Here is a 55,500-nt window from a genome sequence, read left to right on the forward strand (position 1 = left end):
GCTGAACCAGCGCGTCGAAGGGCTACGTCTTGGCGCGGATGATTATCTCTGTAAGCCGTTCGCGCTGATCGAAGTGGGTGCCCGCCTCGAAGCGCTGGTCCGCCGCAGCCACGGCCAGGCGAGTAGCGAGCTGCGTCACGGGAAGGTCACGCTCGATCCGAGCCGTCTCGTCGCCACGCTGGACGGTGAGACGCTGACGCTCAAGCCGAAAGAGTTCGCGCTGCTGGAGCTGTTAATGCGTAACGCCGGTCGGGTGCTGCCGCGAAAGCTGATCGAGGAAAAACTCTATACCTGGGACGACGACGTCTCCAGCAACGCCATCGAGGTTCACGTCCATTATTTGCGCCGCAAGCTTGGGAGCGAGTTTATCCGCACCGTGCACGGCATCGGCTACACCCTGGGTGACGCATGAAACTGAGCCTGAAGCTGCGCCTGACGCTTCTCTTTTTACTTCTGTCTCTGACGGCCTGGTTTGCCGCCAGCCTGGTTGCCTGGCAGCAGACGACCCACAAGCTCGACAAGCTGTTCGATACCCAGCAGATGCTGTTTGCAAAACGGCTGCTGACGATGGATCTGGACGAGATCCGCGCCCCCGAACGCATGCGCGAGATCCCGAAAAAAGTGAAGCACGGTCGTCTGGACGACGACGCGCTGGCTTTCGCCATTTACGCCGTCGACGGCAAAATGCTCCTCAACGACGGTGAAAACGGACGCGATATTCCGTACCACTATCACCGCGACGGGTTCGATAACGGGCAGCTGCAGGGCGACAACGACGAGTGGCGTTTTTTATGGCTAACCTCACCCGACGGGAAGTACCGCGTAGTGGTCGGCCAGGAGTGGGAGTACCGCCAGGAGATGGCGCTGGACGTGGTCAGCTCGCAGCTGACCCCCTGGCTGGTGGCGCTGCCCGTGATGTTGCTGCTGCTGATCGTCCTCCTGAGTCGGGAGCTGAAGCCGCTGAAAAAGCTGGCGCAGACCCTGCGCTCCCGCTCGCCGGATGCCACCGATAAACTGCCGACCGAGGGTGTCCCTACGGAAGTGCGCCCCCTGCTCGACGCGCTGAATCATCTCTTCGCGCGCACCCAGGAGATGATGACCCGCGAGCGCCGCTTTACGTCCGATGCCGCCCACGAGCTGCGCAGCCCGCTGGCGGCCCTGAAGGTGCAAACTGACGTGGCCCAGCTCTCTCATGACGATCCGCAGGCGCGGGAAAAAGCGCTGATGCAGCTGCATGCGGGTATCGACCGCGCCTCCCGGCTGGTGGATCAACTCCTCACGCTGTCGCGTCTGGACTCGCTGGATAACCTTGACGATGTCGAACCGATTCCCCTGGCCGACTTGCTGCAGTCGGCCGTGCTGGATATCTGGCATCCGGCGCAGCAGGCGGGCATTGATATTCGCCTGAACATCCATGCACCAGAGGTGACACGCACGGGCCAGCAGCTGCTCCTGAGCCTGCTGGTGCGCAACCTGCTGGATAACGCGATCCGCTACAGCCCGCGCGGCAGCGTGGTGGACGTAACGCTGGACGCGCGTGGCTTTACCGTGCGCGACAACGGCCCCGGCATTTCACCTGACGCGCTGACGCGCATCGGCGAGCGCTTTTATCGCCCACCGGGTCAGGATGCCACGGGCAGCGGGCTGGGGTTATCCATTGTAAAACGCATCGCCGCCCTGCACGGGATGCGCGTTTCGCTGGGCAATGCCCCTGAAGGCGGTTTTGAAGTGAAGGTCAGCTGGTAAGGGATTATTGCGTATAGCGCAAAAGACTTTGCACATTTTGCTCATTTTACCGCACCGTCCTCGCGCGTAGAATACTGGCCATACTCTCATCATCGAGGACAAATAATGAGCAATATCCTGATTATCAACGGTGCAAAAGAATTTGCGCACTCTAAAGGCCAGCTGAATGACACCCTGACCGAGGTCGCGGACGGTTTCCTGCGCGACGCCGGGCATGATGTTAAGGTCGTGCGCGCGGACAGCAACTACGACGTGAAGGCCGAAGTGCAGAACTTCCTGTGGGCTGACGTGGTGATCTGGCAGATGCCAGGCTGGTGGATGGGCGCGCCGTGGACCGTGAAAAAATACATGGACGACGTGTTCACCGAAGGTCACGGCTCACTGTATGCCAGCGATGGCCGCACCCGCTCTGACGCCTCCAAAAAATACGGCTCGGGCGGCCTGATTCAGGGCAAAAAATATATGCTCTCGCTGACCTGGAACGCACCGCTGGAAGCCTTCACCGATAAAGATCAGTTCTTCGAAGGCGTGGGCGTTGACGGCGCGTACCTGCCGTTCCACAAGGCTAACCAGTTCCTGGGCATGGATCCGCTGCCGACCTTTATCGTCAACGACGTGATTAAAATGCCTGACGTCCCGAGCTATATCGCAGAATATCGCAAGCATCTCGCGGAAATTTTTGCTTAACTGGTAGCCTGGAATTAAAGGAGTAGTAAACATGCTTACCGTAATCGCAGAAATCCGTACTCGTCCAGGTCAACATCACCGTCAGGCGGTGCTGGATCAGTTCGCGAAAATTATCCCGACCGTACTGAAAGAAGAAGGCTGCCACGGCTACGCGCCGATGGTGGATGCCGCCACTGACGCCAGCTTCCAGGCGACCGCGCCAGACTCGATCATCATGGTTGAGCAGTGGGAAACCGTCGCGCATCTTGAAGCGCACCTGCAGACCGCGCACATGAAAGCGTGGAGCGACGCGGTGAAGGGTGACGTGCTGGAAACCCACATCCGCATTCTGGAGCAAGGGGTTTAAGTTTCCCCTCCCCCGCCCTCTCCCGAAAGGAGAGGGAGAACAGATCCAGGCCCGGTGAGCGTCAGCGCTACCGGGCTTTGTTTTTAGGTGCTTTTCTTCCCCGGCTTTAACCCACGGTGTAACTCGTTGATGCGCTTCATCGACTTGATGGTGCGCTGCGGCTCGGTGGAGGCGACGGATAAAATGATCATCTCCAGACACAGCAGCACCGTGCCGTGGAGCGGGATTTTGCCTTTTTCGCCGCCGCGCGGAACGTGGATCACCACGCTGGCCTCCTTGCTGAAGCGTGAGTCTAGGGCGTTGGTCAGCAGGATGGTGGGAATGCCCAGACGTTTTGCTTCACGCAGCGTGGTTTGCCCCTCCCGGTGCGCGGATTTCTGCGCCATCATCACCAGCACGTCGCCGCGCTGAAGCGCAATCAGCTGCTCGGCAAGCCCTATTCCGGTACGGTTAAGCGGCGTGGCGGGTAACCCCATACGACTGAACAGCCTGGCGGTGTACTCGGCCAGAATGCCGGAGGCGCCAATGCCAAATATGGCGACCTGCCTCGCCTGCGCCAGCAGAGAAACCGCCTGGGCCATCGCGTAGCGGTTGTGGGGTTCGGATAACACCTCGCAGGTGTGCTGATGCCCCTCCAGCACGAAATCAATGCTCGCGTTGACGTCGCTGGCGAGCGTATTCACCGTGGTGGACATCTTTTCGCTGGAGGTGACCACCGGACCAAACCACTGCTCCAGCGTTTGCTTGAGATCGCGCAGCCCGGCGAAACCCAGCGCCTGAATGGCGCGGACTACCGTGGCATCCGACGTTTTCAACAGCGTCGCGATCTCCATTGCGGTCTGTTCCATCACCGCTTCGCGGTTGTCATGGATATAGCGTGCAACCTGCAGCAGACGCGGCGTCAGCTGATGCGCACGCGCGCGAAAGCGGTCACCATAGACATCCACGCGCCCTTTCTCTTTGCGGATCACCGTGACGCCTCCGGCAGCGGACGCCCGGCAATCTGCGACTGCACCTGCGCGGCCATCAGCCCTAACGAGGCGTACGAATTCGAGATGGCCTCTTCACGCGAGATCAGCACGTAATGCCCGGTTCTGCAGGCATTCAGGAACTGACACCAGCCCGGCATGACCGCATCCATCGCCGCCAGCTCGTCCTGCGGTTTACCGCCCGTATCCCCGCGCCAGGTGGCGAAGACGAAATCGGCATCCAGTTCCGGCAGGCGCTCGGCGCTGACGTCGATGCGCCCTCCGTCCGGGATGGACTCAATCAGCGGCGGGAAGGTGAACCCGGCGTCGCGCAGCACGCGGCCCAGCGAGTGGTAGCTGTGCATGGCGTTAATCTTTCCCTGATTCGCCTGAATCACGGACACGGTCACCTTGCGGGTATCAATAGCCGCCTTCAGGGCCTTAATCTGCTCCTGATAGCGCCGCTCCAGAACCTTGAGCCGCGCCTGCGTTCCCGTCAGCTGAGCCAGCTTGCGGTAGATCTCCGGCGCGCCGCCGTCGAGATGATCGATGCTCACCGTCGGGGCAATTTTCGCCAGCTGTTCCACCGGGGTGTTGCGGGTCGGCTCGGTAACGATCAGGTCAGGCTTTGCGGCGGCGATAGCTTCAATATCGATATCGGCCGTGCCGATAAATGTAATGTCGGAATTATCAAAGTCGACGCCGGTCAACATGCCGCTGGAGCGCAGAAAGTGGCTGCCGTCCGGCCGCGTGCGGCCATGGCTTGCCACCGGCGGCACGCCAAGCTCAATCAGCGGAATGGTGATATCCAGATCGTGTAAGGAAACAATCCGTTTCGGATGAACCGGTACCACCACTTTTCGGTTAAGATCGTCAGTAAACGTCTGCGTCGGCTCCGCCGCACCCACCGCGAACCCCACCAGCAACAGCATCGAAAACACTACGCGCATTTTAGTCCCCTAAAATCTGTCCCGACGCTGCCAGAGCAGCAGCAGGAAAAACGGTCCGCCAATCAGTGAAATCACAATTCCCGCCGGCAGCTGCAGCGGGAGGAACGCCAGACGTCCGACGTTATCCGCCAGCAGCACCAGCAGCGCGCCCAGCACGGCGCTTCCCGTCAGGAGCGCGGTTTGCCCACCGCGCAGCAGCAGGCGCGCCATATGCGGGGCAATCAGCCCCACGAAACCTATACTGCCCACGCACGAGACGCAGGCCGCCGTCAGCACCACCGGGGCGAGAACCCGCAGCAGCGCCAGCCGGGTTATGCGCACGCCAAGGCCCGCGGCGGCCTGATTGCCGAGCAACGCCACGTCCGCTGCCCGCGCGGTAAACAGCAGCAGCGCAAACGCGGGGGCAGCCCAGAGCGCGGCTAACCCCACCAGCGTCCAGTTTGCCGCATGCAGGCTTCCCGCCAGCCACAGCATCGCCGTCTGTACGTCGCGCACGTCGGCGGTGGTGATAAAGACGCCCATTGCGGCGGCAAACGCCCACGACACGCCGATGCCGATCAGGATGAACCGCGGGCGCGAGATATCGCGCGCCAGGCCGATAACCAGCAGCGCGGTAAGCAGCCCGCCGGCCATGCCGACCAGCGGACGCCAGGCCAGGCCCAGCGCCGGGAACTGAAAAATCAGCAGCAGTACCGCCGCGCTACAGCCCTCCTTCACGCCAATAAGCCCGGGATCGGCCAGACCATTGCGGGTGATGGACTGCATTGCCGCCCCCGCCATGCCGAGCATCGCGCCGCACAGCACCGCCATCAGCAGGCGCGGCAGGCGGATATCCATCACGATGTAGCGCGTCTCCGCCGTCAGGCTCTCAGGAGAAAACAGCGCGCGCCCGATGGCGGAGGTGGGAACAGGCAGAGATCCGTGCGTCAGGCCAAAGCCCAGCAGGCTTAACGCCACCAGCGCTAAAAGCGTCAGGCACGCCAGCGCCCTCGGGCGAACCAGCGCCGATAAACGGCCAATACGGATCGCGCGGAATCCGGCCCGGTTCATTTGAACATCCTCGACGCCATAAAGATGAATACGGGCGCGCCGACCAGGGCCGTCATGATGCCGGTTGCCAGCTCCCAGGGCGTAAACAGCGTGCGGGCGGCGATATCCGCCAGCAGCAGAACCAGCGCGCCACACAGGGCAGACAGCGGCACCATCACGCGTAAATCGACCGACACCAGACGGCGAATGAGCTGCGGCACGACCAGGCCGATAAAGCCAATCGGCCCGGCAATTGAGACGGCCGCGCCGCAGAGCAGCGCGATGGCCAGCAGGGCAAGCAGGCGGGTTTTCAGCAGCGACACGCCAAGCCCCTGCGCCATTCGGTCTCCCAGCGCCAGCATGTTGAGCGAGGGTGACAGCCCGATGGCGAGAACAAAACCGGCTGTTGCGGCCCACAGGGCGCTCCGGAGCGTCTGCACGTTGATCCCGGACAGGTCCCCTGCCAGCCAGGTGCGCATGGCGAGCAGCGTCTGTTCATCGAGGATTAACACCGCGGCGGTAATCGACGAGGCAAACGCCGACATCGCCACGCCGCACAGCGTGACCTTCATCGGCGTAAGCCCGGTGCGACCGGACGAGGAGAACATCAGCACCAGCAAAAACAGCGCGGCGGCACCGGCGGCGGCAACGAGCGGGCGACCAAACGGCAGCGACAGCCCAAGCGCGCTGGTAATCACGACCGCCAGCGCGGCCCCGGCGTTTAGCCCCAGAATATGCGGCTCGCCGAGCGGATTGCGGATCACGGACTGCAGCAGCACGCCCGCCACGCCGAGCGCGGCGCCCGTCACCATCGCGGCGCAGAGGCGCAGCAGTCTTAATTTGATAATGACGTTATGGTCGAAATTGCGCGGATCGAAATGGAAGAATGCCTCCACCACCGTCAGCGGGGCGATGAAGCGTGCGCCGATGCCCAGGTGCATAATCGCGCCCAGCGCCAGCAGCAAAGCGAAGATCGGGAAGGCCAGAGAGGAGCGCATCATGGCTGAACAGGGCCCTGGCGAAACGGCATAAAGAACGGCTTGCCGGTCAACGGGTTTATGGACATATGCACGTCCACATCAAACACCGCTTTAATCAGCTCCGGCGTACAGGCATCGCCCTCATGCAATACGCCTTCAACTTTCCCCTGGCGTAAAAAGACCAGCGAATCGCCGTAGTTTACGGCGAAGTTGAGATCGTGCAGCACCACCACGACGGTACGCCCGTGCCGGCGGGTCAGGGTGTGCAGCAGTTCCAGGATCTCCACCTGATAGCGGAGATCGAGAAACGTCGTGGGCTCGTCAAGCAGGATATACGGCGTTTGCTGCGCCAGCGCCATGGCGATCCAGCAGCGCTGACGCTGGCCGCCGGATAAGCTTTCCACCGGCATATGGGCAAACTCCGCCGTGCCGGTCAGGCGCAGGGCCTCTTCCACCGCCAGCTCGTCCTCGTCGCTCCACTGGCGCATAAAGTTCTGCCAGGGAAAACGCCCGCGCGAGACCAGCTCAAAGACGGTCAACCCTTCCGGGAGCAGCGGAGACTGCGGCAGGATACCCAGCTGGCGGGCGACGGCTTTGGTCGGCAGCGCGTGGATCGCCTTGCCGTCGAGAACTGCCGCGCCGCCAAGCGGCTGAAGCAAACGCGCAATGGTGCTCAGCAGCGTGGATTTTCCGCAGCCGTTCGCCCCTACCAGCACGGTCATTTTCTGCTGTGGGATCGCAAGGGAGATATCATCAACGATGATTTTTTTCTGATAGCCCGCAGAGAGGTTCTCCAGAACCAGTCCCGGTTTTTTTGTGTTGTGAGCCACGTGAATGCCAACGTAATAAAAAAGCGCAACAAATATAAATAAAAATCATTCTCTTTTGAGAGTTTGACGCTGCGTCATGTAGTAGTCAAGAGAAGAAACACCCTGATAAAACCAGGGATAGGCCTGAGGGAAAATGAACAAGGAATGACTTTAAAAAGCATTTAATTCAATAAATTAATAATCATCCCGCTGCGCTTATACGCCCGACTAAACGTTGTAGTCGATTTTTTCTTTTTTCCATTTACTACTACATTCGCGCATGATTGAATGATTCTCAATTACATGTCCGATGCCCACCGTGGCTAACGGACAGACCGTAAAGGGCAATGACTCACACATTTTTCCGCGAAACGTCATTCGCGGGATATTTCGGGATAACAGATGTAATGGCTACGTTCACACCTTCACTCTCTGGGGTAAAAGGGCGCGCGCTCTTTTCACTGCTGTTTATGGCGCCGCTGGTGCAGGCAGCAGATAACACCGCGGCTAAAGACGGCGAAACGCTTACCGTCACCGCCGATCCAAATACGACGGCGGAGGCCACGAATGGCTATCAGCCGTTGAATACCTCCACCGCGACGTTAACCAACATGCCGATGCTGGACATCCCGCAGGTGGTCAATACCGTCAGCGACAAAGTGCTTGCGGATCAGCATGCCACCACGCTGGATGAAGCGCTCTATAACGTCAGCAACGTGGTGCAGACCAACACCCTGGGCGGTACGCAGGATGCCTTCGTGCGCCGTGGGTTTGGCGCGAACCGCGACGGCTCGATCATGACCAACGGCCTGCGCACCGTGCTGCCGCGCAGCTTTAATGCCGCAACCGAGCGCGTGGAGGTGCTGAAAGGCCCGGCCTCGACGCTCTACGGCATTCTCGATCCGGGCGGCCTGATTAACGTCGTCACCAAACGTCCGGAGAAGACCTTCGGCGGTTCCCTCTCCGCTACCTCTTCCAGCTTTGGCGGCGGCACCGGACAGATCGATGTTACCGGCCCGATTGACGGCACGCGCCTGGCGTATCGCCTGACGGGCGAGTATCAGAACGAGGATTACTGGCGCAATTTCGGCAACGAACGCAGCACCTTTATCGCTCCGTCGCTGACCTGGTTTGGCGATGACGCCACCGTGACCGTGCTCTATTCGCATCGCGACTATAAAACGCCGTTCGATCGCGGAACGATCTTCGATCTCAACACCAAAAAGGCCGTCAACGTCGATCGTAAAACCCGCTTCGACGAACCGTTTAACGTGACCGACGGCCAGTCCGATCTCGCTCAGCTCAACGCGGAGTATCGCCTCAACAGCCAGTGGACCGCGAAGCTCGACTACAGCTACAGCCAGGATAAATACAGCGATAACCAGGCCCGCGTGATGGCCTACGATTCAAAAACCGGCAACCTGACCCGCCGCGTGGATGCGACCCAGGGCTCGACCCAGCGTATGCACACGACGCGCGCGGATCTGCAGGGAAACGTGGACATCGCGGGCTTTTACAATGAGATCCTGACCGGCGTGTCGTATGAGAATTACGATCTGCTGCGTACGGACATGATCCGCTGTAAGAACGTTAAGGATTTCAATATTTACAACCCGAGCTACGGCAGCCTCGGCAAGTGCACCACCGTCTCGGCATCCGACAGCGATCAAACCATTAAGCAGGAAAGCTACTCCGCCTACGCGCAGGACGCGCTGTACCTGACCGATAAGTGGATCGCCGTCGCCGGAATGCGCTATCAGTATTACACTCAGTACGCGGGGAAAGGCCGTCCGTTTAACGTGAACACCGACAGCCGCGACGACCAGTGGACGCCGAAGCTGGGTTTTGTGTATAAGCTCACCCCGGCGGTCTCGCTGTTTGCCAACTATTCCCAGACGTTTATGCCGCAGTCGTCCATTGCGAGCTACATTGGCGACCTGCCGCCGGAAACGTCAAATGCGTATGAAATTGGCGCTAAATTCGACCTGTTCGACGGCATTACCGCCAACATCGCGCTGTTTGATATCCACAAGCGCAACGTGCTGTACACCGAGAGCGTGGGTGATGAAACCGTCGCCAAAACAGCGGGCCGCGTGCGCTCTCAGGGCGTGGAGGTGGATCTTGCCGGCTCGCTGACCGAGAACACCAACATTATCGCCAGCTACGGCTATACCGACGCGAAGGTGCTGGAAGATCCGGACTATGCGGGCAAACCGCTGCCGAACGTGCCGCGCCATACCGGCTCCCTGTTCCTGACCTACGATATTCACAATGCGTTTGCCGGGAATACCCTGACGCTGGGCGGCGGCGGGCACGGCGTAAGCCGTCGTTCCGCAACCAACGGTGCGGATTATTATCTGCCGGGCTATTTCGTGGCGGACGCGTTTGCGGCGTACAAGATGAAGCTACAGTATCCGGTGACGCTGCAGGTGAACGTGAAAAATCTGTTTGATAAGACCTACTACACGTCGTCGATTGCGACCAACAACCTGGGCAACCAGATTGGCGATCCGCGCGAAGTGCAGTTTACGGTGAAGATGGAGTTTTGATGTAAAAAAGCCCGGTGGCGCTAACGCTTACCGGGCCTACGATCCATTCCCTCTCCCGGCGGGAGAGGGTTAGGGTGAGGGCATCAGGCCTCAATATCCGCCATATCGCCTTTCTCCTGCAGCCAGTTACGTCGGTCTTCCGAACGTTTCTTGGCAAGGAGCATATCCATCATGGCGTTGGTTTGCTGCTCGTCTTCATCGCTGATCGTCAGCTGCACCAGACGGCGCGTGTTCGGATCCAGCGTCGTTTCGCGAAGCTGCATCGGGTTCATTTCGCCCAGCCCTTTAAAGCGCTGCACGTTCGGTTTGCCCTTCTTGCGCTTCAGCTGTTCCAGCACGCCCGCTTTCTCTTCTTCCGTCAGCGCGTAGTAAACCTCTTTGCCGAGGTCGATACGGTACAGCGGCGGCAGCGCCACGTGGACGTGACCGTTTTTCACCAGCGTTTTGAAGTGCTTCACGAACAGCGCGCACAGCAGCGTGGCGATGTGCAGACCATCGGAGTCCGCATCCGCGAGGATACAGATCTTGCCGTAGCGCAGCTGGCTCAGATCGTCGCTGTCCGGATCGATGCCGATCGCCACCGAAATATCGTGCACTTCCTGCGAGGCCAGCACTTCATCAGAAGAGACTTCCCAGGTGTTCAGGATCTTACCCTTGAGCGGCATGATCGCCTGATATTCACGATCGCGCGCCTGCTTGGCCGATCCGCCCGCCGAGTCCCCTTCCACGAGGAACAGCTCGGTACGGTTGAGATCCTGCGCAGTACAGTCCGCCAGCTTGCCCGGCAGCGCAGGGCCGCTGGTCAGCTTTTTACGCACAACTTTCTTCGCGGCACGCAAACGACGCTGGGCGCTGGAAATGGCCATTTCGGCCAGCATCTCTGCCGCCTGAACGTTCTGGTTCAGCCACAGGGTAAACGCATCTTTCACCACGCCGGAGACGAACGCCGCGCACTGACGTGACGACAGGCGCTCTTTGGTCTGACCGGCAAACTGCGGATCCTGCATCTTCACGGAGAGCACGTAGGCGCAGCGATCCCAGATATCTTCCGCCGACAGCTTCACGCCGCGCGGCAGGATGTTGCGGTATTCGCAGAACTCACGCATCGCGTCCAGCAGCCCCTGACGCAGGCCGTTGACGTGCGTACCGCCGAGCATGGTTGGGATCAGGTTGACGTAGCTTTCGGTCAGCAGCTCGCCGCCTTCCGGCAGCCACAGCAGCGCCCAGTCCACGGCTTCGGTATCGCCGCTAAAGTTACCGACAAACGGTTTTTCCGGCAGCGTCGGCAGTCCGTTTACCGCTTCGCACAGGTAGTCGTTCAGACCGTCGGCGTAGCACCAGGTTTGTGCGGTATTGTTAACGTGATCGGTAAAGGTGATTTCCACGCCCGGACACAGCACCGCTTTGGCTTTCAGCAGGTGCGTCAGGCGAGAAACGGAAAAACGCGGGCTGTCGAAGAAGCTTTCGTCAGGCCAGAAGTGGACGCTGGTGCCGGTGTTGCGTTTGCCGCACGTGCCGACAACCTGCAGATCCTGCACCTTATCGCCGTTTTCAAACGCGATGTTATAGACCTGGCCGTCGCGGCGGACGTTCACTTCCACGCGTTTGGATAGGGCGTTCACCACGGAAATGCCCACGCCGTGCAGACCACCGGAGAACTGGTAGTTCTTGTTGGAGAACTTACCGCCCGCGTGCAGACGACAGAGGATCAGCTCAACGGCAGGCACGCCCTCTTCCGGATGGATATCCACCGGCATGCCGCGCCCGTCGTCGATGACTTCCAGCGACTGATCGGCGTGCAGAATGACGTCAACGCGTTTGGCATGGCCCGCCAGCGCTTCGTCCACACTGTTATCAATAACTTCCTGGCCCAGATGGTTTGGGCGCGTCGTATCGGTGTACATCCCCGGGCGGCGGCGAACCGGCTCAAGCCCGGTGAGGACCTCAATGGCATCAGCGTTATAGGTTTGCGTCATGATTTAAACTAGCAATTCGCATTGATTGTCAGTGGCTGTGCAGTCCAAGAAAATCGACAATCTGGGTGAAATGATTCTCAAAGCCCGTGAAAGCATGGTTTCCGCCCTCTTCTATAGTCTGGCGGCAGGAGGCGTAATACGCCACTGCCTGGCGGTAATCCAGCACTTCATCACCCGTCTGTTGCAGCAGCCAGATGAGATCCGGTGCCTCAAGCGGGTCGACCTGCATAACTTTGAGATCGTAAATATGGCGTGACTCTAGCACATATTGTTGCCCGGTGTAGGGGTTCTCGTTTTCGCCAAGAAAGTCCCTCAGCAGCTCAAATGGCCGTACCGCCGGATTAACCACAACGGCGGGCAGCATGAAGCATTGTGAGAGCCAGGTGGCGTAGTACCCGCCCAGGGATGAACCGACCACACCGAAGGTTTCGCCGCCGTGTGCAAGCACAATAGATTCCAGCATCTCCGCGGCCTCTGCCGGGTAAGGCGGCAGCTGCGGGATAATCATCTCAACGTCGGGGTGATGCTCGCTCAGCCACTGGCGAAACTGTGTCGCTTTTGCAGAGCGCGGCGAGCTGTTGAATCCGTGCAGATAAAGGAGCGTAGACATCAATAGCCTTCTGAAGCGGTATCCGGGCGGAATTTTGCACCGGTCAAACGGCAGACTTCCGTGGTCAGCGTGCCGTCGGCATGCAGTTCCAGCCAGCGCCAGCCTGGCGCGATGGTATCCAGCGTAAAGTTGGCGCAGTGCGGCTTAAACTGAACGCAGGTCGACGGCGTCGCCAGCATGCGGCGCCCGTTCCAGTCGAGATCCTGTTCCTGATGAATATGTCCACACAGCAGATTTTTCACCCGCGGGAACTTCGCCAGCACGCGATCCAGCGCCGCGGAGTTGCGCAGGCTGTGCTGATCGAGCCAGCTGCAGCCCGCCGGCAGAGGATGATGATGAAGCAACAGCAGCGTGTGACGTTCAGGTTCAGCAGCCAGTTTGGTCTCAAGCCAGTCGAGCTGAAACTCGCTTAACTCACCGTGCGGGACGCCAAACACCTGGCTATCGAGCAGCAGGATCTGCCACTGTTCACCCGCAAAAACACATTTCGCCGGAGAAATTCCCGCATCCTGAAGAGAGCTGTACATGGCGGGCTGGAAGTCATGGTTTCCTGGCAGCCAGACGCAAGGCACGCTAAAGCTCGCGATGCCTTCAGCAAAATGCTGGTAGGCCGCGGAGGACTGATCCTGCGCCAGATCGCCCGTTGCGACAATCAGATCGCATGCACGGTTTTCAGCGTGAATGGCGCTAAGTACCGCCTGATAACTCTCCCAGGTGTTGACCCCCAGTAGCGTTTCATGCTTTTCGGCAAAAAGGTGGGTATCGGTGATTTGTAATATCCTGACTGGCGCCCCACCAGCAACAGTCAGGTTCAACAGGCTTTCCAAATGGTGTCCTTAGGTAGGTTTATGACGCTAACAAACCGGAATCGCCATTGCTCCATGTGCTAAACAATATCTTAGCCAGTCGGCTAAAAACTGGTTAATTTGATGCTTTTCGTCGCGTTGATGCAACTTTTTATTCGGGTAATCATACCGCGCCTTGAAGCGAAAGATCTGCTGGCTTGAACACACTTCAGCGACCATCGCGTCGTGATAGAGACGCACCGTCATCGACGGCAGGCTCCAGTAGCTAATGCTGGGTGCCGTTTGCTCAATCTCCACCAGCGTAGTGTAGCGCGTTGATTCTGTTATCGTTAACCGATACTGCGCGTTGCTCACCTGATAGCTTACCGTTTCGCCGGGTGCGTCGTTTCGCGGCAGCAGGCGGCGCAACTGTGCGAAATTGGTTTCGCACAGGCGCATCATTTCTGGGAAGTCAGGTGTATAGCGCTTCATTTTTTCCACTCGTTTCGTAATGTCTGATAATGCAGCTGCAGCCATTGCAGGGCGATGACAGACGCTGCGTTGTCGATTTTCCCCTCTTCTACCCACTGATAAGCCTGTTCCCGGCTCACCACATGAACCCGAATATCTTCGTTTTCATCTGCCAGACCGTGGATCCCTTCCGCCGTCGTGGCGTCCACTTCGCCCACCATTATGGACAAGCGCTCGCTGGTACCGCCCGGGCTTGCCAGATAGCTCAGCACCGGTTTTGTACGGCCCACCACCAGTCCGGCCTCTTCCAGCGCCTCGCGACGGGCGACGTCTTCAACAGACTCACCTTCTTCGATCATCCCGGCCACCATCTCCAGCAGCCACGGGCTCTCACTGACGTCATAAGCGGCGATGCGGATCTGCTCCACCAGCACAACTTCGTCACGCACTGGGTCAAAGGGTAGCAAGACTGCCGCATGCCCGCGCTCAAAAATTTCGCGTCTGATTTCGCCGCTCATTTCCCCGTTAAACAGGCGATGCCTGAAACGGTAAAGATCCATTGAAAAAAAACCGCTATAAAGCGTTTCTCGTGCAATAATTTCTACATCGTTTTTGGCGAATGTCACGGGCAACTTTTCTGGTTTTTGCATGAGTCGAGTCCTGGTAGCAATGGTGATGAAATTGTGAATTTCAAGGCTGTTTGGCTGCCGTTTGTAAGGCTATATGGTAGATTGGTGCAAATTACCGCCAGATGGCACGTTACGCCAACCTTTTGGTATGGAAGATTCTGTTAGAATCGGCAATTATTTTTTAATTAGATCAGCGCTAATACTGCTTCACAACAAGGAATGCAAATGAAGAAATTGCTCCCCATCCTTATCGGCCTGAGCCTGACGGGCTTCAGTGCAATGAGCCAGGCGGAAAACCTGTTACAGGTCTACCAGCAGGCACGTCTGGGCAACCCTGATTTACGTAAATCAGCGGCCGATCGTGATGCTGCGTTTGAAAAGATTAACGAAGCGCGTAGCCCCTTGCTGCCACAGTTAGGTTTAGGTGCAGATTATACCTACAGCAACGGTTTCCGCGACGCTAACGGCGTAAACTCCAATGCTACCAGCGCCTCACTGCAATTGACACAGACGCTGTTTGATATGTCCAAATGGCGCGCCCTGACCCTGCAGGAAAAGAGCGCGGGTATCCAGGATGTGACCTATCAGACCGACCAGCAGACGCTGATCCTGAACACCGCCACGGCGTACTTCAACGTGCTGAGCGCGATTGACGCACTCTCCTACACCGAAGCGCAGAAACAGGCGATTTACCGCCAGTTAGATCAAACTACCCAGCGTTTCAACGTGGGCCTGGTCGCGATCACCGACGTGCAGAACGCCCGTTCACAGTACGACACCGTGCTGGCTAACGAAGTGACCGCGCGTAACAACCTCGACAACGCGCTGGAATCCCTGCGTCAGGTCACCGGGAATTACTATCCTGAGCTGGCGTCGCTGAACGTGGACAGCTTTAAAACGGATAAACCGCAGGCCGTTAACGCCCTGCTGAAAGAGGCGGAAAACCGCAACCTGAGTTTGCTGCAGGCGCGTCTGAGCCAGGACCTGGCCCGCGAGCAAATTCGTCAGGCGCAGGACGGCCATCTGCCAACCCTGAGCCTGAGCGCGTCTACCGGTGTTTCTGATACGACCTATAGCGGCTCTAAAACCAATACGTCCCAGTATGACGACAGCAATATGGGTCAGAATAAAGTGGGTCTGAGCTTCTCCCTGCCGCTGTATCAGGGCGGTCAGGTCAACTCTCAGGTGAAACAGGCGCAGTACAACTTTGTTGGCGCGAGCGAGCAGCTGGAAAGCGCCCACCGCAACGTGGTGCAGACCGTGCGTTCCTCCTTCAACAACGTGAACGCCTCGATCAGCAGCATCAACGCCTATAAACAGGCCGTTGTGTCTGCGCAGAGCTCTCTGGATGCGATGGAAGCGGGCTACTCGGTCGGTACACGTACTATCGTGGACGTGCTCGACGCGACCACCACGCTGTACAACGCGAAACAGCAGCTTTCCAGCGCGCGTTACCAGTACCTGATTAACCAGCTGAACATCAAACAGGCTCTGGGTACGCTGAACGAGCAAGATCTGCAGATGCTGAACAGCGCGCTGGGCAAACCGGTCTCCACCTCTCCGGACAGCGTTGCGCCGGAGAACCCGGAGCAGGTTGCCGCGGTTGATAACTTCAACGCTAACAGCAACACCCCTGCGGCACAGCCGGCCGCTGCGCGTACCACTACATCCGCCAGCAAAGGCAATAATCCGTTCCGTAACTAAGAGTGTTATCAGGCCCACTGCGGCCTGATGCCCTCCACCCCGCCCCTCTCCCACAGGGAAAGGGGCGCATCTGAATCACATCCGAACGTAAGCCAACGTAAAGATCCCCCTGATTCCGCCCCTCTTCGCTTCATTTTCAACCACTCATCCTCTATCCTGAGCGTTATTACCACTGGGTCCTGGAAGACAAACATGAAACGGACAAAATCCATAAATCACGCTTCGTTCCGCAAGAGCTGGAACGCGCGTCACCTCACCCCTGTTGCGCTGGCGGTCACGGCTGTCTTTATGCTGGCAGGCTGTGAGAAAAATGACGAAACGGTTTCGCTGTATCAAAACGCAGACGACTGCTCCGCCGCAACCGGCAAAGCCGCCGAATGTAAAACGGCTTACACCAGCGCTCTGAAAGAAGCGGAACGTACTGCGCCGAAATATGCCTCACGCGAAGACTGCGTGGCGGAGTTTGGTGAAGGTCAGTGCCAGCAGGCACCGGCTCAGGCAGGCACCGCACCTGAAAATCAGGCGCAGGCTCAGTCCAGCGGCAGCTTCTGGATGCCGCTGATGGCAGGCTACATGATGGGTCGTCTGATGGGCGGCGGTGCGGGCTACCAGCAGCAGCCGCTGTTTAGCTCGAAAAACCCGGCCAGCCCGGCTTACGGTCAATATACCGATGCCAGCGGCAAAGGCTACGGCGCAGCGACCCCTGGCCGCACCGTGAACGTTCCGAAAACGGCGATGGCGCCGAAGCCTGCGACCACCAGCACCATCACCCGCGGCGGGTTTGGTGAATCTGTGGCGAAGCAGACCAGCATGCAGCGTAGTGCGACAGGCACCTCCTCTACTCGCTCAATGGGCGGCTGATCATGGAACGAGTCAGTATCACCGAGCGCCCGGACTGGCGCGAAAAAGCCACCGAGTACGGTTTTAACTTCCACACCATGTACGGCGAGCCGTACTGGTGTGAAGACGCCTATTACAAGCTCACGCTGGCTCAGGTGGAAAAACTGGAAGAGGTGACGGCCGAGCTGCACCAGATGTGCCTGAAGGTCGTGGAAAAGGTCATCGACAGCGACGAGCTGATGGCAAAGTTCCGCATTCCGAAGCACACATGGGGCTTTGTGCGCCAGTCGTGGAAAACGAATCAGCCTTCGCTTTACTCTCGCCTGGATCTGGCGTGGGACGGCAAAGGTGAACCGAAGCTTCTGGAAAACAACGCCGATACGCCAACCTCTCTGTATGAAGCGGCGTTCTTCCAGTGGATCTGGCTGGAAGACCAGGCCAATGCCGGAAACCTGCCGGAAGGCAGCGACCAGTTTAACAGCCTGCAGGAAAAGCTGATTGAGCGTTTTGCCGAGCTGCGTGAACAGCATGGCTTTAACCTGCTCCATCTCGCCTGCTGCCGCGACACGGAAGAAGACCGTGGCACGGTTCAATATCTGCAGGACTGCGCCGCCGAAGCGGAAGTAGCGACCGAGTTCCTCTATATCGAGGATATCGGCTTGGGTGAAAAAGGTCAGTTTACGGATATGCAGGACCAGGTGATAAGCAACCTGTTCAAGCTCTACCCGTGGGAATACATGCTGCGCGAGATGTTCTCCACCAAGCTGGAAGATGCTGGCGTACGCTGGCTGGAGCCGGCCTGGAAGAGCATCATCTCTAACAAAGCCCTGCTGCCGATGCTCTGGGAGATGTTCCCGAACCACCCGAACCTGCTGCCAGCCTATTTTGCGGAAGATGATTACCCGCAAATGGAAAAATACGTTGTTAAGCCGATCTTCTCCCGCGAAGGCGCAAACGTCTCGATTATCGAAAACGGCAAGACGCTGGAAGCGGTTGAAGGGCCATACGGCGAAGAAGGGATGATCGTCCAGGAGTTCTATCAACTCCCGAAATTTGGCGACAGTTATACCCTGATTGGCAGCTGGCTCATCAACGATCAACCGGCCGGGATTGGCATTCGCGAAGATCGCGCGCTGATCACGCAGGATCTGTCACGGTTTTATCCGCACATTTTTGTCGAATAGGCCGCAGCCTGATGCCCTCACCCCGCCCCTCTCCCACAGGGAGAGGGTGCAAACACTAAAAACGGCAACCTGAGGTTGCCGTTTTGCTTTTATTATCCCACCTGCACCGACAGCATACTCAGACTGCCCATCTCAATACCGTCGACCGGGATCGTCACCGGTTCCTGACCATCCCACGCGCCAAGAACGTACAGCAGCGGCAGGAAGTGTTCCGGCGTCGGGTTAGAGAGCGAACCGCCATCATGATCCAGATAGTTCACCAGCGGATGCTCCTCAAGCGGGCCTTGCCAGGTCAGGTTCGCTTTGACGTAGTCGTTAAAAGAGGTTGCCCACGGGTACGGCGTGTTCTCACCGTGCCAGCGTGCGGTACGCAGGTTATGCACCACGTTGCCGCTCGCCACCAGCATGATGCCTTCATCACGCAGGGTTGCCAGCTTGCGCCCCACCTCCAGATGCCAGGCCGCCGGTTTAGTGCTGTCGATGCTCAACTGCACCATCGGGATATCCGCGTCAGGATACATTTTAATCAGCACGCCCCAGGAGCCATGGTCAAAGCCCCAGGCTTCTTTATCCAGCGTCACAGGGACAGGTGCCAGCAACTCTACCAGCTTTTGCGCCAGCTCAGGCGAGCCGGGGGCCGGATAATGCGTGTCGTACAGCGCCTGCGGGAAGCCGCCAAAATCATGAATGGTTTTTGGCGCTTCCATGGCGGTCACGCCGGTCCCACGGGTAAACCAGTGTGCAGACACCACCACGATCGCTTTCGGACGCGGCAACGTCTCGCCAAGATGACGCCAGTCGCGGGTATAGACGTTGTCTTCCAGAACGTTCATAGGGCTACCGTGACCTAAAAACAGGGCTGGCATACGGGAAGAAGTCATGGTGATATCCTTACAGAAGGTGTCAATTTAATGGTGCTACATTACGCGCAATCCGGCAAAGATGAACGCAGATAAGCGTGAAGATCATCATCAGGAAATTTGAATGTAAGGAATGTGTAAAGCCGGGTTTTCACCCTCGCTTTGCCAGAAATGAATCATTTATATTAATGAGAATGATTATCATAAGGAGCAATGCATGTCAGTCCCCTTGATCCTGACCATACTGGCGGGCGCCGCGACCTTTATCGGTGCGCTCCTCGGCGTGCTCGGCCAAAAGCCCTCTAACCGCGTACTGGCCTTTTCACTGGGCTTTGCTGCCGGGATCATGCTGCTCATCTCCCTGATGGAGATGCTGCCTGCCGCGTTGGGCACAGAAGGCATGTCTCCGCTGCTGGGCTACGGCATGTTTGTCTTTGGCCTGCTGGGATACTTTGCCCTCGATCGGATGCTACCACACGCGCATCCGCAGGATTTAATGCAGAAAAACGTGACGCCCATGCCGCGCAATATCAAGCGTACCGCCGTGCTGTTAACGCTTGGCATCAGTCTGCACAACTTCCCGGAAGGGGTCGCTACCTACGTGACGGCCAGCAGCAATCTTGAGATGGGCTTTGGCATCGCGCTGGCGGTCGCCTTACACAATATTCCTGAAGGACTGGCCGTCGCCGGCCCCGTGTATGCCGCAACGGGATCGAAACGCACCGCGGTGTTCTGGGCGGGGATTTCCGGGATGGCCGAAATCCTTGGCGGCGTACTGGCCTGGCTGATCCTCGGTAGTCTGGTCTCTCCGGTAGTGATGGCGGCGATTATGGCCGCGGTAGCCGGGATCATGGTTGCGCTTTCGGTGGATGAACTGATGCCGCTGGCGAAGGAGATCGATCCTAACAACAACCCCAGCTATGGCGTGCTGTGTGGAATGTCGGTGATGGGATTAAGTCTGGTTCTCCTGCAGACCGCAGGAATCGGGTAAAAAAAACGCCGGGATATCCCGGCGTTTTTATTTTCAGCTGGCTTTGCGCTCGTGCGCCTGGCGATACTCAACCAGATCTTCAATCGTGACCACCGGCATGTTGTGCAGGCGGGCAAAGGTGATGCACTCCGGCGCGCGCGCCATGGTGCCGTCATCGTTGGTCAGTTCGCACAGCACACCAGCAGGTTTGAAGCCAGCCAGCGTCACCAGGTCGATCGTCGCTTCGGTGTGACCACCGCGGGTCAACACGCCGCCCGCCTGCGCACGCAGTGGGAAGACGTGGCCTGGACGGTGCAGATCGGATGGCTTCGCACCATCAGCAATCGCTGCACGTACGGTGGTCAGACGGTCAGCCGCAGACACACCTGTGGTCACGCCATGCGCCGCTTCAATGGTCACGGTAAAACCGGTACCAAAGGCGCTGGTGTTGTTTTCGACCATCATCGGCAGATCGAGCTGCTTACGACGATCTTCATTAATACACAGGCATACGATGCCGCTGCCGTGACGGATGGTCAGCGCCATCTGTTCAACGGTCATGTTTTCGGCGGAGAAAATCATGTCGCCTTCGTTTTCACGGTTTTCATCGTCAAGCACCATCACACCGCGGCCTTCGCGCAGTGCATCCAGTGCATGTTCAACACGTTGAGTTGAAGTGCCAAAAGAGGAAAGTAGCGTCTGATTCATGGTAAAAAAACCTCATTAACATTATGGTTACCAGAATCAGGGCAGTCTTAGGAGCGCCGTATAAGCGGCAAAAAGATAACGTGAGCGGGCCCATGCCCGACTTGATCGTTACTCTCTCCCATCCGGACTCTAACCGTCGGCCCCGGAATTACACCGGATCTGCTGACCTTTGAGTTTTCACCCAAAGCGCTCGCGGGCTTTCAGCGTCACGCTGATTTACCGCCGGTGGGGAATTTCGCCCCGCCCTGAGAATAAGCGAGATAACTATAACGCTATTGATTATCCTGGGCAATGCATAAGCATCAAACAATTTTGTTTACCCCGGGCATGACGCGCTACAATGGACACTAACACTTTTCCATCAAGGGAAACGCCAATGATTGACCCGAAAAAAATTGAGCAGATCGCGCGTCAGGTTCATGAATCTATGCCAAAAGGCATTCGTGAATTTGGTGATGACGTAGAAAAGAAAATCCGCCAGACGCTGCAGGCGCAGTTGGTTCGCCTTGATTTAGTCAGCCGCGAAGAGTTTGACGTGCAGACCCAGGTTCTGCTGCGCACCCGCGAGAAGCTGGCGCTGCTGGAACAGCGTCTGAGCGAGCTGGAAAACCGCCATGCGCCGGAAGAAGTGAAGCCGGCACCGGCCATTCCACCGGTGGATGACCAGGAGTAAGTGCGGCCTGATGCCCTCACCCCAGCCCTCTCCCACAGGGAGAGGGAGATAAAAACGGGCCAGCTGGCCCGTTTTTTACTGACTGTCTTTCTGGATCTTCTTGATGATGTTGGTGGTTGAGCACCCGTCCTCAAAGTTGAGCACCATCACCTCGCCGCCGTTGGCCCAGACCTCTTCGCTACCCGCGATTTGCTCCGGCTTGTAATCCCCACCTTTTACCAGCAGGTCCGGCAGAATGCCGGCAATCAGGCGCTGCGGGGTATCTTCTTCAAACGACACCACCCAGTCCACCGCTTCCAGCGCGCCGAGCACAATCATGCGCTGCTCGAGCGGGTTCACCGGACGCGTTTCACCCTTCAGGCGTTTCGTCGATGCATCGCTGTTAACCGCCACAATCAGGCGATCGCCCAGCTTGCGCGCGTTCGCCAGATACGAAACGTGGCCCGCGTGCAGAATGTCGAACACGCCGTTGGTCATCACCACTTTTTCACCACGCTTGCGCGCGGCGGCAACGGCCACCTTCAGCTCGTCTTCGGTCATGACGCCAAAACCGGTATCCGCACGACCGCGCACCGCGTTTTCCAGCTCGATTGGCGAAACGGTTGAGGTACCAAGTTTACCGACGACCACGCCCGCCGCGGCGTTAGCGAAGTAGCACGCCTCTTCCAGCGAGTTTCCTGCTGCCAGCGTCGCCGCCAGCACGCCGATCACCGTATCACCGGCACCGGTCACGTCGTACACTTCCTGCGCCTGGGTTGGCATATGCAGCGGCGCTTTGCCCGGCTGCAGCAGCGTCATCCCCTGCTCGGAGCGGGTCACCAGCAGCGCGGACAGCTCGAAATCGGCAATGATCTTCATGCCGCGCTCAACCAGTTCGTCCTCGGTTTTGCATTTGCCCGCCACCGCTTCAAACTCGGAGAGGTTTGGCGTCAGCAGCGTCGCGCCGCGATAGCGCTCAAAATCGGTCCCTTTCGGGTCGATCAGCACCGGCACGCTGGCTTTACGCGCCAGCTGAATCATCGTTTGCACGCTCGCCAGCGCGCCTTTGGCGTAGTCGGACAGCACCAGCGCGCCAATATTGCCCAGCGCCTGGTTGATACGCTCGTGCAGCGGCTCAGGATCAACGCCTTCGAACCCTTCTTCAAAGTCGAGGCGGATCAGCTGCTGGTTGCGCGACAGCACGCGCAGTTTCGTAATCGTTGGGTGGGTCGGAACAGAAACGAAGTCGCACTTCACGTTCACGTCCGCCAGCGACTTGCTCAGCGCGCGCGCCGCATCGTCGATGCCGGTCAGGCCCACCAGACGCGACTGCGCGCCCAGAGAGGCAATGTTCATCGCCACGTTTGCCGCGCCGCCGGGACGCTCTTCAATGGTGTCGACCTTAACCACCGGTACCGGTGCTTCCGGAGAGATGCGGCTGGTAGGCCCATACCAGTAGCGATCCAGCATCACATCCCCAACAACCATTACCCCAGCACGTTCAAACTCTGGCAGTGTTACTTTCATTCCTGACTCCAGAAAGATTCACAATTTGCGCGCGATAATATCACACTTGATTTGTTACGCACGGTTCCACCAGCCACTTCTGCCAGCTGGCCGTTACCTGAGCACGTTCATGAGCAAAACAGTCCAGCGCCACGTGCCCCGGCTGCTCCTGCAGCGCCAGGTGATGAAGCTCATCGCGAAGCGTCGTGTAGGCGCGGGTTAAGGCCTGCGCCTCCTGCTCGTCCATGATGTCATTTTGCGCCAGCAGCTCCAGAATGCGCACGTTATCGGACCAGCGCGTCAGCTTCGGCTTGTCGTGGGCGTGCAGCAGCACCAGATACTGGGTAATGAACTCAATATCGGTAATCCCGCCCTCGTCGGCTTTAATATCAAAGCGATCGCGGTGTTTATTGCCGAGATGCGCGCGCATTTTCTCGCGCATTTCGCGCACTTCCGTTTGCAGCGTGCTGCCATCACGCACGGTGGTCATAACCTCCTTACGGATGACGTCAAACTGCGTTTTGAGCTGCGGATCGCCATACACCACGCGAGCGCGCACCAGCGCCTGATGCTCCCACGTCCAGGCTTCATTCTTCTGGTAATCGGCGAAGGACTCCGTCGAGGTCACCAGCATGCCCGCCGCGCCGGACGGACGCAGACGGGCATCCACTTCATACAGAATGCCCGACGAGGTGCGGGTGCTGAAAAGATGCATAATGCGCTGCGCCAGGCGAAGGTAGAACTGGCGCCCGTCAATTTCACGCTCGCCGTCGGTCATTACGTCAACCGGACAGTCGTGCAGGAAGATTAAATCCAGATCGGAGCTATAGCCCAGCTCCCAGCCGCCAAGCTTGCCGTACCCCACGACCGCAAAGCCGCGTCCTTCACGTTCGGCCAGATGTTTCGGCTGGCCGTAGCGCGCCACCATCTGCACCCACGCCTGATGGACCACCGCGTCGATGATCGCCTCTGCCAGCCAGGTTAAGTGATCGCTCACTTTCATCACCGGCAGCGTTCCGGCGATGTCAGCCGCCGCCACGCGCAGCATCTGCGCCTGCTTAAACTGGCGCAGCGCCTCCAGCTGTTGCTCTTCGTCCTCTTCCGGCACGCGCAGCAGATACTGACGCAGCTCGTCCCGGTAGGCATCCGTCGCAGTTGGCTGATACAGCGTGTTTGGGTCGAGCAGCTCATCCAGCAGCAGCGGGTAACGCGCGAGCTTGTTGGCCACCATCGGCGACGCGGCGCAGAGCGTAATCAGGTGCTTCAGCGCCCCCGGAAACTCGCTCAGGAGTTCCAGATAGGTGGTACGCGTGATGATCCCGCTCAGCAGCGGCATCATGCGCGACAGCGGCACCGGCGCGTCCGCCCGCGAGCAGACCTCGCTCAGCAGGTGCGGCATCAGGTGATCCAGCACCTGACGACCTCGCGGGCCGATGGCGCGTTTGTTCAGCTCAAGACGAAAATCAGCGATCAGCGCCACCACGCGATGGCGCGCGTCGTCGGTTAAGTGCGTCAGCACCGGCGTAGTGTCATCTTCCTGGAGCGCATCCTGCCACAGCTCGCGCCAGTGCTCGGAAAGGGCATCGTCCGGTGATTCACTTTCGTCATCACCGATCAGCTCGTTAAAGATGCGGCGCACGCCTGCCATATGGGCATCCAGCCGTTCGGTTAACGCCGCCCAGTCGTCCACACGCATGCCCCAGGCCAGGCGCGCCCGGTTAAGGTCATCGCCCGGCAGGGTCTGGGTCTGTTCGTCGTTGATGCTTTGCAGCAGGTTTTCCAGACGGCGCAGGAAAAGATAGGCCTCGCGCAGGGTTTGCGCGTCGCCGTCCGGCAGCAGGTGCAGCTGCTCGATGGCGCTCAGCGTCGGTAACAGCGAGCGGGACTGCAGGGACGGCTCACGGCCACCGCGAATAAGCTGGAAGACCTGAACGATAAATTCGATTTCGCGGATGCCGCCCGCGCCGAGCTTGATGTTGTCTTTCAGCCCGCGACGGCGCACCTCACGGGCGATCATCCCTTTCATATTACGCAGGGACTGGATCACGCTGAAGTCAATATAGCGACGGAACACGAACGGGCGCAGCATGGCGCGCAGCTCGTTGGCGTAAGCGTCGTCGCTGTCGCCCATGATCCGCGCTTTAACCATCGCATAGCGCTCCCAGTCGCGCCCCTGCTCCTGGTAGTAATCCTCCAGCGCGGCAAAGCTCAGCACCAGCGGTCCGCTGTCGCCAAACGGGCGCAGGCGCATGTCCACGCGGTAAACAAAACCGTCCTGCGTCGGCTGATCCAGCGCCTTAATCAGACGCTGACCGAGACGGGTAAAGAACTGGGCGTTGTCCAGCTCGCGACGACCGCCGCGCGTGGAGCCGTTCTCGGGCCAGGCAAAAATCAGGTCGATGTCGGAGGAGAAGTTCAGCTCGCAGCCGCCCAGCTTGCCCATCCCCAGAATCAACAGCGGCTGAGGAACCCCTTCCTCGCTGCACGGCGTGCCCCACTCTTTACAGCAGGCGGCGTAGAGCCAGTCGCGCGCGGCGACAATCAGCGTTTGCGCCAGCTCGCTTAGCTGCTGCAGCGTGCTCTCTTCGCTCACCAGCTCCAGCGCCTGAGCCCAGGCAATGCGCACCATCACCCGACGGCGGAACTGGCGCAGGACGCGCATCAGCGTGGCTTCATCCGCAACGTCTTCGAGTGCGGTTTGCAGCCAGCCGGCGTAATGCCGCCACTCGTCCGCCTGCGGCGGCGCGTTCTCAAGCTCTGCCAGCCAGTCCGGGTTGGCGGTGATGCTTTCCTGCACAAAATCACTGAAGGCGAGCACGCTCTTCGCCTGCTCGCTTAACGATGACGCCGGTAATGACTCAGGCAGACGTTCGCAAACGGTCTGCCACTGCTGCTGTAACGGTGAAGAAAGCGGCATTATAGGGGTTCCTTGCCAGAGTTAACGTTTTCCGCTGTGCAGCCAGAACGGCTCCTGCGAAATGGCCTCGTTACGGAAATGCTCAATCTCAATATGCTGGCGGGTTTCAATGGCATGCTTCAGCCCCTGCCAGTTTTCCAGCCAGGCCTGGGTTTTAACGCCGTCATAAGCGCCGGAAAGCAGCAGCATGCTGTCGATGTTGCGCGACAGACGGGGAAGCTGATCGCCATACTGGTCCCCGAGCGGATACGCAAAGGTGCTCTTCAGCTCGGCGGCATGACGGGAAAGATGAATATCCGCGAAACGCTTAAAGTTTTCCGCGATTTTGGTCTCCGCTTTCGCATCCAGGAAGGCGCGCCAGCCGCGCGTCACCAGAAACTCGGTCAGCGCCAGTTTTGCCGAAGCGGCTTGCGGGCTGTAGATCGCCGTTTGCGCCGATACGTCGGAGAGCATCAGCGTTTCGGTTTGCGTCAGCAGATCACGTAAGTGAGCGCTCGCTTTGCGAGGAACAATACCGCCGAACAGCGTCAGGGTATGGCGCACCAGGGCAATCGCCGCCAGCACGTGGGATTTCGCGTTTTTCACATTTCGCACCCACAGCTCTTCATGGTACTGCCACTGAGAAAGCGCCAGCTCCAGCGCGGCTTCCAGGCCCTGTTCAACGCTGGCCTTCGGCGCAACGTGCAGGATGGTCGTCTCTTTCAGCACGCGCGGCGCATTTCCGGCGGCCAGATGGTAACCCCGCGCGGCTTTACTCAGGCTTCCCTGACGCAGTCCGGACTGGTTCACCAGCCTGCGCGCCAGCTTCAGCACGTCATTCGCGTCCCCTTCCAGCAGCTCAAGCTCGAGTTCGCAAATCGGTTCCTGGCACTCACCCGCCTTCACGTCGCCCAGATCGAGGCCGATTTCGATGCGGCTTTTGCCTTCTGTCACCAGCCATTTCTCGCGCCAGAAATCGGTGCTGAACAGCGGCTGTACCTGTTCCGCCAGCGTGGAAGGCAGCTCGCCATCCGGCCAGACTTCCGTCGGGAAACGTTCCAGCTCAAGTTCTGGCTTGCTGATGTCGATATTGTATTCCGGGCGCTGATGTAAACCGCCGACCACGCGGCCGGCAATTTTCATCGTCATCTCGTAGCGCCCGCTCGCGCCGCGGATGCGCAGCCCCATATCGTGGCGACGCAGCCAGTTGTCTGGCGTTTCGTAATAGATATTAAGCAGTTGTACCGGTGCATGGTGTTCGCCGGAAAGCGTATGCAGATGCTGGCGGAGTGCGTCAACGCTGTCTTTTTCGACGATAAACTTTAATTCGATTTCTTGTGCCATAGCCTTGTACTTTTGCGTGCGTCACAGACGCGTCAATGAGGGCGAACTTCCTCGCCATTTGTTTGTCAGTACATAGTATTTTGCGCCAAATTGCCATGCAATGAGCAATTTGTCGGGCGTAAATGTATAGAGTCGTGACACAGATGATTCTGATTGCTGACGAATGCTTTGCGTAGAGACACTGTTGCCACTACTATCGTTCCACTATTTATGAAAATAACGACTAATGATGCTTAAATTACGCCTGATTGGACTTACTTTACTCGCTTTTAGCGCCGCAAACGCAGTGCACGCTGAAGAGAAGCGTTACGTTTCTGACGAACTGAACACCTGGGTACGCAGTGGCCCTGGAGATAATTATCGCCTCGTGGGCACGGTGAATGCCGGCGAGGAAGTTACCCTGTTACAGACCAACGCGGACACCAATTACGGTCAGGTTCGCGACAGTACCGGCCGTACGTCCTGGATCCCGCTGAAAGAGCTGAGCACCGTGCCAAGCCTGCGCACGCGCGTTCCCGATCTGGAAAACCAGGTGAAGACTCTGACCGATAAGCTGAACAACATCGACGGCACCTGGAACCAGCGCACCGCTGAAATGCAGCAGAAAGTGGCGCAAAGCGACGGTGTGATTAACGGCCTGAAAGAAGAGAACCAGAAACTGAAAAACGAGCTGATTGTCGCGCAGAAGAAAGTGAATGCCGCTAATCTGCAGCTCGACGACAAACAGCGCACCATCATCATGCAGTGGTTTATGTATGGCGGCGGCGTGCTGGGCGTGGGTCTGGTGCTGGGTCTGGTGCTGCCGCATCTGATCCCAAGCCGCAAGCGTAAAGACCGCTGGATGAACTAATTCGTCTTCTCTGCCAGACTTACGTATCATTCTGGAAAAGAGAAAACGGGAGAGTTGGGCGTGAAGAGTTATCTGGTCGGTGGTGCGGTACGTGATGCGTTGTTAGGTCTGCCGGTCAAAGATAAAGACTGGGTGGTGGTTGGCGCTACCCCTGAAGAGATGCTCGACGCGGGCTACCAGCAGGTAGGCCGCGATTTTCCCGTGTTCCTGCACCCGAAAAGCCGTGAAGAGTATGCCCTGGCGCGTACCGAGCGGAAATCGGGCTCGGGCTATACGGGCTTCACCTGCTATGCCGCGCCGGACGTGACGCTGGAGCAAGATCTTCTGCGCCGCGATCTCACCATCAACGCGCTGGCGCAGGACGAGGACGGGCAGATAGTTGACGCCTATGGCGGTCAGGACGATCTGCGCAACCGTCTTTTACGTCACGTCTCCCCGGCGTTTTCTGAAGATCCGCTCCGCGTGCTGCGCGTGGCGCGCTTTGCCGCGCGTTACGCCCATCTCAGTTTCCGTATTGCCGATGAGACAATGGCGCTGATGACCGCCATGACAGAGGCGGGCGAGCTTGAACACCTGACGCCAGAGCGCGTCTGGAAAGAGACGGAAAATGCCCTCACCACGCGCAACCCGCAGGTCTTTTTCCAGGTCCTGCGCGACTGCGGCGCGCTGAAGGTGCTGTTCCCGGAAATAGACGCGCTGTTTGGCGTACCTGCCCCGGCAAAATGGCACCCGGAAATTGATACCGGCGTGCACACGCTGATGACCCTGAGCATGGCCGCCATGCTCAGCCCTGACGTGGACGTGCGCTTTTCCACCCTGTGCCACGATCTCGGCAAAGGCTTAACGCCAAAAGAATTCTGGCCTCGCCACCACGGGCACGGCCCGGCGGGGGTGAAGCTGGTCGAGGGGCTGTGCCAGCGTCTGCGCGTGCCGAACGAGATCCGCGATCTGGCGAAACTGGTGGCCGAGTTCCACGATCTGATCCACACCTTCCCTATTCTGAAACCGGCCACCATCGTTAAGCTTTTCGATAACATCGACGCCTGGCGCAAACCCCAGCGCGTCGAGCAAATCGCGCTCACCAGCGAAGCTGACGTGCGCGGTCGTACCGGGTTTGAAGCGTGCGATTACCCGCAGGGACGTTTACTGCGCAAAGCCTGGGATGTAGCGAAAGCGGTGCCCACGAAGGACGTTGTCGAAGCGGGATTCAAAGGGCCGGAAATTCGCGAAGAGCTCACGAAACGGCGAATTCAGGCGGTGTCGGACTGGAAGGAAAAGCATTGCCCTCAGCCGAAAGACTGAGGGCCATCGGTCAGAAGAAGACCACGTACACCGCAGCCGCCACGATAAAGCGATAGATCGCGAACGGAATAAACGAGATACGCTTAATCAGCTGCAGGAAGGTTTTAATGGCAATCAGCGCCACGATAAACGCGGTGATGAAGCCGACGGCGAACATCGGAATGTCGCCAGCCGTCAGGAAGTGATAGCTCTTATAGACGTCGAGTACGGTGGCGCCCATCATCATCGGCACCGCCAGCAGGAACGAGAACTCTGACGCGGCGTAACGGCTTACGCCCATCAGCATCCCGCCGGAGATGGTTGCGCCTGAACGCGAGAAGCCCGGCCACAGCGCCAGACACTGGAAGCAGCCAATGATAAACGCCTGACGATACGTCATATCGTCCAGACCTTCCGCCCGCGGCGTTTTTGGCTTCAGCACTTCCGCGGCGATCAGCAGGAAGCCCCCCACCACCAGCGCGTACATTACGTTAATCGGGTTAAACAGCGATTTGATGGCGTCGTGGAACACCAGGCCCAGCACCACCGCAGGGATCATCCCAAGCAGAATATGGATCAGTGACAGACGACCTTTACTGGCCCCCTCGTGCTGAGGCGGACGGCCAAAATGGATGCCGATCAGGCCAAACAGGCGACGCCAGAACATTACGACCACCGCCAGAATAGACCCCAGCTGGATCACCACTTCAAACGTTTTTGCGGTATCGCCTTCAAAGCCCAGCAGATGGCCAACGATAATCATATGGCCCGTACTGGAGACCGGCAAAAACTCCGTCAATCCTTCGACCACACCCAGTATTGCCGCCACCAGCAGCGAGTGCATATCGCTCATCTATAAACCCCTAAAAAGATATAAAAAAACGGTCGCCCCAACGGCTACCGTGAAAGATACAGCTTTAAGACCGGTATAACCTAAAATGGTTTAGCAATTATGACGTTAATTCTTGCCTTTCAGATTTGTGCCACGCTCAATAATGACGCCAACGTTGGCGGCGCGCGCCACCGCTCCCGGCTTGCTCAGCTTGATGCGCACCCACGGTGAGTTGAATTTTTTCAGCAGCAATTCTGCAACTTCTTCCGCCACCCGTTCGACCAGCGCAAAACGTTGCCCTTCAACGTGGGCGATGACCGCTTCACTGATATCGGCATAGCTCAGACAGTCGTTCACGTCATCGCTTTTTGCCGATTTGCGGTTATCCCATCCCATTTCGATATCGAACACCAGCTTCTGCTCGATGGTCTGTTCCCAGTCGTAAACACCAATTGTGGTGATTACCGAAAGTTGCTCTATAAATACAATATCCATCACGACCTGCCTGCTTTTTGGCTAAACCGGATACCACTTCCGGCGAATTATGCGTATTATCCACAGATGCTGAGAATACAGATACATTTTCAAAACGGAACAGCGTTATGAGTGCAATCGCGCCTGGAATGATCCTCCTCGCCTATCTTTGCGGCTCAATCTCCAGCGCCATTCTGGTCTGCCGCATTGCCGGGTTACCTGACCCGCGTGAAAATGGTTCCGGGAATCCGGGGGCGACCAACGTACTACGAATTGGCGGCAAGGGAGCAGCCGTAGCGGTTTTGATTTTTGATGTTCTGAAAGGGATGCTGCCCGTCTGGGGCGCCTATGCGCTGGGCGTTACGCCGTTCTGGCTGGGGCTCATTGCTATTGCTGCCTGCGTTGGCCACATCTGGCCCGTATTCTTCGGTTTTAAAGGCGGCAAAGGCGTTGCGACGGCCTTCGGTGCGATTGCACCTATCGGCTGGGATCTCACCGGCGTCATGGCCGGGACCTGGCTTCTGACCATTCTTCTTAGCGGCTACTCGTCGCTGGGCGCCATCGTCAGCGCGCTGATCGCTCCGTTCTACGTCTGGTGGTTCAAACCCCAGTTCACCTTCCCGGTGTCGATGCTCTCCTGTCTTATCCTGCTGCGTCATCACGACAATATCCAGCGCCTGTGGCGTCGTCAGGAGACCAAAATATGGACGAAGCTCAAGAGAAAGAAAAAAGACGCTCCGAAGGGTTAGTTATGCCTTATAGCCAAATGTGATTTTGGTCACCTTCTGCCTGTGGTAACTGTTAGAGACACAACACAACCACACAAAAAGAAAAATGGCAGAAATCACAGAACCAACTCCCCTTTCAACGGCAGGAAGCACCCCGGATGGCGACATCCAGTGGGTGCGCAGCGCGTCGGATGTATCACGCCTCGTTAATGACGGTTCTCAGGGCCGGACAAACGCCCGTATCGTGGTCGGAATCGCTTTGGGCGGCATTTTTCTCGATGCCTACGATCTGGGCGCGCTGGCGTTCGGCATTAAAGACATCACCCGCGAATTTAACCTGACGCCCGCCGGTACCGGCATGGTGGCCTCGGCCATTACCTTTGGCGCCATTGTCGGGGCGCTGCTCGGCGGTTACCTCACGGATAAAATCGGGCGCTACCGCGTTTTTATGGCTGATATGGTGTTCTTCGTGGTGGCAGCGATCGCCTGTGCGCTGGCCCCGAACGAATATGTGCTCGCGGGCGCCCGCTTTGTGATGGGGCTGGGGGTCGGGATCGACCTTCCCGTGGCGATGGCGTTTTTAAGCGAGTTCGCCAGGCTGAAAGGGCCCGGAAATAAGGCCTCCAGCGTCGCGATGTGGTGCCCCACCTGGTATGCCGCCATCAGCATCTCCTACCTGCTGGTGCTTTTCTTCTACGCCGTGCTGCCGGAGAGCCACAGCGACTGGCTGTGGCGTTTGATTCTCGGCTTTGGCGCGGTGCCCGCGCTGGTGATTATCGCCATCCGCAGCCGCTATATGAGCGAATCTCCGGTCTGGGCGGCGAATCAGGGCAACCTGAAAGAGGCGGCGTCGATTTTACGCCAGTCGTATAACATCAATGCCCACGTGCCGCAGGACGCGCTCGGCCAGCCCGCACCTGTCGTGAATAAAGCGAAATGGTCAAATTATCTGAACCTGTTCCGCGGCATCTACTTGCGCCGCACGACGCTCGCCACTCTGCTGTCCGTCGTCTCGTCGTTTGCCTATAACGCCGTGGCGTTTGGTCTGCCGGTGATCATCTCCAGCTTCTTTGTCCAGTCGATGCTCACCACCATTCTCATTTCTCTGGCGCTTAACCTGCTGTTTGCCTTCGTCGGCGGACTGCTGGCGGTACGCTACGTGCCGCGCTTCGGCGCCTGGCGGATGTCGCTTGCGGGTTATACCTGCCAGCTTGTCGCATTGCTTGGCCTGGCGCTGATTGGCCGACCGGAAGGTGTCTCTGAAGGCGTGCTTGCGGTGGCGATGCTGGCGCTTTTCCTGTTCGGTCAGGGCTTCGGCCCGGGCGCGCATACCATGACGTTCGCCTCCCTGAGCTACCCGACCTCGCTGCGCGGCGTGGGCGTGGGCCTCAACCAGACGCTGATGCGCAGCAGCTCGACGCTGTCGCTGTTTCTGTTCCCGCTGCTGGTGGCGTCGCTGGATACCGCCGTGTTCTGGGTGATTGCGCTGGCGCCGTTTATCGGCCTGGCGTCGCTGCTGGCGATCCGCTGGGAGCCGTCCGGGTATGATGTGGATGCGGAGGACTACCGGTAACGACACATCACTTCGGTGGGTTCACCCCGCCGAAGGTTTCTTATAAATCGTCAAGCAGCGTTCGGGAGAGTTTTTTTAGCGTCTCAAGCTCATCGTCATTCATCCGCATGCTGCAGCGAATCTGGTCCGGCAAAGCCATCACCCGTTTCTTCAGGTCTTTGGCCTTATCGGTCAGTACGACATTTTTCATCCTTTCATCACCTACAACCGCGATACGGTTGAGAAATCCTTTTGCCTCAAGCTTTTGTACAAGCGGGGTCAATGTGCCCGAATCAAAAAACGTCTTATCGCTGAGATCGCGAAGTGGGATGTTGTCTTTCTCATAAAGCGCCATCAAAACAACGAATTGCGGATAGGTCAAATCCATCTCTTGCAGTAAAGGGCGATACTGGCGAACGAACGCGTTGGTGACCGAGTACAGCGAGAAGCAAAGTAAGTCGTCTAGCGTTTTGTTTTCTTTCATTTTTCTATCAACTCCGAATCGGTTTCCTGAAAAAATTATAAATAATGTTTGACTAAAAATATCTTGCACGCAAGTATTATACCAACAACTAAGTAGCGCGCTATTTAGTTATCTCATCCAATCAAATACGCTTAAAGAGGCACTACCATGAAAACACTAACCGCCATCCTGGTTTCTTCCGTCTTCGCGTCAGCCGCGGCATCCGCTCAAACCACCAATACCCCAACCCCGACCGCAGGCGTACAGGCATTTCTTAATGTTTTGAATTCCGGCAAGGGTAAGCCAATGGAACAGATGACCCCGCAGGAGGCCCGCCAGGTACTGATTGGCGCACAGCAAGGCGCAAAACTGCCGCCCGCTCAGGTCTCTGAAAAAACGATCCAGGTAAATGGCCAGGCGATAAAACTGAAAATAGTGAAACCTGAAAACGCCAGCGGCACGCTCCCCGCTTTTATGTTCTTTCACGGCGGCGGTTGGGTGCTGGGTGACTTCCCTACCCACGAACGCTTAATCCGCGACCTCGTTCGCGCTTCGGGTGCCGCTGCGGTTTACGTCGATTACACTCCGTCACCTGAGGCCCATTTCCCGGTAGCAATTAATCAGGCCTATGAAGCGACAAAATGGGTCGCCGGGCACGGTCAGGAAATTGGCGTGGACGGTAGCCGTCTGGGTCTGGTGGGTAACAGCGTCGGCGGCAACATGGTAGCTTCGGTGGCGCTGCAGGCCAAACAGTTCAATGGGCCAAAGATTCGCTACAACGTCATGCTCTGGCCGGTTACCGATGCGAACTTTGATACTGCCTCGTATAACCAGTTCGAAAATGGCTATTTCCTGTCGAAAAACATGATGAAATGGTTCTGGGATAACTACACCACCAGCGCTGCCGATCGCAACAATATTCTTGCCTCTCCGCTTCGCGCCAGCACCGCGCAGTTGAAAGGCTTCCCCGAAACGCTGATCCAGACAGCTGAGCTGGACGTTCTGCGGGATGAAGGTGAAGCATTCGGGCGTAAACTGGATGCGGCTGGCGTCCCGGTGACCGTCACGCGCTATAACGGTATGATCCACGACTACGGCCTGCTTAACCCGCTGAGCCAGGAGCCAACGGTGAAAGTTGCCCTTGAGCAGGCAGGTGCAGCGTTGCATGAACACCTGAAGTAGGATCGTCATTGCTTATACAGAGCACGGCCCAGGCCGTGCTTTTTTATTTCTCCTGCCCGCCCATCCATAAGCGACTCGTATGACAGGCTTCATTTCCGCCAGGGCATACTGAAACGTATCCCGATGGTGTGGAAATGGATGCAGCATGTTAGCAGCTCAGGTCACTGATAATACGTATAAAGGCTGGCAGGCGTCGCTTGCCCTGCAGTTTTGTCACACCCCTGAGAAAACCCTCCTGCACTCCGCCCACCACGTCGGGCCGCTCACCGTTCAACGTCCGTTTTACCCCGAAGGGGAAACCTGCCACCTTTACCTTCTGCACCCACCCGGCGGGATCGTGGGCGGCGATATGCTGGACATTTCCGTTCGGCTGGACGCCAAAAGCCACGCGCTCATCACCATGCCCGGGGCGAGCAAGTTCTATCGCAGCAGCGGCCCGCAGGCTCGTCTGAGCCAGCATTTTTACCTCGAGGAAGATTCCACCCTGGAGTGGCTGCCGCAGGACACCATTATCTTCCCCGGCGCGAATGCCGCGCTGCGCTCCGTCTTCCACCTGAAGGCCTCCAGCACGCTGCTGGCGTGGGAGCTGTACTGCCTGGGGCGTCCGGTGATCGGTGAGACCTTTAGCCACGGCACGCTGGAAAGCCGCCTTGAAATCTGGGTTGAAGACGAACCGCGCCTGATCGAGCGTCAGCATCTTAGCGACGGCGATCTCACGCCCGTCGCCGGACGTCCGTGGCTCGGCACGCTGCTGTTCTATCCGGCCAAAGAAGAACATCTCGACGCGGTGCGCGAACGGCTCGCCCCGCTGGAAAATTATGCAGGTGCAACGCTCGTTGACGATCTGCTGTCGGTGCGCTTTCTCTCCGACGACAACCTGATTTGCCAGCGGGTGATGCGCGACATCTGGCAGTCGCTTCGCCCGCTTCTCACCACCAAAACCGCCTGTTCGCCGCGTATCTGGCAGACATAAGAGAAACATTATGGAACTGACCCCCAGAGAAAAAGACAAGCTGTTGCTGTTCACCGCCGCGCTGGTTGCCGAACGCCGCCTTGCGCGCGGGGTAAAGCTCAATTACCCGGAATCGGTCGCGCTGATCAGCGCCTTCATTATGGAGGGCGCGCGCGATGGCGAAACCGTCGCCTCGCTGATGGAGGCGGGCCGCCACGTCCTGAGGCGCGACCAGGTAATGGAGGGTGTCCCGGAGATGATCCCGGATATTCAGGTCGAAGCCACCTTCCCGGACGGATCGAAACTCGTCACCGTCCACAACCCGATCGCCTAAGGAGCGCGTGATGATCCCAGGTGAATACCAGATCCAGCCCGGAACGATTGCCCTCAACGTCGGGCGTGAAACCCAAAGCGTGGTTGTCGAAAATCACGGCGACAGGCCGATTCAGGTCGGATCGCACTACCACTTTTACGAGGTCAACCCGGCGCTGAAGTTCGATCGGGAAGCCACCAAAGGCTACCGACTGAACATCCCGGCGGGCACCGCCGTACGCTTCGAGCCCGGCCAGAAGCGGGAAGTGACGCTGGTTCAGGTCACGGGGGCGCAGCGCATTTTCGGCTTTCGCGGCGAGGTGATGGGCGAGGTGAAACATGGCTGAGATTTCGCGCCGGGCGTATGCCGATATGTTCGGCCCCACCACCGGAGATAAAGTGCGGCTTGCCGACAGCGAGCTGTGGATCGAAGTGGAAGACGATCTCACGGTCTACGGCGAAGAGGTCAAATTTGGCGGCGGAAAGGTGATCCGCGACGGCATGGGCCAGGGGCAGATGACCGCTGAGGGCTGCGTGGATCTGGTTCTCACCAACGCGCTGATCGTCGATCACTGGGGGATCGTAAAAGCCGATATCGGCGTCAAGGACGGACGGATCTTCGCCGTCGGCAAAGCCGGGAACCCGGACATTCAGCCCGGCGTGACGATCCCGATTGGCGCGGCAACGGAAGTGATTGCCGCTGAAGGGAAGATCGTCACCGCCGGCGGGATCGACACCCACATCCACTGGATCTGCCCGCAGCAGGCGGAAGAGGCGCTGGTTTCCGGCGTCACCACCATGATCGGCGGCGGCACCGGACCGGCGGCGGGCACCAACGCCACCACCTGCACGCCGGGGCCATGGTATATCGCCCGCATGCTGCAGGCTGCCGATACGCTGCCGGTGAATATTGGCCTGCTCGGCAAGGGTAACGGCTCCAGCCCGGACGCCCTGCGCGAGCAGATTGCCGCGGGCGCCATCGGGCTGAAGATCCACGAAGACTGGGGCGCGACGCCTGCCGCAATCAACTGCTCGCTGGAGGTGGCAGACGAGATGGATATTCAGGTGGCGCTGCACAGCGACACGCTGAACGAGTCCGGGTTTGTCGAAGACACGCTGGCGGCCATCGCCGGGCGCACCATCCACACCTTCCACACCGAAGGCGCGGGCGGCGGCCACGCGCCGGATATCATCACCGCCTGCGCGCATCCGAATATTCTGCCCTCTTCCACCAACCCGACCTTGCCCTACACGGTGAACACCATCGACGAGCATCTCGACATGCTGATGGTTTGCCATCACCTCGATCCGGATATCGCCGAGGACGTGGCGTTTGCCGAATCCCGCATTCGTCGTGAAACCATCGCTGCGGAAGACGTGCTGCACGATATCGGCGCGTTCTCGCTCACGTCGTCTGATTCTCAGGCCATGGGCCGCGTCGGGGAAGTGATTATCCGCACCTGGCAGGTGGCGCACCGCATGAAGGTCCAGCGCGGCGCCCTGCCGGAAGAGACCGGCGATAACGACAACTTCCGCGTAAAGCGCTACGTCGCCAAATACACCATTAACCCGGCGCTCACCCACGGCATCGCCCATGAAGTCGGTTCGATTGAGGCGGGCAAGCTGGCGGATCTGGTGGTCTGGTCTCCGGCGTTCTTCGGCGTCAAACCCGCCACCATCGTCAAGGGCGGGATGATCGCCTGTGCGCCAATGGGAGATATCAACGCCTCGATCCCCACGCCGCAGCCGGTGCATTACCGTCCGATGTTTGGATCGCTGGGCGCCGCGCGCCACGCCACCCGACTGACGTTTATCTCGCAGGCCGCCAGTGCGAACGGCATCCCGCAGCAGCTCAACCTGCAGAGCGCCATTGCGGTGGTGAAAGGCTGCCGGACGGTGAAAAAGGCGGACATGATCCACAACGGCCTGCAGCCGAATATCACCGTCGACTCGCAAACCTATGAGGTGCGCGTCGACGGTGAACTGATAACCAGCGAACCGGCTGACGTTCTGCCGATGGCGCAACGCTATTTCCTGTTTTGAGGAGTGATGATGATCTATTTAACCCAACGCCTGGACCACGCGCATCCGATTACCGCCAGCGTCACGCTGCCGATTGACGTGCGGGTGAAAAGCCGCGCCCGCGTAGCGCTGAACGACGGACGCGAAGCCGGGCTGATGCTGCCACGCGGCCTGCTGCTGCGCGGGGGCGACCTGCTGACGACCGACGACGGCAGCGAGGTCATCGAAGTGATCGCCGCCCCGGAGTCGGTTTCCGTGGTGCGCTGCGCCGATCCGTTCCTGCTCGCCCGCGCCTGCTATCACCTGGGCAACCGCCACGTGCCGCTGCAGATCATGCCCGGCGAGCTGCGCTATCACCACGACCACGTTCTCGACGACATGCTGCGCCAGTTCGGGCTGGAAGTGGCCTACGCCAGCCTGCCGTTTGAACCGGAAGCGGGTGCTTACGCCAGCGATGCCCACAGCCACAGCCATTCTCACGCTCATTCACATTAAGGATCCATCATGCGCAAGTATTTACCGCTGTTACTGCTGGCTTTTTCCGTTCCCGCGCTCGCGCATCCCGGCCACGGTACCGACAGCTTTCAGGCCGGTTTTCTCCACCCGCTGACAGGGCTCGATCACCTGCTGATGCTCACCGGTGCTGGCGTGCTCTCGGCCCTGAGCGGCCGCAAACTCCTGCTGCCGTTTGCCACCCTCGGGATGATGCTTGTCGGCGCCATTGCGGGCAGCCTGCTCGGCGGCTTCAGCGGCATGGAGATGCTGATTATCGCCTCGCTGGCGGTATCCGGCGTGATGATGTTTAAAACTGAAAACCGTCTGCTGCTGGCGGTACCTGCCCTGGCGATGTTCCACGGCTGGGCGCACGGCGTGGAGATGTCCGGCCACAGCTTCTGGCTCTTCACCAGCGGCTTTATGCTCGCCAGCGCCACGGTGCTGTGCGCCAGCTTTGCCGCAGGGCTGCTGCTGCGCCGTCACGACGGCCTGCGTAAAACCTTCGGCGGCGGGCTGATCGTCTCTGCCCTGCTGGCGCTGATGAGCTGATGGAGCACGCCCGCCAGAGGCTGCGCCTGATGCAGCTCTCAAGCAGCAGCCTGCCGGTCGGGTCGTTTACCTGGTCGCAGGGGCTGGAGTGGGCCGTTGAGGCAGGCTGGGTCACCGACGCCGACGCGTTCAAACGCTGGCAAATCCAGCAGATGGAGCAGAGCTTTTTCTGCGTCGATCTGCCGCTGTTTATCCGTCTTTATCAGGCCTGTGAGCAACGCTCTCTTACAAATGCAAAACGCTGGACGGCATACCTTCTCGCCTGCCGGGAAACGCGCGAGCTGCGCGAAGAGGAGCGCAACCGTGGAGCGGCGTTTACGCGGCTGATTAAGAGCTGGGAACCTGACTGTCCGCCCGAATGGCTGCCGCTGTTTATGCAAAGCCAGCTCTGCGGTATGGCCTGGCTCGGCGTGCGCTGGGGCATTAGCGCGCACGAGCTGGCGCTGAGCCTTGGCTACAGCTGGATGGAGAGTGCTGTGATGGCGGGCGTCAAGCTGGTGCCGTTTGGGCAACAGGCCGCGCAGCAGCTGATTATCGAACTGGGCGACCATTACGCCGCCGGACTTGAACAGGCATTTTTGCGTAACGACGACGCGCTGGGGGCAGCAACGCCGCTGTCCGCCATCGCCTCCGCGCGCCACGAAACCCAATATTCACGACTATTCCGTTCCTGAGGAGTCAACATGGCTGATTACAAACATCCCCTGCGCGTAGGCGTGGGCGGCCCGGTAGGATCGGGCAAAACCGCGCTGCTGGAAGCGCTCTGCAAGGCGATGCGCGACACGTATCACCTGGCGGTGGTCACGAACGATATCTACACCAAAGAGGATCAGCGCATCCTCACCGAGGCAGGCGCGCTGGAGCCGGAGCGCATCGTGGGCGTGGAGACGGGCGGCTGCCCGCATACCGCCATTCGTGAAGATGCGTCGATGAACCTGGCGGCGGTGGAGGCGTTAAGCGAGAAGTTCGGCAATCTGGATCTGATCTTCGTGGAAAGCGGCGGAGACAACCTGAGCGCGACGTTCAGCCCGGAGCTGGCGGATCTGACCATCTACGTGATCGACGTGGCCGAAGGGGAAAAAATCCCGCGCAAGGGCGGGCCGGGGATCACCAAATCCGATTTTCTGGTGATCAACAAAACCGACCTCGCGCCGTACGTCGGTGCGTCGCTGGAGGTGATGGAGCGCGACACCAACCGCATGCGCGGCGAGCGCCCGTGGACCTTTACCAACCTGAAGGCGGGTGACGGGTTAGCGACGATTATTGCGTTTCTGGAAGAGAAAGGGATGCTGCGGGTGTAGTCAAACGATCCCCTCTCCCTGTGGGGAGAGGGTTAAGGTGAGGCGGTTACGCCTCCGGCAGTTCCGCCAGCGGCCAGCGCGGACGCACGGACACGCTCAGGTCGGACGTTGCGCCCGCGTTCAGGCGCACCATTCCGGCGTAAGCGATCATCGCGCCGTTGTCGGTGCAGAATTCCGGACGGGCATAGAACACTTCCCCGCGACGCTTTTGCATCATCTCGGCGAGCTTCGCGCGCAGCGTGCGGTTAGCGCTCACGCCACCCGCCATCACCAGACGCTTAAAGCTGGTCTGATCCAGCGCGCGCTTGCACTTGATCATCAGCGTGTCCACCACCGCATCTTCGAACGCGCGGGCGATATCGGCGCGGGTCTGCTCGCTGTCATCGTTATTGCGAATCGTATTCGCCGCGAAGGTTTTCAGCCCGGAGAAGCTGAAATCCAGCCCTGGACGGTCGGTCATCGGACGCGGGAAGACAAAGCGCCCTTCCGTTCCCTGCGACGCCATTTTTGACAGCATCGGGCCGCCCGGATAATCCAGACCCAGCAGCTTGGCGGTTTTATCGAACGCTTCACCGGCGGCGTCGTCGATCGACTCGCCCAGCAGCTCGTACTTGCCAATGCCCGTTACGCTAATCAGCTGCGTATGACCGCCGGAGACCAGCAGCGCCACAAACGGGAATTCAGGCGGATTCTCTTCCAGCATCGGCGCCAGAAGGTGCCCTTCCATATGGTGAACCGGGATCGCCGGCACATCCCACGCAAACGCCAGCGAACGGCCAACCGTTGCGCCGACCAGCAGCGCGCCGACCAGGCCCGGGCCTGCGGTATAGGCCACAGCGTCGATATCGTTTGAACTCAACCCGGCCTCTTTCAGCGCCGCCTGAATCAGGGGAACCGTTTTACGCACGTGGTCACGAGAGGCCAGTTCAGGTACGACGCCGCCGTAGTCAGCGTGCAATTTCACCTGACTATACAGCTGGTTGGCCAGAAGCCCTTTTTCGTCGTCGTAAATGGCGATGCCGGTTTCATCGCAGGATGTTTCAATACCCAGTACACGCATGACTTGTTTTACCTCGTTTCAATACCGCGCAGTGTAGAGCCTGGGCGGGTTGATGTAAAACTTTGTTCGCCCCAGGAAGAAGGCTCGTGTATACTCCTCACCCTTATTAAAGTCCCTTTCAAAATCGCATCGGTGCTTTACAAAGCAGCAGCATTTGCAGTAAAATTCCGCACCATTTTGAAATAAGCTGGCGTTGATGCCAGCGGCAAACCGAATTTATTAAAGGTGAGAGTTACATGCCGGTAATTAAAGTACGTGAAAACGAGCCGTTCGACGTAGCACTGCGTCGCTTCAAACGTTCATGCGAGAAAGCAGGTGTTCTGGCTGAAGTTCGTCGTCGTGAGTTTTATGAAAAACCAACGACCGAACGTAAGCGCGCTAAAGCTTCCGCTGTGAAACGTCACGCGAAGAAACTGGCTCGCGAAAACGCACGCCGTACTCGTCTGTACTAATTGGTTGAGGGCCTCAGCCCTCAATTGACAGACAGAGTAATAGTCGTAAGGCCGTGCTTCCGGAAGGAATGCGCGGCTTGTTTTCGTTTATGAGTCACTAAAAATAACGGGGCATATGGCCGGAAGAATCCCACGCGTTTTCATCAATGACCTGCTTGCCAGAACCGACATCGTCGATCTCATCGACGCGCGGGTAAAGCTAAAAAAGCAGGGCAAGAACTACCATGCGTGCTGTCCGTTCCATAACGAAAAAACCCCCTCCTTCACCGTTAACGGTGAAAAGCAGTTCTACCATTGCTTCGGCTGTGGCGCACACGGTAATGCCGTCGATTTTTTGATGAACTACGACAAGCTCGAGTTCGTTGAAACCGTCGAAGAGCTGGCGGCGATGCATAACCTTGAAGTGCCGTATGAAGCAGGCAGTGGGCCAAGTCAGATCGAGCGCCATCAACGGCAAACGCTGTATCAACTGATGGATGGCCTGAATTCGTTTTACCAACAGTCTCTTAAGCACTCTGCGGCTGAGCCTGCGCGTCAGTATCTGAACAAGCGCGGACTGAGCGACGATGTCATTGCGCGTTTCGCTATTGGTTACGCCCCGCCCGGCTGGGACAACGTGTTAAAGCGTTTTGGCGGCAATAGCGAAGATCGTAAGTCTCTCATCGATGCAGGCATGCTGGTCACCAACGACCAGGGACGAAGCTACGACCGCTTCCGCGAACGGGTGATGTTCCCGATCCGCGACAAGCGTGGCCGGGTAATTGGTTTTGGTGGTCGCGTGCTGGGTGATGCCCTGCCGAAATACCTCAACTCCCCGGAAACCGATATTTTCCATAAGGGCCGCCAGCTGTACGGCCTTTATGAGGCGCAGCAGAATAATGCGGAACCTCCGCGTCTTCTGGTCGTCGAAGGCTATATGGACGTCGTGGCCCTGGCGCAGTACGACATCAACTACGCGGTTGCGTCGTTAGGGACGTCCACCACCGCCGATCATATTCAACTGCTGTTCAGGGTGACCAATAACGTCATCTGCTGTTACGACGGTGACCGCGCAGGACGCGACGCCGCCTGGCGCGCGCTGGAAACCGCGCTACCCTATATGACCGACGGGCGTCAGCTACGCTTTATGTTTCTGCCCGACGGTGAAGACCCGGATACGCTGGTGCGTAAAGAGGGCAAAGCGGCGTTTGAAGCGCGGATGGAGCAGGCTCAGCCGCTCTCCACGTTTTTGTTTAACAGCCTGATGCCGCAGGTCGATTTGAGTACCCCTGACGGGCGCGCGCAGCTCAGTACGCTGGCGCTGCCGTTAATCAGCCAGGTGCCCGGCGAAACGCTTCGCATCTATCTGCGTCAGGAGTTAGGCAACAAGCTCGGCATTCTGGATGACAGCCAGCTTGAACGTTTAATGCCAAAACAGGCTGAAAACGGTGCGGTTCGCCCCGCGCCTCAGCTAAAACGCACAACCATGCGTATACTGATAGGGTTGCTGGTCCAAAACCCCGAGCTTGCGCCGCAGGTGCCGTCGCTGGCGGGTTTAAACCACGAAAAATTGCCCGGACTTGGCTTATTTTCAGAACTGGTCAATACGTGTTTGTCTCAGCCAGGTCTGACCACCGGACAACTTTTAGAGCATTATCGCGGCACAAAAGAGGCCGCTACCCTTGAAAAATTGTCGATGTGGGACGATATAGCAGATAAGGACATTGCAGAAAAAACGTTCACCGACTCACTCAACCATATGTTTGATTCGATGCTTGAGCTGCGCCAGGAAGAGTTGATTGCTCGCGAGCGCACACACGGTTTAAGCAGCGAAGAACGCCGGGAGCTCTGGATGATTAACCAGGAACTGGCGAAGAAATAAAAAATTTAACGGCTTAAGTGCCGAATATCGATCGGGAAGCCCCCGGCAGCCGCACTGAGAGGCAGCGGCAAAAATATAAGTACGCCCTCGCTTTAAAGGTTGGCAGCCCCATCGCCGACACCAATCAAACGAATTAAGTGTGGATACCGTCTTATGGAGCAAAACCCGCAGTCACAGCTGAAACTTCTTGTCCAACGTGGTAAGGAGCAAGGCTATCTGACCTATGCCGAGGTCAATGACCATCTGCCGGAAGATATCGTCGATTCAGATCAAATCGAAGATATCATCCAAATGATCAATGACATGGGCATTCAGGTGATGGAAGAAGCACCGGATGCCGATGATCTGTTGCTGGCTGAAACCTCCAACAACACTGACGAAGATGCGGAAGAAGCTGCTGCACAGGTACTGTCCAGCGTGGAATCTGAAATCGGGCGTACCACTGACCCGGTCCGCATGTACATGCGCGAAATGGGTACCGTTGAACTGTTGACCCGCGAAGGCGAAATTGACATCGCAAAACGCATCGAAGACGGGATCAACCAGGTTCAGTGCTCTGTTGCCGAGTACCCGGAAGCGATCACCTATCTGCTGGAGCAGTACGATCGCGTTGAAGCGGAAGAAGCGCGCCTGTCTGACCTGATCACCGGTTTTGTCGACCCGAACGCTGAAGAAGATATGGCGCCAACCGCCACTCACGTCGGTTCAGAACTGTCTCAGGAAGAGATGGATGATGACGAAGACGAAGATGAGGAAGAGAGCGACGACGACACCGCGGACGATGACAACAGCATCGACCCGGAGCTGGCGCGTGAGAAATTTGCCGAGCTGCGTACCCAGTACGAAGTGACGCGTGACACCATCAAAGCGAAAGGCCGCAGCCATGCCGCCGCTCAGGAAGAGATCCTGAAGCTGTCTGAAGTCTTCAAACAGTTCCGCCTGGTGCCAAAACAGTTCGACTACCTGGTGAACAGCATGCGCGTGATGATGGATCGCGTACGTACCCAGGAACGCATCATCATGAAGCTGTGCGTTGAGCAGTGCAAAATGCCGAAGAAGAACTTCATCACCCTCTTCACCGGCAACGAAACCAGCGAAACCTGGTTCAACGCGGCTATCGCGATGAACAAGCCGTGGTCTGAAAAACTGCACGACGTGAAGGACGATGTGCATCGCGGCCTGCAGAAACTGCATCAGATTGAAGAAGAGACCGGCCTGACCATCGAGCAGGTTAAAGACATCAACCGTCGTATGTCCATCGGTGAAGCGAAAGCCCGCCGAGCGAAGAAAGAGATGGTTGAAGCGAACTTGCGTCTGGTTATCTCTATCGCCAAGAAATACACCAACCGTGGTCTGCAGTTCCTGGATCTGATTCAGGAAGGTAACATCGGTCTGATGAAAGCGGTAGATAAGTTTGAATACCGTCGTGGTTACAAGTTCTCCACCTACGCAACCTGGTGGATCCGTCAGGCTATCACCCGCTCTATCGCGGATCAGGCGCGCACCATCCGTATCCCGGTGCATATGATTGAGACCATCAACAAGCTCAACCGTATCTCTCGCCAGATGCTGCAGGAGATGGGCCGCGAGCCGACGCCGGAAGAGCTGGCCGAGCGCATGCTGATGCCGGAAGACAAGATCCGTAAAGTGCTGAAGATCGCCAAAGAGCCAATCTCCATGGAAACACCAATCGGTGATGATGAAGATTCGCATCTGGGTGATTTCATTGAGGATACCACCCTCGAGCTGCCGCTGGACTCTGCGACCACCGAGAGCCTGCGCGCTGCGACGCACGACGTTCTGGCTGGCCTGACCGCCCGTGAAGCAAAAGTCCTGCGTATGCGTTTCGGTATTGATATGAACACCGACCACACGCTGGAAGAAGTGGGTAAACAGTTCGACGTTACCCGCGAACGTATCCGTCAGATCGAAGCGAAGGCGCTGCGTAAGCTGCGTCATCCAAGCCGCTCTGAAGTACTGCGTAGCTTCCTGGACGACTAATCGGTCCTGACAGTGAAAAAGCTCCCTTCGGGGAGCTTTTTTTTTGTTTATTCCCTCTCCCTGTGGGAAAGGGTAAGGGTGAGGGCATCAGGCCTCAGAGGATTACAGCCCCCGCACCATCAGCGCCTCATCCAGCTCGCGATACGCTTCCACCAGCTTATCCAGCGTCGCCCTGTTGAGCCCGCTCGGGTTCGGCAGCACCCACACCTGCGTAACGCCAATCATGATGCTCTGCTTGCCCCACTGCGTTCCACGCTGGCTAAACGCTTGCTCGTAGGCCTGCTTGCCGAGGATCGCCAGCGCGGCGGGCTGATAATCCTCTATCTTCTTGATCAGCTCCCGCCCGCCGCTGCGCAGCTCATGCAGGTTGACCTCGCTTGCCTGCACCGTAGGCCGCTCGACCAGCATGGTGATCCCGCAGCGCGTATCCAGCAGATGCTGCTCCTCTTCGGGCTTGAGTAGCCTGTCGGTAAACCCGGCCTGGTAGATCACCTTCCAGAAGCGATTCCCCGGATGGGCGAAGTGAAAACCGGTGTGCGCCGAGGACTTGCCCGGGTTGATTCCGCAGAACACCACCCGCAGGCCTGGGGCCAGAATATCGTTGATCATCTTTACTCCCGCTCGATACATCGTCTGGGAAGTATAAAGGATTGATTATGCGTTGTTTATAAAAACAGCAGGCAGGTGTGAATGGCTGGATTGCTGCGGGGAGTTACTTTATAATTCACCGCCACGGCCCCTTAGCTCAGTGGTTAGAGCAGGCGACTCATAATCGCTTGGTCGCTGGTTCAAGTCCAGCAGGGGCCACCAAATTTTAGTTTTAGAATCATATGATTAAGCCACTCAATTGAGTGGCTTTTTTATTGATTTTTTGAGCCGGCAACGCAGCCGCTAACCGTGGTTTAGCGAAGCCGTTCGGACACGCTCAGAGGCGCCCGGGGTCGCGATCAGGCGCTCCACGGACTCCATCGTCACGAACGTACAGCTGCAATCCACATTGGTGCACTGATGATAGCGCTCTTTGGTATTTTCACTTAGATAGCGACTGGTACGCGCATGCGCAGAGTGCTTGCACTTAGGACAATGAAACATGTACCCCTCCACTTGATTCACATTTTGTGAATCAATAATACCCAAAATAAAACCAATAGCAACTACATTACTCACTATCAACAGTAAATTTTTCGCCGCTGACGTTCAGCTCAAGCTTAAGCTGCGTGGTAAATCCGCTATCGTTGAGGGTATGCACCACCTCGCTGATGATCCACGCCTGCTCGTCGATGATGCGTTTAAAACCGTTTACCAGTACCGGCGTTTCGGGGAACAGATCGGCGCGTCCCAGGGCAAGCTGGATGGAAAACTCTACGGTTCCCCGCTGAAGCGCGCGCCACTTAGCCTCTGCGGCCCTGAGCGCCTGCTCTTCAGAGGCATAAACCGTGGTTAGCTCAAATACGTTCTCCGCCGATCCCACCAGCCTCTCTTGCGGTTTCTGCTCCTTGCCTGCTGCTCCCGCTACCGGTGCGGCGGCATCCGGGTGCTGCAGTGCTTCTGTCTGCTGCCCTCCGGACTGACGATTAATACTCAATTGAGGATTTTGTTGTTTGGGGTCACGCGTTTGCAGCCATTTGGCCGTTACGCCGGAATAATTTTCACGGTCAGTTATGGAAAAAAGGTGCTTATCGCCATCCCCACGTTCAATCATCATTAAGGAAAGCGGAGTGCCGCTGGCCGTCACGGCCTGGCCCGCTTTCATAAAGATAATCTTCCCGGCTTTGATTGAAACAAATGCTCCATTACGTTCAGCAAGGCGGGAGAGGAAGGCCGCGTCTGTCTCCTGAGACTGGTCAATATGAGAGATGGCGATGGATGCAAGCCCCGACGCGACGCTGGCGGTCAACTGGTTACGCTGAGCGATGGTATCGACTATTGCGCCAATCGTCGTGTCATGCCACGACTGTTCGCGCCGCACGTTTAGCTTTCCACGAAAATCTGCGCTGAATCCCTGGATGGTCAGCGTGTCCGGCGCGCCCCGGAAATGAATCGCATCAATCGTAAAGTCCCCTTTCTCCTCGAGCGGGGTACCCTCCCATCCCAGCCATAAGGACAGCCTTGCCCCCCGGGCAGGCAAGTCCAGCAGCCCGTCGGAATCATCCAGCAGAATATCCAGCTGATCGGCTTCCAGCCCCCGTTTGTCGGTCATGGTCAGGCTGATAAGACGATGGCTGAAATTTTGCGTGATATCACGATCGTCAAGCTTAAGCATAAAATCAGGGGCGATTTTTCCACCCGCCCGGATATTCATTTCGGTGATCATCCCACCAGCCCTCCAATGCTATTCCGTGCGCTTTCCACCAGCTCTGAGGCCTGCGTTCGCAGGTCGCCAAACGTCGTCATCAGCGATTCGTCCACGCGTTTTAGCGACAGGGTAAACTCAATTTTTCGGGCGGTACCGTCACTGTAAAAATCCGAATGCGTGTGCGTGACTTTCTCAATGACAAACATGCCGTGAATGATGCCGGTACCGTCTATCAGCGGCCATGCCCGCCCCTCATTTGCCATCAGCTCAACCGCCTTGAGCGAAAGCCGCCCTCCCGTGAGTTCCGGGTAAAGTAAGCCGGAGAGGCTAAAGGATGTCTCACCTTCGCCAAGGTACTGCCAGGCTTTGGGTTTCCCGATGCGAGCGCTGGATGCCCAGCGGTAGTCTTTTGTGAATATCATTGACTGATACGGTAAGGTTCGTCGTTCAAAGACAAACAGCCCCAGCACCATTAACATTTTCTCTCTCCTCAACTATACATAAAGCTGGATTGCTGCCGTCTCGCTTTATCCTGTTCAATGCTATCTATCGTCTCCCGGATTTGACGCGTCAGATCCGTTCCGGAGGCCGTGCCCCCCTGCAGCGTGATGTTATATTCGCTTTTACTCTGATCGACGTAAGAGCGTCCTCCAGTAGCGATGGTCGGCTGATACCCCAGGCTGCCGCCAGAGATCCCCGCGCCCGGAATATAAGCGCTGCCCGCCGGTGAGGATGCCGCTTCTGCTTTTGCCGCAGCGGCGTCGAGATCGCCCGACTCGTTTTTGATAATACCGAGCTTCTCCAGCAGCCAGCTGGCCTTGCCGCTCAGGCTATTAAAGAGATCAAGCGGGGCCATTAACGCATCGCCCAGCGCCTGACCAAAAATCACGCCAGCGTTTTTACAGCCATCCAGCGTTTCCTGCGTCGCCTTGATCGGCGTAATCAAGTCGGTGAACCATTGCCAGATACCGCCCAGCTTCTCCGAGATAGCGTCAAACACCGCCATCACCGGTGAGAACAGCGCACCCAGCGGTGCGAAAGCCGTTGAAAGCCCTTCCATCACCCCGCCAAAGAAGGCGCTGATGGGCTCCCAGTATTTAAAAATCAGCAAAGCACCGGCAGCAATCGCCGCGCCAAGGGCAATCACCGGCCAGCTAAGGGCACCCAGCACCGTCATGATGGCGCCGCCCACCACGCTGAATACCGTTCCCAACATCCCGGCCGCGGTAATAACCATATTGACGCCCGTCAGTACCGGGCCGATAACCGTGCCTACGCCACCCAGTACGCCAGCAAACGCCTGCGCGCCGACAACGATGCTGGCGAGGGTCTGCGTCAGCTCAGGGTTGGCATTCACCCAAAGGGAGGCCGTACCAAGCCAGCCGGTTGCGGTTGTTATCAGGTTGCGCAGAGCGCCATCCGCTTTATCAAATACATCAATCTTCAACCCGTTCCACGCGGCCTGGAATCGGTTGATATCACCGTCAAGATTATCGGTCTGCACGGAAGCCGCGAGCGCGGTACTGCCCTTTGCCCCCTGCAACTGCTGGCGTTTTTCATCAAGCGATCCATCACCCGCCGCGGAAGCCAGCGCCCCCGCGGCTTTTATGGCATCCGGAGTCTGAACATGGCGCAACATCGCGCTGAGCGCGTCCCCCGCGGCAGCGCCTTTCATTCCTTTTTCCGCCAGAACGCCAAGCAGCGCGGTGGTCTCTTCAAGCCCCATACCGGCGGCATCCGCAGCGGGCGCAGCGGAGGTAACGGCCGCCACTATCTCAGCGAGGCTGGTATTCGAAGAGGCAGAACCGCGCGTAAGCACATCTGCGATGCGTCCCGCGTCCGCATCGGCCAGGCTATACGCGGCCTGCGTGCTGGCGATCATATCGGCCGCGTTAGCCGCGTCGACATTCCCCGCCAGGCTGAGGTTGACCGTTGGCGCGATGGCCGCAAGCAGCCCATCGACGTCATAGCCTGAACGAGTCAGTTCAGTTTGTGCCCGGAGGATCGTATCTGCGGGTACTCCGGTCCTGGCGCTGACCTCACGCGTCTGCTGGCGAATGGCCTCAAGCCGGGGATCCCCCTTCGCCAGACCAAGGTTTGCCTGAATGGCCGACATCTGCTTTTCAAAGCTGATGCCAGGCGCCATAAACCGGGACGTCTGGTCAAAGCCCGCTTTTGCGATGCCCACGCCCGTATTCGCAAGCTGACGCACCCGCGCGGTAACGCGTTTGCCTGACTCGTAGCGATTCTGAACGACACTCAGCCGCTCCTGCTGCTGATTGACGCGGGCCAGCGCCTCCCGCTGTCGGTTAAGCTGCTGCGTTTTTTCGCTGATGTGACTTTTTAAACGACGTTCATCCGACGAGAGCGTGCGCGTGTTCACTCCCGCCTGAGCGAGTTCAGTACGCTGACGCTGTACCGAGTAGCGTAAGCTGTTGTACTCATGCTTCAGGTCGACTGCCGATTTTCGGGCTGCAGTCAGCGCATCAGCCTGCGCCTGGGTGGGGTTTTGCGTGTTTTTAAACTGTACCGCCAGCGCCGCGGCCTGCTGTTTCGCCTGAGCAAGCGACTGCTCCGTCGTGGCGAGCCGGGCATTTGCTTTTCTGAAGCCGTTAATGCGCCCCGCCTGCTCATCGAGCGCCCCCAGCGCCGTCTGCGCATCGCGGATATCGCTCGCGAGAGTGAGGCTGGCGTTCTGGAGAGCGTTAAGCGGTCGGGTTGCCCGGTCGACTGCCTTAAGCAGCTCCTGAAGACTGACATTATTACTCATGGTGGTTTCCGCTTCGCTGCAGCGCTTTTTCGCGCCATAAGAGGAGTTCGGTCACGCTAAGGGAGTACAGTTCTGACGGCGGCCAGTGAAAAATCACCGCGATATCCGCCATCAGATCGTCGACCGACACATTTTCGGGAAATTTTAGCGAGCCGAAGCCGGTGACAAAAAACCGATCACCTTACCTGCAAAAGAGAGCAGATCGCAGGCATCCAGGCGTGCAACCTCATGCTCGGTCAGCGCCGGCGAGGTCATTCGCGGCAGCACCTTAATCAGCGCATCCACGTCAGATTGCGCCAGCGACGCCAGCGATACGCCGCGCAGGGTCCCCGCATTGGGTTTTGCGACGGTCACCTTTTCGATTTTTTGCTCGCCGCGCTGAACGGGGCTATCAAGCGTGACGATGTGTGGGTTTTCACTTTCGTTCATGGCGGTCTCGTTGATATGTTCCATTTCGTTACTCTTCAGAAAGTTAACTCACCGGCCGGTAATCCCGGCCGGTTAAAGGGTTACAGGCCGATGGCCTTACGGTGTTCTGCCAGGCGATCGACGCCGTCGACTTTGAGCACCATGTTGATGATGTCGATTTCGATGATCTCTTTGCCATCAATGGTCAGCTGGTAGTAAGCGCACTCGGTGGACATCTTGGTGGTGCCGCTCTCGCCCTGCTTGTTTTCACCGCCATCAAACTCTTTATGACGGCCGCGCATGACGATTTCGACGGCGGAGATTTCGCCGGTATCATCGCGCTGATAAGAGCCGGTAAAGCGCAGCGGCACGCTGTCCGCGCCCGGAGAGGCGTACTGCGCCCACAGCGCGGCGTCCGGCAGACCGCCGACGGTCCACTCCAGCGCCAGGGCATCATCGTCCAGGCCGAGGTCGACAGAGACCGAGCCCGGCATACCGCCGCCGCGATACTTCTCCAGCTTGCGGGTAAGCTTCGGTAGGGTCACGGACTCGACAACGCCCATATAGCTCAGGCCATCGTTGAACATATTTAGGTACTTAAGTTTGCGTGGTAACGCCATGCTTCAGCTCCTTAGCTGTTAACCGAATCTGACAGGTCTGCCAGATAGGTATCGGTGATGCGCTGGCGCAGGGTCAGATTTTCCAGCGGCGGGACAGGGGTGTAGTCGTAATCGATATACAGTTTCCCCGCTTTCAGGGTGGTTGCATCGTTCGACTCAGGGTCATACCAGCAGGAGCCGTCGACGATATAGCCGTTGGTTTTCAGCTCGCGGAACTTGGCGTTAATACCGGAAACGATGTCGCGAATAAGCGTTGGCGTGATGGGTTTATCCATCGCCCACGCGTGCGCTTCCGCCATGGTATCGGCCAGCACCTGTGCGGTACGGGTGTAGTTTTCAAAGACGAATAACGGATCGTCTGAGCAGGTACGGTTACCCCAGAATTTAAAGCCGTCGTTGCGAATCAGCGTGGTGACGCCAGCCTGGTTGAGCAGGTTCGCGTCGGTAGCCTGTTCCTGCAGATCCCAGGAGACAGAAGCGCTTACGCCAGTAACGCCGTTGACGCCAACGTTTGACAGGGTTTTATGCCAGCCCATGGTCTGGTCGATTTTGGCGCGCAGGCCAAGCGCGTGGGCGGTCGCCCAGGCCGTTGTCGTTGCGTTCGTGGTGGTATCCCATGCCAGAAAATCAGGATGAATAACCATCAGCTCGCGCTGGCTGAAGTTTTTGCGATAGTTAATCGCCTCAGAAATGGTTTTACATCCCCACGCGCTGACATAGCCGAACGCGCGCAGGCTCTGGCACATTGCGGCCAGTGCGGTCGCCACTTCCTGAGAGTCCAGCCCCGGCGCGCCGAGAATACGCGGCTTAACGCCGGTTACCGTTTTCGCTGTGAGAAGCGCCTTCAGGCCGGTGTATTTACCGTTTTCATCGGTGGTACCGATGATGTTGGAAACGGTCTGCTTGCGCGCCTCTTCCGGGGTTTCAGCGGTGCCTTCGGCCACGCGAACAACCACGACAACCGGTTTGCACTGGTCGGCGATCGCCTGCAGAGAAGCGGACAGCGTCCCCGCCTTGCCGGCTTTCGCAATCGCGTTTTGCACGTTGGTAATGAGCACGGGCTCGTTTAAAGGAAATGTCTTGTCGTCAGCATCGCTGGCCGTACAGACCATGCCGATGATTGCCGTCGAGAAAGTGGAAATGGTGCGGGTGCCATCGTTGATTTCGATAACTTCCACGCCGTGGTGAAAATCACTCATCCGTTTAACTCCTTGGTTAGTTGGTGAGTGATATTGTCGCGGCTGGGCTTGCTATGAGCTAACCATCCCTGTCCAGCGGCCGCTGGCACAACGATTGTCCGACTATCGTGGCGGGGAATTTTTTATAAAGCGTGGAAATACCTACATCAAAAATTAACGCAACGCGCTGTCGGGATTCCCCGGAAGCAATCAGCCTGCCAGCCTGAGCCCATTCCTCCTGCGTCAATTTAGGGCGTCGGCCACCAATTCGTCCCTGTTCTCGCGCTGCGGCCAGCCCGGCGCACGTCCTCTCGACAATGAGTTCACGCTCCATTTCAGCAAGCGCCCCCATGATATGGAAGAAGAAACGACCCATTGGCGTTGAGGTATCAATGCTATCAGTCAAACTGCGGAAGTTAATGCTTCGCTGGCGTAGTTCCTCGGTCATTGAAACGAGGTGGCGCATACTGCGCCCGAGCCGATCAAGTTTCCATACAACGAGAGTATCGCCCGCATTAAGTTGTCTGAGAGCTCGATTGAGTCCCGGTCTGTTTGTCGATTTACCGCTGATTTTATCTTCAAAAATGAGCTCACATCCTGAACGCTGCAGCGCGTCACGCTGTAAGGCGGTGTTTTGTTCATTTGTTGACACGCGTACGTAGCCAATAAGCATGGTATTTCTCTCCGTCAAAACCGGAAATCATGCCATTTAATGGATAAACACGCATTTTCAAAAACCTTGGTTTGGGAGGAGCTAAATACGTAACCAGTCGAGGAAGTAACGCAAATGGAGCTTGGGTAATATGGTCGGATGGAGCCATTGAGGTTATGGGGTATGGTGTAATCCTTGATAACGGCCTGGCAACGGTTAATTACCCAATTGCGCTGCCAGGTATAAGCCGCTATATCAGCATTGCCGAACGTCTTTCTGCTGATCCCGGTACTACGCCCAACTATGCTCATTCATCAATGATCATTGATGCTTTAACAACAAATGTCGGTTTCAAAGCTCGTTGCACAATGGCCGCAACGGGTGCCCCATCAAATAATGGTTTTTCGTGGAGAGTTTACTATGCGCCTATTTAATCCGATCACGATGACAGAGGTCATTCATGGTTTCCACGATACTGGAGGTGCTATTCAACTCCCTGAGGATAACTGGTTTTTCACGATGCGGGAAATACCAGAGGGAATGCGACTTGACGTCAATGAAAAAGGTGAGCCATCTCTTATGGAAATTAAATCTGATATCTCTGACAACGAATAAATGAATACGCTGTCTGGCTAAATGCAGAAAATATCAGGTGCTACTGATGATTATTGATCCATCAAAAGCACCCGATATTGAATGACCTATACCTCGGGTTTCGGTGGAAGGTTAAGGTTCGGAGCGGTATCGGTATCAACCTTAGTTAACTTATAACGATACCGCTGCCATTCAGTCAGACGAGGGATATCTGCATCATCAATGTAGCCTCCAGCCTGAGCATCTACCAATGGTGCGATAATTGCAGACGCTTCCGCTAGCAATGCAGTTTTCTGCTGTTCGGCCTTTGCCACATCCGCAGAGTGTTTCGCTTTTGCGTCGGTTATCCACTCGCTGCCATTCCACTTATCATATGGCGTTCCAGGGGCTTGTGTCGTCGTATCTTTCGGATAATCACCCGGTAGGGAAATCGTGACTTTCTCCCCTGACTTTGTGCTATATACAGTTTTACCGCGATGATCAGCGATGTACTCCCATCCGTTTAAGTCAAAGGTGCGGCAAATAGTAAAACCTTCTTTAATTTCACCAGGCGCATCAATGCATGACAAGGCTGGAATACCTACACCTTCCGCTAAATATTCAACCGAGGAGGAAATATATTCGCGCGTTTCACCATCGTAGTTAAACACAGTTATATCACCGGTCACTGTAGCAATAAGCTCATTGTTTAATTTTGCCTTCGCCATTATGCGGCCCTCACGATGTAGTTAAATGCGATGTTGCGCGGACGGGTTTCCGTCGCAGAACGCGCTACAAGGGATGAATCAAAGACAAGATCGACCCCCTGATAATCGGCATTCTGAGCGTTAGTATTTGGGTAAATGTTACTTCCGCGCTTAAAAATTCCGCTGACATTAGACGTGCTGCTATTCACGAAGCCAGTTGCCGCGCCGTTACTTGCTGAACCAGTCATTTTTTGAAGGGCATCAAGCTGCAAAGAAAGCAGCGTTCGACCACTATCAATCCCACGCACGTCATCCCAGCCACGGATAAACTCCCCGCGCAGGTCTGGCAATTTGAGTGCGGGAAAGGCAAGTGCCAGATTCGGATATTGGGAAGCCGCGAACGCGGCTCCGTTGCATTTAAGCCACCCCGTCGGTGGAGTTGCTGACGGCCACGGAACGGGTACACCGACAGGCAAAGCAGAGCCTTCTCCCAAACCAAGGTTTTTGAGAACCTCGGCGCTCAACCCTGCAGCAGCAATTTCTTTTAACGCATTGGCGATTAAAGGGTACTGTTTATGCGGATTATCAGCAGCAATATGCTTTTTCATCTGATCATCAGCGTAGCCCTTAACCTCGATAACTTTATCGTCAACGTACTGGCGCGTTGCCAGCACAACTGAGGGATCAATTTTCAGAGAAATTGACGATGTGCTCGACACAATAAGAATCA

59 protein-coding genes, 1 tRNA gene and 1 riboswitch (2 of these 61 only partly in view) are annotated in these 55,500 nt (G+C 57.6%); of the genes, 29 read left to right on the forward strand and 31 right to left on the reverse strand.

Annotation, left to right across the window (positions count from 1 at the left end):
* The 4 genes from qseB to USF70_RS12270 all read left to right on the forward strand — a co-directional run.
* Positions 1 to 412 carry the 3' portion of a quorum sensing response regulator transcription factor QseB gene (gene qseB, locus USF70_RS12255; protein WP_320735665.1) on the forward strand. It extends 248 nt beyond the left edge of the window, so the window shows 412 of its 660 coding nt (coding positions 249-660); its start codon lies beyond the left edge, outside the window; the stop codon is at positions 410 to 412.
* Entirely contained in the window at positions 409 to 1,746 is a 1,338-nt protein-coding gene (qseC, locus tag USF70_RS12260; protein WP_320735666.1) for a quorum sensing histidine kinase QseC, read from the forward strand. The genes qseB and qseC overlap by 4 nt, the downstream gene beginning before the upstream one ends.
* Positions 1,747 to 1,851: 105 nt before the next feature.
* Positions 1,852 to 2,433 carry an NAD(P)H-dependent oxidoreductase gene (locus tag USF70_RS12265; RefSeq protein WP_023333418.1) on the forward strand — a complete coding sequence of 194 codons (582 nt, stop codon included), beginning with the start codon at positions 1,852 to 1,854 and terminating at the stop codon, positions 2,431 to 2,433.
* Positions 2,434 to 2,464: 31 nt separating this feature from the next.
* Positions 2,465 to 2,779, forward strand: coding sequence for a putative quinol monooxygenase (locus USF70_RS12270; protein WP_008502984.1), 315 nt, complete (start codon positions 2,465 to 2,467; stop codon positions 2,777 to 2,779).
* A gap of 83 nt (positions 2,780 to 2,862) precedes the next feature.
* Here the strand turns inward: USF70_RS12270 and USF70_RS12275 are convergent, their stop codons facing one another.
* Genes USF70_RS12275 through USF70_RS12295 form a run of 5 tightly spaced genes read right to left on the reverse strand, consistent with a single transcriptional unit; the run spans position 2,863 to position 7,536 of the window.
* Positions 2,863 to 3,750 carry a MurR/RpiR family transcriptional regulator gene (locus USF70_RS12275; RefSeq protein WP_033146656.1) on the reverse strand — a complete coding sequence of 296 codons (888 nt, stop codon included), beginning with the start codon at positions 3,748 to 3,750 and terminating at the stop codon, positions 2,863 to 2,865.
* Positions 3,747 to 4,697: an iron-siderophore ABC transporter substrate-binding protein gene (locus tag USF70_RS12280; RefSeq protein ID WP_096151025.1), complete on the reverse strand. Its 951-nt coding sequence runs from the start codon at positions 4,695 to 4,697 to the stop codon at positions 3,747 to 3,749. The genes USF70_RS12275 and USF70_RS12280 overlap by 4 nt, the downstream gene beginning before the upstream one ends.
* A 9-nt stretch (positions 4,698 to 4,706) precedes the next feature.
* Positions 4,707 to 5,747, reverse strand: coding sequence for a FecCD family ABC transporter permease (locus USF70_RS12285; RefSeq protein ID WP_143346484.1), 1,041 nt, complete (start codon positions 5,745 to 5,747; stop codon positions 4,707 to 4,709).
* On the reverse strand, positions 5,744 to 6,727 hold the full coding sequence (locus USF70_RS12290) for an iron ABC transporter permease (protein ID WP_320735667.1): 984 nt from the start codon (positions 6,725 to 6,727) through the stop codon (positions 5,744 to 5,746). Before USF70_RS12290 ends, USF70_RS12285 begins: the two co-directional genes overlap by 4 nt.
* Positions 6,724 to 7,536 (reverse strand): ABC transporter ATP-binding protein, encoded by an 813-nt coding sequence (locus tag USF70_RS12295; RefSeq protein WP_047060367.1) that lies wholly within the window; start codon positions 7,534 to 7,536, stop codon positions 6,724 to 6,726. The genes USF70_RS12290 and USF70_RS12295 overlap by 4 nt, the downstream gene beginning before the upstream one ends.
* A 386-nt stretch (positions 7,537 to 7,922) precedes the next feature.
* Here USF70_RS12295 and USF70_RS12300 point away from each other — a divergent pair, with 386 nt between their 5' ends.
* Positions 7,923 to 10,064 carry a TonB-dependent siderophore receptor gene (locus tag USF70_RS12300; RefSeq protein ID WP_320735668.1) on the forward strand — a complete coding sequence of 714 codons (2,142 nt, stop codon included), beginning with the start codon at positions 7,923 to 7,925 and terminating at the stop codon, positions 10,062 to 10,064.
* Positions 10,065 to 10,147: 83 nt separating this feature from the next.
* On the opposite strand, the gene parE is transcribed toward USF70_RS12300, so the two are convergent.
* The 5 genes from parE to nudF are packed head-to-tail and all read right to left on the reverse strand — an operon-like array spanning position 10,148 to position 14,556.
* Entirely contained in the window at positions 10,148 to 12,040 is a 1,893-nt protein-coding gene (parE, locus tag USF70_RS12305; protein ID WP_029740698.1) for a DNA topoisomerase IV subunit B, read from the reverse strand.
* Positions 12,041 to 12,068: 28 nt separating this feature from the next.
* Complete coding sequence (yqiA, locus tag USF70_RS12310; protein WP_008502976.1) at positions 12,069 to 12,650, reverse strand: esterase YqiA; 582 nt, start codon at positions 12,648 to 12,650, stop codon at positions 12,069 to 12,071.
* Positions 12,650 to 13,477 carry a 3',5'-cyclic-AMP phosphodiesterase gene (gene cpdA, locus USF70_RS12315; RefSeq protein WP_024906493.1) on the reverse strand — a complete coding sequence of 276 codons (828 nt, stop codon included), beginning with the start codon at positions 13,475 to 13,477 and terminating at the stop codon, positions 12,650 to 12,652. Before cpdA ends, yqiA begins: the two co-directional genes overlap by 1 nt.
* Before the next feature lie 27 nt (positions 13,478 to 13,504).
* Positions 13,505 to 13,927: a DUF1249 family protein gene (locus tag USF70_RS12320; RefSeq protein WP_003862516.1), complete on the reverse strand. Its 423-nt coding sequence runs from the start codon at positions 13,925 to 13,927 to the stop codon at positions 13,505 to 13,507.
* On the reverse strand, positions 13,924 to 14,556 hold the full coding sequence (gene nudF / locus USF70_RS12325; RefSeq protein WP_023333429.1) for an ADP-ribose diphosphatase: 633 nt from the start codon (positions 14,554 to 14,556) through the stop codon (positions 13,924 to 13,926). Before nudF ends, USF70_RS12320 begins: the two co-directional genes overlap by 4 nt.
* Positions 14,557 to 14,760: 204 nt before the next feature.
* Between nudF and tolC the strand changes: the two genes are divergently transcribed.
* From tolC to USF70_RS12340, 3 genes are all read left to right on the forward strand, one after another.
* The gene (gene tolC, locus USF70_RS12330) at positions 14,761 to 16,239 is read left to right on the forward strand and encodes an outer membrane channel protein TolC (protein ID WP_032659905.1); all 1,479 of its coding nucleotides are present in this window, start codon (positions 14,761 to 14,763) and stop codon (positions 16,237 to 16,239) included.
* A gap of 192 nt (positions 16,240 to 16,431) precedes the next feature.
* A complete protein-coding gene (locus USF70_RS12335; RefSeq protein WP_029740695.1) occupies positions 16,432 to 17,100 on the forward strand; it encodes a DUF1190 family protein in 669 nt (222 codons plus the stop codon).
* A 2-nt stretch (positions 17,101 to 17,102) separates the two neighbouring features.
* On the forward strand, positions 17,103 to 18,263 hold the full coding sequence (locus tag USF70_RS12340; protein WP_029740694.1) for a glutathionylspermidine synthase family protein: 1,161 nt from the start codon (positions 17,103 to 17,105) through the stop codon (positions 18,261 to 18,263).
* A 92-nt stretch (positions 18,264 to 18,355) separates the two neighbouring features.
* On the opposite strand, the gene ygiD is transcribed toward USF70_RS12340, so the two are convergent.
* Positions 18,356 to 19,144: a 4,5-DOPA dioxygenase extradiol gene (gene ygiD / locus USF70_RS12345; protein ID WP_320735669.1), complete on the reverse strand. Its 789-nt coding sequence runs from the start codon at positions 19,142 to 19,144 to the stop codon at positions 18,356 to 18,358.
* A gap of 196 nt (positions 19,145 to 19,340) precedes the next feature.
* Between ygiD and zupT the strand changes: the two genes are divergently transcribed.
* A complete protein-coding gene (gene zupT, locus USF70_RS12350) occupies positions 19,341 to 20,114 on the forward strand; it encodes a zinc transporter ZupT (protein ID WP_033146665.1) in 774 nt (257 codons plus the stop codon).
* Between the two features lie 33 nt (positions 20,115 to 20,147).
* Here the strand turns inward: zupT and ribB are convergent, their stop codons facing one another.
* Entirely contained in the window at positions 20,148 to 20,801 is a 654-nt protein-coding gene (ribB, locus tag USF70_RS12355; RefSeq protein ID WP_232938730.1) for a 3,4-dihydroxy-2-butanone-4-phosphate synthase, read from the reverse strand.
* Between the two features lie 106 nt (positions 20,802 to 20,907).
* Positions 20,908 to 21,058: riboswitch (FMN riboswitch) on the reverse strand.
* 119 nt (positions 21,059 to 21,177) lie between these two features.
* Here ribB and ubiK point away from each other — a divergent pair.
* Positions 21,178 to 21,474: a ubiquinone biosynthesis accessory factor UbiK gene (gene ubiK / locus USF70_RS12360; protein ID WP_064673321.1), complete on the forward strand. Its 297-nt coding sequence runs from the start codon at positions 21,178 to 21,180 to the stop codon at positions 21,472 to 21,474.
* Positions 21,475 to 21,549: 75 nt separating this feature from the next.
* On the opposite strand, the gene hldE is transcribed toward ubiK, so the two are convergent.
* Genes hldE through USF70_RS12375 form a run of 3 tightly spaced genes read right to left on the reverse strand, consistent with a single transcriptional unit; the run spans position 21,550 to position 27,199 of the window.
* Entirely contained in the window at positions 21,550 to 22,980 is a 1,431-nt protein-coding gene (hldE, locus tag USF70_RS12365) for a bifunctional D-glycero-beta-D-manno-heptose-7-phosphate kinase/D-glycero-beta-D-manno-heptose 1-phosphate adenylyltransferase HldE (protein WP_033146667.1), read from the reverse strand.
* Positions 22,981 to 23,020: 40 nt separating this feature from the next.
* A complete protein-coding gene (glnE, locus tag USF70_RS12370) occupies positions 23,021 to 25,876 on the reverse strand; it encodes a bifunctional [glutamate--ammonia ligase]-adenylyl-L-tyrosine phosphorylase/[glutamate--ammonia-ligase] adenylyltransferase (protein ID WP_047060362.1) in 2,856 nt (951 codons plus the stop codon).
* A gap of 21 nt (positions 25,877 to 25,897) precedes the next feature.
* Positions 25,898 to 27,199, reverse strand: coding sequence for an inorganic triphosphatase (locus USF70_RS12375; protein WP_246946668.1), 1,302 nt, complete (start codon positions 27,197 to 27,199; stop codon positions 25,898 to 25,900).
* Between the two features lie 229 nt (positions 27,200 to 27,428).
* Here USF70_RS12375 and USF70_RS12380 point away from each other — a divergent pair, with 229 nt between their 5' ends.
* A complete protein-coding gene (locus USF70_RS12380; RefSeq protein WP_221702997.1) occupies positions 27,429 to 28,049 on the forward strand; it encodes a TIGR04211 family SH3 domain-containing protein in 621 nt (206 codons plus the stop codon).
* A 60-nt stretch (positions 28,050 to 28,109) separates the two neighbouring features.
* The gene (locus tag USF70_RS12385) at positions 28,110 to 29,351 is read left to right on the forward strand and encodes a multifunctional CCA addition/repair protein (protein ID WP_023309213.1); all 1,242 of its coding nucleotides are present in this window, start codon (positions 28,110 to 28,112) and stop codon (positions 29,349 to 29,351) included.
* Between the two features lie 10 nt (positions 29,352 to 29,361).
* Here the strand turns inward: USF70_RS12385 and bacA are convergent, their stop codons facing one another.
* The gene (gene bacA / locus USF70_RS12390) at positions 29,362 to 30,183 is read right to left on the reverse strand and encodes an undecaprenyl-diphosphate phosphatase (RefSeq protein ID WP_033146670.1); all 822 of its coding nucleotides are present in this window, start codon (positions 30,181 to 30,183) and stop codon (positions 29,362 to 29,364) included.
* Positions 30,184 to 30,288: 105 nt separating this feature from the next.
* Positions 30,289 to 30,657, reverse strand: coding sequence for a bifunctional dihydroneopterin aldolase/7,8-dihydroneopterin epimerase (gene folB, locus USF70_RS12395; protein ID WP_045888206.1), 369 nt, complete (start codon positions 30,655 to 30,657; stop codon positions 30,289 to 30,291).
* A 107-nt stretch (positions 30,658 to 30,764) separates the two neighbouring features.
* On the opposite strand from folB, the gene plsY reads away from it, so the two are divergent.
* Both plsY and USF70_RS12405 read left to right on the forward strand, forming a co-directional pair.
* Complete coding sequence (plsY, locus tag USF70_RS12400) at positions 30,765 to 31,385, forward strand: glycerol-3-phosphate 1-O-acyltransferase PlsY (RefSeq protein ID WP_023309216.1); 621 nt, start codon at positions 30,765 to 30,767, stop codon at positions 31,383 to 31,385.
* A gap of 85 nt (positions 31,386 to 31,470) precedes the next feature.
* Positions 31,471 to 32,937, forward strand: coding sequence for an MFS transporter (locus tag USF70_RS12405; protein ID WP_320735670.1), 1,467 nt, complete (start codon positions 31,471 to 31,473; stop codon positions 32,935 to 32,937).
* Between the two features lie 40 nt (positions 32,938 to 32,977).
* Here USF70_RS12405 and USF70_RS12410 read toward each other — a convergent pair whose 3' ends face one another.
* Positions 32,978 to 33,400, reverse strand: coding sequence for a MarR family winged helix-turn-helix transcriptional regulator (locus USF70_RS12410; protein WP_045356087.1), 423 nt, complete (start codon positions 33,398 to 33,400; stop codon positions 32,978 to 32,980).
* 147 nt (positions 33,401 to 33,547) lie between these two features.
* On the opposite strand from USF70_RS12410, the gene USF70_RS12415 reads away from it, so the two are divergent.
* The 9 genes from USF70_RS12415 to ureG all read left to right on the forward strand — a co-directional run bounded on the left by USF70_RS12415 (position 33,548) and on the right by ureG (position 40,192).
* Complete coding sequence (locus USF70_RS12415) at positions 33,548 to 34,561, forward strand: alpha/beta hydrolase (RefSeq protein ID WP_033146672.1); 1,014 nt, start codon at positions 33,548 to 33,550, stop codon at positions 34,559 to 34,561.
* 145 nt (positions 34,562 to 34,706) lie between these two features.
* Positions 34,707 to 35,534 (forward strand): urease accessory protein UreD, encoded by an 828-nt coding sequence (locus USF70_RS12420; protein WP_320735671.1) that lies wholly within the window; start codon positions 34,707 to 34,709, stop codon positions 35,532 to 35,534.
* 10 nt (positions 35,535 to 35,544) lie between these two features.
* The gene (locus USF70_RS12425) at positions 35,545 to 35,847 is read left to right on the forward strand and encodes an urease subunit gamma (protein WP_045330036.1); all 303 of its coding nucleotides are present in this window, start codon (positions 35,545 to 35,547) and stop codon (positions 35,845 to 35,847) included.
* Between the two features lie 10 nt (positions 35,848 to 35,857).
* Positions 35,858 to 36,172 (forward strand): urease subunit beta, encoded by a 315-nt coding sequence (locus USF70_RS12430; protein ID WP_058841733.1) that lies wholly within the window; start codon positions 35,858 to 35,860, stop codon positions 36,170 to 36,172.
* On the forward strand, positions 36,165 to 37,868 hold the full coding sequence (gene ureC / locus USF70_RS12435; protein ID WP_210867472.1) for an urease subunit alpha: 1,704 nt from the start codon (positions 36,165 to 36,167) through the stop codon (positions 37,866 to 37,868). Before USF70_RS12430 ends, ureC begins: the two co-directional genes overlap by 8 nt.
* Positions 37,869 to 37,877: 9 nt before the next feature.
* A complete protein-coding gene (ureE, locus tag USF70_RS12440) occupies positions 37,878 to 38,342 on the forward strand; it encodes an urease accessory protein UreE (RefSeq protein ID WP_032640519.1) in 465 nt (154 codons plus the stop codon).
* A 9-nt stretch (positions 38,343 to 38,351) separates the two neighbouring features.
* Complete coding sequence (locus USF70_RS12445) at positions 38,352 to 38,891, forward strand: HupE/UreJ family protein (protein WP_029741751.1); 540 nt, start codon at positions 38,352 to 38,354, stop codon at positions 38,889 to 38,891.
* Positions 38,891 to 39,565 carry an urease accessory protein UreF gene (locus tag USF70_RS12450; protein WP_167819390.1) on the forward strand — a complete coding sequence of 225 codons (675 nt, stop codon included), beginning with the start codon at positions 38,891 to 38,893 and terminating at the stop codon, positions 39,563 to 39,565. Before USF70_RS12445 ends, USF70_RS12450 begins: the two co-directional genes overlap by 1 nt.
* A gap of 9 nt (positions 39,566 to 39,574) precedes the next feature.
* On the forward strand, positions 39,575 to 40,192 hold the full coding sequence (ureG, locus tag USF70_RS12455; RefSeq protein WP_014071813.1) for an urease accessory protein UreG: 618 nt from the start codon (positions 39,575 to 39,577) through the stop codon (positions 40,190 to 40,192).
* Between the two features lie 46 nt (positions 40,193 to 40,238).
* Here ureG and tsaD read toward each other — a convergent pair whose 3' ends face one another.
* Positions 40,239 to 41,252 carry a tRNA (adenosine(37)-N6)-threonylcarbamoyltransferase complex transferase subunit TsaD gene (gene tsaD / locus USF70_RS12460; RefSeq protein WP_167819392.1) on the reverse strand — a complete coding sequence of 338 codons (1,014 nt, stop codon included), beginning with the start codon at positions 41,250 to 41,252 and terminating at the stop codon, positions 40,239 to 40,241.
* Between the two features lie 236 nt (positions 41,253 to 41,488).
* On the opposite strand from tsaD, the gene rpsU reads away from it, so the two are divergent.
* The 3 genes from rpsU (at position 41,489) to rpoD (ending at position 45,566) form a co-directional block, all read left to right on the forward strand.
* Positions 41,489 to 41,704 (forward strand): 30S ribosomal protein S21, encoded by a 216-nt coding sequence (rpsU, locus tag USF70_RS12465; RefSeq protein WP_001144069.1) that lies wholly within the window; start codon positions 41,489 to 41,491, stop codon positions 41,702 to 41,704.
* A 115-nt stretch (positions 41,705 to 41,819) separates the two neighbouring features.
* Entirely contained in the window at positions 41,820 to 43,565 is a 1,746-nt protein-coding gene (gene dnaG / locus USF70_RS12470) for a DNA primase (protein ID WP_023333458.1), read from the forward strand.
* 153 nt (positions 43,566 to 43,718) lie between these two features.
* Positions 43,719 to 45,566 (forward strand): RNA polymerase sigma factor RpoD, encoded by a 1,848-nt coding sequence (rpoD, locus tag USF70_RS12475; RefSeq protein WP_023309228.1) that lies wholly within the window; start codon positions 43,719 to 43,721, stop codon positions 45,564 to 45,566.
* A gap of 102 nt (positions 45,567 to 45,668) precedes the next feature.
* Here the strand turns inward: rpoD and mug are convergent, their stop codons facing one another.
* Entirely contained in the window at positions 45,669 to 46,175 is a 507-nt protein-coding gene (gene mug, locus USF70_RS12480; protein ID WP_029741755.1) for a G/U mismatch-specific DNA glycosylase, read from the reverse strand.
* A gap of 125 nt (positions 46,176 to 46,300) precedes the next feature.
* Between mug and USF70_RS12485 the strand changes: the two genes are divergently transcribed.
* Positions 46,301 to 46,376, forward strand: a tRNA-Ile gene (locus tag USF70_RS12485).
* 81 nt (positions 46,377 to 46,457) lie between these two features.
* Here the strand turns inward: USF70_RS12485 and USF70_RS12490 are convergent.
* From USF70_RS12490 to USF70_RS12530, 9 genes are all read right to left on the reverse strand, one after another.
* Entirely contained in the window at positions 46,458 to 46,658 is a 201-nt protein-coding gene (locus tag USF70_RS12490) for an ogr/Delta-like zinc finger family protein (protein ID WP_029741756.1), read from the reverse strand.
* Positions 46,659 to 46,725: 67 nt separating this feature from the next.
* The gene (locus USF70_RS12495) at positions 46,726 to 47,880 is read right to left on the reverse strand and encodes a phage late control D family protein (RefSeq protein ID WP_232938733.1); all 1,155 of its coding nucleotides are present in this window, start codon (positions 47,878 to 47,880) and stop codon (positions 46,726 to 46,728) included.
* Positions 47,877 to 48,341: a phage tail protein gene (locus USF70_RS12500; RefSeq protein ID WP_023309232.1), complete on the reverse strand. Its 465-nt coding sequence runs from the start codon at positions 48,339 to 48,341 to the stop codon at positions 47,877 to 47,879. The genes USF70_RS12495 and USF70_RS12500 overlap by 4 nt, the downstream gene beginning before the upstream one ends.
* Before the next feature lie 11 nt (positions 48,342 to 48,352).
* Positions 48,353 to 50,632: a phage tail tape measure protein gene (locus USF70_RS12505; protein WP_320735672.1), complete on the reverse strand. Its 2,280-nt coding sequence runs from the start codon at positions 50,630 to 50,632 to the stop codon at positions 48,353 to 48,355.
* Positions 50,625 to 50,744 (reverse strand): GpE family phage tail protein, encoded by a 120-nt coding sequence (locus USF70_RS12510; RefSeq protein WP_023616176.1) that lies wholly within the window; start codon positions 50,742 to 50,744, stop codon positions 50,625 to 50,627. The genes USF70_RS12505 and USF70_RS12510 overlap by 8 nt, the downstream gene beginning before the upstream one ends.
* Before the next feature lie 32 nt (positions 50,745 to 50,776).
* A complete protein-coding gene (locus tag USF70_RS12515; protein ID WP_033146681.1) occupies positions 50,777 to 51,085 on the reverse strand; it encodes a phage tail assembly protein in 309 nt (102 codons plus the stop codon).
* Between the two features lie 56 nt (positions 51,086 to 51,141).
* Complete coding sequence (locus tag USF70_RS12520; protein WP_023309235.1) at positions 51,142 to 51,660, reverse strand: phage major tail tube protein; 519 nt, start codon at positions 51,658 to 51,660, stop codon at positions 51,142 to 51,144.
* Between the two features lie 11 nt (positions 51,661 to 51,671).
* Positions 51,672 to 52,859, reverse strand: coding sequence for a phage tail sheath protein (locus USF70_RS12525; protein WP_320735673.1), 1,188 nt, complete (start codon positions 52,857 to 52,859; stop codon positions 51,672 to 51,674).
* A 58-nt stretch (positions 52,860 to 52,917) separates the two neighbouring features.
* The gene (locus USF70_RS12530; protein WP_033146684.1) at positions 52,918 to 53,511 is read right to left on the reverse strand and encodes a recombinase family protein; all 594 of its coding nucleotides are present in this window, start codon (positions 53,509 to 53,511) and stop codon (positions 52,918 to 52,920) included.
* 155 nt (positions 53,512 to 53,666) lie between these two features.
* On the opposite strand from USF70_RS12530, the gene USF70_RS12535 reads away from it, so the two are divergent.
* Both USF70_RS12535 and USF70_RS12540 read left to right on the forward strand, forming a co-directional pair.
* A complete protein-coding gene (locus USF70_RS12535; protein ID WP_223998064.1) occupies positions 53,667 to 53,924 on the forward strand; it encodes a hypothetical protein in 258 nt (85 codons plus the stop codon).
* A complete protein-coding gene (locus USF70_RS12540) occupies positions 53,911 to 54,105 on the forward strand; it encodes a hypothetical protein (protein ID WP_064673334.1) in 195 nt (64 codons plus the stop codon). The genes USF70_RS12535 and USF70_RS12540 overlap by 14 nt, the downstream gene beginning before the upstream one ends.
* 86 nt (positions 54,106 to 54,191) lie before the next feature.
* Here the strand turns inward: USF70_RS12540 and USF70_RS12545 are convergent, their stop codons facing one another.
* Positions 54,192 to 54,791 (reverse strand): tail fiber assembly protein, encoded by a 600-nt coding sequence (locus USF70_RS12545; protein ID WP_033146685.1) that lies wholly within the window; start codon positions 54,789 to 54,791, stop codon positions 54,192 to 54,194.
* On the reverse strand, positions 54,791 to 55,500 hold the 3' portion of the coding sequence (locus USF70_RS12550; RefSeq protein ID WP_232938735.1) for a phage tail protein. Its footprint extends 376 nt past the window's final position; the window shows 710 of its 1,086 coding nt (coding positions 377-1,086); its start codon lies beyond the right edge, outside the window — the gene reads right to left on this strand; its stop codon occupies positions 54,791 to 54,793. Before USF70_RS12550 ends, USF70_RS12545 begins: the two co-directional genes overlap by 1 nt.

This window comes from Enterobacter sp. 237C8, assembly GCF_034106865.1.
GTDB classification, from domain to species: domain Bacteria; phylum Pseudomonadota; class Gammaproteobacteria; order Enterobacterales; family Enterobacteriaceae; genus Enterobacter; species Enterobacter asburiae_B.

Coding starts and splice junctions, on each gene's coding strand:
- ribB (WP_232938730.1), bottom strand. CDS start 20,801: ATGAATCAGACGCTACTTTCCTCTTTTGGCACTTCAACTCAACGTGTT.
- USF70_RS12495 (WP_232938733.1), bottom strand. CDS start 47,880: ATGATCACCGAAATGAATATCCGGGCGGGTGGAAAAATCGCCCCTGAT.
- plsY (WP_023309216.1), top strand. CDS start 30,765: ATGAGTGCAATCGCGCCTGGAATGATCCTCCTCGCCTATCTTTGCGGC.
- yqiA (WP_008502976.1), bottom strand. CDS start 12,650: ATGTCTACGCTCCTTTATCTGCACGGATTCAACAGCTCGCCGCGCTCT.
- ureC (WP_210867472.1), top strand. CDS start 36,165: ATGGCTGAGATTTCGCGCCGGGCGTATGCCGATATGTTCGGCCCCACC.
- USF70_RS12545 (WP_033146685.1), bottom strand. CDS start 54,791: ATGGCGAAGGCAAAATTAAACAATGAGCTTATTGCTACAGTGACCGGT.
- ubiK (WP_064673321.1), top strand. CDS start 21,178: ATGATTGACCCGAAAAAAATTGAGCAGATCGCGCGTCAGGTTCATGAA.
- ygiD (WP_320735669.1), bottom strand. CDS start 19,144: ATGACTTCTTCCCGTATGCCAGCCCTGTTTTTAGGTCACGGTAGCCCT.
- USF70_RS12425 (WP_045330036.1), top strand. CDS start 35,545: ATGGAACTGACCCCCAGAGAAAAAGACAAGCTGTTGCTGTTCACCGCC.
- USF70_RS12335 (WP_029740695.1), top strand. CDS start 16,432: ATGAAACGGACAAAATCCATAAATCACGCTTCGTTCCGCAAGAGCTGG.
- parE (WP_029740698.1), bottom strand. CDS start 12,040: ATGACGCAAACCTATAACGCTGATGCCATTGAGGTCCTCACCGGGCTT.
- USF70_RS12285 (WP_143346484.1), bottom strand. CDS start 5,747: ATGAACCGGGCCGGATTCCGCGCGATCCGTATTGGCCGTTTATCGGCG.
- qseC (WP_320735666.1), top strand. CDS start 409: ATGAAACTGAGCCTGAAGCTGCGCCTGACGCTTCTCTTTTTACTTCTG.
- hldE (WP_033146667.1), bottom strand. CDS start 22,980: ATGAAAGTAACACTGCCAGAGTTTGAACGTGCTGGGGTAATGGTTGTT.
- ureE (WP_032640519.1), top strand. CDS start 37,878: ATGATCTATTTAACCCAACGCCTGGACCACGCGCATCCGATTACCGCC.
- USF70_RS12515 (WP_033146681.1), bottom strand. CDS start 51,085: ATGGAACATATCAACGAGACCGCCATGAACGAAAGTGAAAACCCACAC.
- USF70_RS12490 (WP_029741756.1), bottom strand. CDS start 46,658: ATGTTTCATTGTCCTAAGTGCAAGCACTCTGCGCATGCGCGTACCAGT.
- USF70_RS12500 (WP_023309232.1), bottom strand. CDS start 48,341: ATGTTAATGGTGCTGGGGCTGTTTGTCTTTGAACGACGAACCTTACCG.
- tolC (WP_032659905.1), top strand. CDS start 14,761: ATGAAGAAATTGCTCCCCATCCTTATCGGCCTGAGCCTGACGGGCTTC.
- USF70_RS12340 (WP_029740694.1), top strand. CDS start 17,103: ATGGAACGAGTCAGTATCACCGAGCGCCCGGACTGGCGCGAAAAAGCC.
- USF70_RS12380 (WP_221702997.1), top strand. CDS start 27,429: ATGCTTAAATTACGCCTGATTGGACTTACTTTACTCGCTTTTAGCGCC.
- nudF (WP_023333429.1), bottom strand. CDS start 14,556: ATGCAAAAACCAGAAAAGTTGCCCGTGACATTCGCCAAAAACGATGTA.
- tsaD (WP_167819392.1), bottom strand. CDS start 41,252: ATGCGTGTACTGGGTATTGAAACATCCTGCGATGAAACCGGCATCGCC.
- USF70_RS12300 (WP_320735668.1), top strand. CDS start 7,923: ATGGCTACGTTCACACCTTCACTCTCTGGGGTAAAAGGGCGCGCGCTC.
- USF70_RS12280 (WP_096151025.1), bottom strand. CDS start 4,697: ATGCGCGTAGTGTTTTCGATGCTGTTGCTGGTGGGGTTCGCGGTGGGT.
- USF70_RS12540 (WP_064673334.1), top strand. CDS start 53,911: ATGCGCCTATTTAATCCGATCACGATGACAGAGGTCATTCATGGTTTC.
- USF70_RS12450 (WP_167819390.1), top strand. CDS start 38,891: ATGGAGCACGCCCGCCAGAGGCTGCGCCTGATGCAGCTCTCAAGCAGC.
- ureG (WP_014071813.1), top strand. CDS start 39,575: ATGGCTGATTACAAACATCCCCTGCGCGTAGGCGTGGGCGGCCCGGTA.
- USF70_RS12430 (WP_058841733.1), top strand. CDS start 35,858: ATGATCCCAGGTGAATACCAGATCCAGCCCGGAACGATTGCCCTCAAC.
- USF70_RS12410 (WP_045356087.1), bottom strand. CDS start 33,400: ATGAAAGAAAACAAAACGCTAGACGACTTACTTTGCTTCTCGCTGTAC.
- dnaG (WP_023333458.1), top strand. CDS start 41,820: ATGGCCGGAAGAATCCCACGCGTTTTCATCAATGACCTGCTTGCCAGA.
- USF70_RS12405 (WP_320735670.1), top strand. CDS start 31,471: ATGGCAGAAATCACAGAACCAACTCCCCTTTCAACGGCAGGAAGCACC.
- USF70_RS12290 (WP_320735667.1), bottom strand. CDS start 6,727: ATGATGCGCTCCTCTCTGGCCTTCCCGATCTTCGCTTTGCTGCTGGCG.
- USF70_RS12415 (WP_033146672.1), top strand. CDS start 33,548: ATGAAAACACTAACCGCCATCCTGGTTTCTTCCGTCTTCGCGTCAGCC.
- USF70_RS12510 (WP_023616176.1), bottom strand. CDS start 50,744: ATGGCGGATATCGCGGTGATTTTTCACTGGCCGCCGTCAGAACTGTAC.
- rpoD (WP_023309228.1), top strand. CDS start 43,719: ATGGAGCAAAACCCGCAGTCACAGCTGAAACTTCTTGTCCAACGTGGT.
- rpsU (WP_001144069.1), top strand. CDS start 41,489: ATGCCGGTAATTAAAGTACGTGAAAACGAGCCGTTCGACGTAGCACTG.
- USF70_RS12265 (WP_023333418.1), top strand. CDS start 1,852: ATGAGCAATATCCTGATTATCAACGGTGCAAAAGAATTTGCGCACTCT.
- bacA (WP_033146670.1), bottom strand. CDS start 30,183: ATGAGCGATATGCACTCGCTGCTGGTGGCGGCAATACTGGGTGTGGTC.
- mug (WP_029741755.1), bottom strand. CDS start 46,175: ATGATCAACGATATTCTGGCCCCAGGCCTGCGGGTGGTGTTCTGCGGA.
- folB (WP_045888206.1), bottom strand. CDS start 30,657: ATGGATATTGTATTTATAGAGCAACTTTCGGTAATCACCACAATTGGT.
- USF70_RS12320 (WP_003862516.1), bottom strand. CDS start 13,927: ATGAAGCGCTATACACCTGACTTCCCAGAAATGATGCGCCTGTGCGAA.
- USF70_RS12505 (WP_320735672.1), bottom strand. CDS start 50,632: ATGAGTAATAATGTCAGTCTTCAGGAGCTGCTTAAGGCAGTCGACCGG.
- glnE (WP_047060362.1), bottom strand. CDS start 25,876: ATGCCGCTTTCTTCACCGTTACAGCAGCAGTGGCAGACCGTTTGCGAA.
- USF70_RS12520 (WP_023309235.1), bottom strand. CDS start 51,660: ATGGCGTTACCACGCAAACTTAAGTACCTAAATATGTTCAACGATGGC.
- USF70_RS12270 (WP_008502984.1), top strand. CDS start 2,465: ATGCTTACCGTAATCGCAGAAATCCGTACTCGTCCAGGTCAACATCAC.
- USF70_RS12525 (WP_320735673.1), bottom strand. CDS start 52,859: ATGAGTGATTTTCACCACGGCGTGGAAGTTATCGAAATCAACGATGGC.
- USF70_RS12420 (WP_320735671.1), top strand. CDS start 34,707: ATGTTAGCAGCTCAGGTCACTGATAATACGTATAAAGGCTGGCAGGCG.
- USF70_RS12445 (WP_029741751.1), top strand. CDS start 38,352: ATGCGCAAGTATTTACCGCTGTTACTGCTGGCTTTTTCCGTTCCCGCG.
- USF70_RS12535 (WP_223998064.1), top strand. CDS start 53,667: ATGGGGTATGGTGTAATCCTTGATAACGGCCTGGCAACGGTTAATTAC.
- USF70_RS12530 (WP_033146684.1), bottom strand. CDS start 53,511: ATGCTTATTGGCTACGTACGCGTGTCAACAAATGAACAAAACACCGCC.
- USF70_RS12375 (WP_246946668.1), bottom strand. CDS start 27,199: ATGGCACAAGAAATCGAATTAAAGTTTATCGTCGAAAAAGACAGCGTT.
- zupT (WP_033146665.1), top strand. CDS start 19,341: ATGTCAGTCCCCTTGATCCTGACCATACTGGCGGGCGCCGCGACCTTT.